Raw genomic sequence first — 56,613 nt, forward strand, 5'->3', positions numbered from 1 at the left:
AGATGGAGGCCCTCACCGGGGTGTCCGTGGCCCTGCTCACCATCTATGACATGTGCAAGGCCATCGACAAGGGCATGGAGCTGGGGGAGATCCGCCTGGTCCACAAGGAGGGCGGCAAGTCGGGGGTGTACGACCGTGGGTAAGCCCCTGGTGATCGCCGTCTCCGGGGTGAAGAACTCCGGCAAGACCACCCTTATTGAGGCCATGCTCCCTCTGCTGGCGGAGGCGGGGCTCCGTGTGGCGGTGATCAAGCACGACGGCCACTGCTTCGACCCCGACCCGCCAGGCACCGACACCGGCCGGTTCATGGCCGCCGGGGCGACGGGTACTGCCATCTTTGACGGGGAAAAGTTTAAAGTGGTCAAAAGACAGCCGGTGACGGAGGAGTTTTTGATTGCCCAATTCCCGGAGGCCGACCTGATCCTGCTGGAGGGCTTGAAGTACACCCCCTGGCCCAAGCTGGAGGTAGTGCGGGGTGAAATTTCCCAGGCGCCGGTGTCCGACCCGGCCACCCTGCTGGCCCTGGTTACCGACTTGGAGCTGTCCCTGCCCGGCATCCCCACCCTGCCCCTGGGGGATGCGGCAAAGGCGGCGGGCGTGCTGATACGATACAGAGAGGAGAGGCATCATCATGCTGGACCAATATAGACGGAATATTCACTACCTGCGGGTATCGGTCACCGACCGGTGTGACCTGCGCTGCCGGTACTGTATGCCGGCGGATGGGGTGCAGTGGATGGAGCACGATGCCATCCTCTCCTATGAACAGATCGTCCGGCTGGTGCGCCTGGCCGCCGGGCTGGGGATTGACACGGTGCGTCTCACTGGCGGGGAGCCCCTGGTGCGGAAGGGGCTGGACCGGCTGGTGTGGGCGCTGAAGGCCATCCCCAATATCCGCACCGTTACCCTGACCACCAACGGCGTACTGCTGGCGGAGCAGCTGCCCGCCCTGTGCAAAGCGGGACTGGATGGGGTAAACATCAGCCTGGACACCCTGGATCGGGCCCAGTACGCCGCCATTACCCGGCGGGATCTGCTGCCCCAGGCCCTGGAGGGCCTGGAAGCGGCCCTGGCGCAGCCGGGCCTGAGGGTCAAGCGCAACTGCGTGCCCATGGGGGAAAATGACAGCCAGCTGGTCCCTCTGGCCGCCCTGGCCCGTGGGCGGAAGGTGGATGTGCGCTTTATCGAGCTCATGCCCATCGGCCTGGGGGACACCCTGCCCCGGCGTACCCAGGGGGAGGTGCTGGCTGTGCTGGAGCAGGCGTTCGGCCCCGCCGGTCCCTGCGGGCAGGGTGGAGGCAGCGGACCGGGCCGCTATGTGACCTTTCCCGGCTTTACCGGCCGGGTGGGCTTCATCAGTGCGGTCAGCCACCAGTTCTGTGAGGACTGCAACCGGGTGCGGCTCACCGCCGCCGGATTGCTCAAAACCTGCCTCCAGTATGATAGCGGGATAAACCTGAAAGCCCTGCTGGACAGCGGGGCGGATAAACATACCCTCCGGGCCGCCATGGAGCAGGCCATCTTCGCCAAGCCCGCCTGCCATCATTTTTCCGCCTCCGGCACGGCGGAGGACGAGCGGCGGAGCATGTATCAGATTGGAGGTTGACCCCTATGGGAAAGGTAATTGCCGTCTGCGTCAGCGAGCAGAAGGGCACCCAGAAGAAAAACGTGGGCTCCGCCCAGTTCGTGGAGGACTGGGGGATCCAGGGGGACGCCCACGGGGGCAAGTGGCACCGGCAGGTGTCCCTGCTGTCCCACGAGCAGGTGGAGGCCTTCCGGGCCAGAGGGGCCGTGGTGGACGACGGGGCTTTTGGCGAAAATCTGGTGGTGGAGGGGTACGATTTCAAAACCCTGCCCATCGGGACGAAATTCCGGTGCAACGACGTGGTGCTGGAGCTGACCCAGGTGGGCAAGCAGTGCCATGCCCACTGTGAAATTTACAAGGTGATGGGGGACTGCATCATGCCCCGGGAAGGGGTATTTACCAAGGTGCTCCATGGTGGTACCATCTCGGCGGGGGACGAGCTCACCGTTGTGGGGGAATAGGTATGCCCCCCTCCAAAGGCCACAGAAGCGTAAAGGATGAAGGTAAGATGAAGCTGCTTGATACCAAACAGGCCGTGGGCCACGTGGTGACGGAAGAGGATATCCCCGTGCTGCTCTCCATGGGCAAGGAGCACCTGTACGTGTGGGAAAAGCAGAGCGGCATGCTCCACGAGGACGAGGCGGCCCAGCGGCTGCGGGTCCTGTGCCAGAACGAGCACATGCACCCCACGCCGGTGAAGGAGGGCAAGATCGAGCTCATCGCCGACTGCGACGGCCTGTTCCAGGTGGATGTGGAACGGCTCAACGCCATCAATGGCGAGGATGAGATCATGATTGCCACCCGCCACACCAACACCGCCGTTCACAAGGGGGACAAGCTGGCGGGCACCCGGATCATCCCCCTGGTCATCGCCGAGGACAAGCTGAAGGCGGTGGAGGACCGGGCGGGTGCCACCCCTATTCTCTCCCTCACCCCCTGGAAATTAAAGACCTGCGGCCTGATCACCACCGGCAGCGAAGTGGCCAAGGGCCTGATTCCGGACAGCTTTACCCCCGTCATCATCCGGAAACTGGCCGCCTATGGCATGGAGGTCACCCACCACTGTCTGCCGGGGGATGACAGGGCGGCCATCACCGCCGCCGCCCTGGAGTTCCAGGAAAAGGGCGTGGATCTGGTGCTGTGTACCGGCGGCATGAGCGTGGACCCCGACGACCGCACCCCCGGAGCCATCAGGGACACCGGGGCGGAGATCGTGTCCTACGGCGCTCCGGTGCTGCCGGGGGCCATGTTCCTGCTGGGCTACTTCGCCGACGGCACCCCTATCCTGGGCCTGCCCGGCTGCGTCATGTATGCCAAGGCCACCGTGTTCGACCTGATGCTCCCCCGGCTCGCCGCCGGAGTACGGGTCAGCCGGGCCGATCTGAAGGCCCTGGGCCACGGCGGGCTGTGCCTGGGCTGTCCGGAGTGCCATTACCCCATCTGCCCCTTTGGAAAATAGTTTGGTAGAGATGCAGGGAGAGAGTTTGCGATGAAAACGGTTGCTGTCATTTTGGCGGGCGGAAAATCCAGCCGCATGGGCCGGGACAAGGCGATGCTGCCGGTTAACGGGACCCCCCTGGTGGCCATGCTGGCGGAACGCTGGCGGGATGTGTTTGACGGGCTGGTTCTCTCGGTGGATACCAGGGAGCGGTTTGCCCATCTGGGGCTGGAACAGGTGCGGATGGTAGAGGATGCCCGGCCTGAGGCGGGGCCGCTGGCTGCCCTGGAGACCGTTATGAATACCGTACCCGCCGAGCGTTATTTTCTCACGGCTGTGGATTTGCCCTTTGGAAATCCGGAGCTGGCCCGAGCCCTTTCCGGGCGCATGGGGGAGGCGGATGTCTGTCTGATCCAGCGCAGGAGCAGAGGCGTGGAGCCCCTGTTTTCCTTCTACTCCCGCAAGTGCCTGCCTGCCGTCACCGCCGCGCTGGACAGGGGGGAGCGCTCCTTCTACCGGGGGCTGCTGCCCTATGTCAGGGTGCAAAAAGTTCCTGAGGACCAGTTCCCCCGGGAAAAGCTGGCGCGGAGCCTTTTCAATGCCAATACCCCGGAGGATTGGGAAGCGGGGCAGACCATGTTCAGACTGTCTGATTGACGGCACGGAACTGGATATTGACAAAAACAGACGGCCTCTGTTATAATCCCTACGTTCATCGGAGGGTGAGCAACCGGAGAAGTTGCGAGCTGGATAAGATGACGGGTGAAATTCCCGTTCTCTTATCCAGCTCTTTTTTTAACCGGGAAAAGGATGAACAGAATGACGAGGTGCGGTGTTATGGGCAAGAGAACGCAACAAAACCTGGTTCAGGGGAATATCCTGCGCACATTGATTTCCTTTGCCGTTCCGGTGCTGCTGGCCCTTTTTTGCAGGCCATGTACGGCGCCGCCGATCTGATCATTGTCGGGCGATTTGCCGGAACCAACGAGCAGTCCGGGGTGGCCTCCGGAAGTCAGCTGTTCAACATGGTCACGATGGTTATGACCGGGTTGACCATGGGGGTTACCGTGTTTGTGGGAGAGGCAATCGGCTCCGGAAAGCGGCGGCAAGCCGGCCAGGGGGTGGGCTGCGGCATTGCTGTTTTTGCCGTGGTGGCCCTCCTGGTGACCGCTGTTGTGGTCCCCTTCAGCGACCGGCTGGCGGTGTGGATGCATGCGCCTGCCCAGGCCTTTGCGCAGACCAGCCATTATGTGCGCATCTGCGGCATCGGTACCGTCTTTATCACCGCCTACAATGTCATTGGGGCGGTTTTCCGGGGGATCGGCGATTCCAAAACCCCGCTGGTCACCGTGGCCATTGCGTGCGTGATCAATATTCTGGGGGACCTGCTTCTGGTGGCCGTCTTTCACATGGGGGCCGCGGGCGCCGCCATCGCCACGGTGAGCGCGCAGGCGGTCAGCGTGGTATGCTCCCTGCTCCTGATCCGCAGGAAAAAGCTGCCCTTTGACTTTTCGCTGCGGGACATCCGGTTGGAACCCACCTGCATCAGGCGGATTCTGCGGATCGGAATTCCCATTGCGCTGCAGGAGCTGCTGGTGCAGTTTTCCTTCCTGTTTATTCAGGTGGTGGTCAACACCATGGGCGTGGTCCAGTCCGCGGCAGTGGGAGTGGCGGAAAAGGTATGTGTGTTCCTGATGCTGGTTGCCTCGGCCTACATGCAGTCCATCTCTGCCTTTGTGGCACAGAATAATGGGGCGGGACAATGGGAGCGCTCCAGACAGGCGCTGTTTTATGGGATAAGGACCGCTCTGGCAGCCGGGGCCGTGATGGGTACGCTGGCCTTTTTCGGCGGCTCGTTTCTGGCCGGGCTCTTCTCCAATGAACCGCTGGTCATTGCCAACGCCCATACATACCTCAAGGCATATGCCATTGATTGCCTGCTGACCGCGATCCTGTTCTGCTTTGTGGGATACTTTAATGGCTGCGGCAGAACCGCCTTTGTGATGGTACAGGGAGTGGTGGGGGCATTTTGCGTCAGAATTCCGGTGGTGTTTCTCATGAGCCACCTGGACAATGCCACCCTGTTTCACATCGGGCTGGGGACGCCCATTTCCTCCGTGGTACAAATTATATTGTGCGTGCTCGCCTTTCGCGCCCTGCAGCCCGGATGCTCGGCGGCGCCGGCCTTATGACGCCGCCCGGACATCCCTCCGGTGCCAGATGAGAAAGCACATCAGGCTCACCACGCAGATGCCTCCGCCGAAGAAAAAGGCTGCCGGTAGGTTCCAGTCCGACAGGGCCCCGAAGCTCAGGTTGGTGCCGATGGCGATGCAGCTGATGAGCATGGAGTGGACGCTGAGGGCGGTGGCGCGGTTTTCCGTTTGGAGCTGCCGGTTTTGTATCTCCCACTGAAAGGGCTGAAACAGGGTGTTGGTAAGCCGCAGGGTCAGGATCCCCACGACAGACGGGAGCGGCCGGGCGGTCATGGCCAGCACCAGGCAGGCGGCGGCGGCAAGGCCGCAAAACAGACAGCAGGCTCGCCTGGTTCCCAGCCGGCCGGTCAGAGCGGCGGAGTACACCCCCAGCAGTCCCAGGAGGGTGGCCGTTATATACAAGACCCCCATGGCGGTGCTGTTCATGCCGCAGCGGGCATATTGGAGCTGATTCAGAAAGACGGTAATGGTTTGGTGGCACTCCGATAAGAGGGCCACTCCCGCCAGAAACAGCAGGAAGGTCCGGTTGCGGAGGGTGCTTTGCAGAGTGGCGCGGATGGGCTCTGGCCGGGCCGTTTCCACCGTGGTCTCCTTCACTTCCGTCAGACCCAGGGACAGCAGAGCGGCCAGACCATAGCTGACGACTGTGAGAAGCCCGGCCAGAGAGTAATTGTCCTGTATCAACAGGGAGAATGTGCCGGCGGCCGCCAGGAGACCCGCCATGCTCATACTGTGATACATGCCAAAGGCCTTCTGGCTGTCCTGCCCCTGGCAGGACAGATACAGAATGCTGGAGTCCACACCGGAAAAACCGGCCAGGACGACGCTGAGCATGATCCGCTCCAGCAGAAAACCGGCAAACCCATCCGCCTGCCAAAAGACAAGCTTGGAGAGGAAATACAGCCCGGAACAGAAGATCATGGTCCTGCGGTAGCCGATGCGGTCGGCAATGATGCCCCATGGAACCTCCAGCAGAATACCCAGGGCCAGAGAGATGCTTTCGATAAGGGTGATTTGCAGAATGGTAACCCCCTGAGCCTGGCGGTACAGGGTGGCAATGGGGCCGTAAAACACCATGCCCTGCAGCAGCGCAATGGCGTAGAGAAGGTATCGGTTTTTTCGCATAAAAAAGTCCTTTCTGAATAGCGGGCACAACAAACAGACGCCGGCTCTGCGGCGTCTGAAAGCTTAAGCATTCCTGTTATGCTGTGCCTGCTGTCAGATCGGACGATTCATAGGATATCCTGCGCTCCCTTTCTGAACTTTGTGTCAGTATATCATACGAGGGTTTCTATTTCAACAAAGGAAAAGCCCTGGAAAGACGCCTTCGGGCATGGTCTTTCCAGGACTTTTGCGGCGTTTGGAGCACGTCGGGCCGACCGCAGGGCTTCAGGTAATCTGCAGGGAGCCCTTGGCGCCCATCAGCAGAGTCACCACGTCCGGCGCGTTGATCAGGACGTAGCGGGGGTCCATCTGCTCCGGCTGGAATCCGTTGTGGATCATGCAGGCGTTGCAGATGCACACCTGCCCGCCCAGCTCCAAAAACTCCTCCAGCTGTCCGCCCACCTCGGGGAAGGGAGCGCCGATATCCACGCCCTTGGCCGCATCGGGCTGCCCCAGAGCCACGGCCTTCACCATCAGAATCATGGTGGCGGAATGTCCCTGCTTCAACGCGTTCAGAGCCATCACTGCCGCGACGGTCAGGTTTTCCGGATTTTCTTTTCCCTCGAACAGAGTGACGACAAAATCAGTTTGCTTCATGACCTACGGTCTCCTTTCGTTTGTTTTTACACAAGATACCACAGAAATCTCCGCGGTTCTGTGATATAGTTACAAAGGAATCAGGAGACACGCGCCAGGCAGGCGCCTGCTGAAAAAGGGAGACCCGGTGGAGGAAGCTTGTTGCGGCGTTCCCCGCTTCTGTGCTATCATAAAACGAACAGACCTTATGGGAGGGATTTTTGTGCCTGGAAGAAGTTCCATGCTCTGTGTGATTGTCCTGCTGCTGAGTATGTGCGGCTGTGCCCAGCAGCCGGCGGAAACCCCTGACGTAAGCGCGCCGACGGAGAGCGCCCTGCCGGAGGAGACCCCTTCGCCCACTCCGGCCAACCCAATGGACGGGATCTATCCGGTTGCCACCCAGGCGGACGCGGAGCCGGTTCTGGAGCAGGCCTATGAGGGGCTGGTCCCCCAATTGACATTTGCCTTTTCGGATGAGGAGCTGACCCTTCAGGACCGGTCCATCCTCCTGCAGAATGCCTCCAATCAGGTTCTGAGCCGGCGGCCCGAGTTGAAATATGCGTATCAGCTGGAGTGTGCGGAGGGGCCGGAGGGTACGATCTGCAGCATTCAGTATATGCCCTACAAATTGGGCTATCCGGACGGCATTCCGGAGGGCGCGGTGGAGATCCACAGCCTGGCCGACCTGGCGGAGGCTGCGGATGACCGCCTGGGGCAGGAGGAGATCCCCATTGTCATCCGCAATCCGGAGCTGCTGGTGGACGATATGCAGCGGGTTTTGCAGCAGGCGGGCTATGGCTATGTGGTTGATACCCTTAACAACGATGCCACCGCCATCCTTGCCGCTTCCGGGGAGTTTGAAACGCTGGAGCAGAGCGTGGAGCGGATCGGGGAAGTAAAAGATATGGCCCGTACCGTGGCGGAGCAGCTCCTGACCGATGATATGGACGATGAGGAAAAGCTGCGGGCCATATATGGCTATATTGTAGAGCACACAGCCTATGATTACCGCTATTATCAGGACCCCGGCGCCATGCCCTTCGGGTCCCGGACCGCATACGGTCCGCTGGCGGAGGGAACCGCCATCTGCGGCGGGTTTTCCTGGGCCTTCCGTATGCTCTGCCAGGAGGCCGGGATTCCCTGCTGGAATGTCACCGGCACGGGCGCCGGAGAGGAGCATATGTGGAACTGCGCCCTGATGGGGGAGGAGTACCGGTACTTTGACACCACCTGGGATGCTGGCATCACGGACGAGGAACAGTGGCGGTATTTTGCGTGCACAGAAGCGGAAATGACCCAGAACCACCAGTGGGGCCAGGGGCAGGAGGAACTGCTCCATGCCCTGACGGATACAAAAAAATGACAGGGCAAACCGCAGGTCCGGCAGTCAAAGTGGAAGGACCGGAATGCAGATCGAGGTTTCTCCGCCCTGGTAGCATTCAAAGTCCACTCTGCCGCAGGCGGCCCGGTAGCGGCCGTTTTCCGGCAGCCATTCCTGAAAAATGTACTTCCACATACGGCGGACGTTTTCGTTGAGGAGGGTCATGTTCCCGTTGCCGGCAGGGACGGGGAATACCGCATACTCCGCCGCCTCAAATGAGACCGGCACCAGGCCCTGGGGAATAAAGTCGGTATGCTCCACCACGGGCCCAAAGAAATAGAAAAACGCGCCGGTCTCCCGGTCGGGCTGGATCCAGGCGCCGATCTCCATGGGGCTGGGTCCCGCCAGCCGCCGGTAATCGTCTTTGCTGACAAAGGAGAAGGCCTTGCCCATCCAGTAAGCTCCCGCATCCAGCACGTCGAACTCCCCGCTGGGCGGCGCCAGACGGTAGCCCACGGCGGTAAAGGGCCCCATTGGACGGATGGAGGGCGTTACGCAGAACCGGGCGTCCCCCATCTCCCGCCGGTACTGGGTGGGGGAGAGGCCGTAGTGCCTGCGGAAAGCCTTGGCAAAGCCGGAGGAGGTATCAAACCCCCGGGCGGCGGCCACATCGGCGCTCTTGCGTCCGGCCAGCAGATCCTTTGCCGCCCGCTCCATGCGCCTGCGGCGCAGATAGGTGGCCGCCGGTATGCCGGTGTAGCTGGAAAAGGCGTGGCAGAAATGATAAAAGGAGTAATCAGAGTATCTTGCCAGCTGTTCCACGGTCAAATTGTCATCCAGGTGGCTGTCAATATAGGCCAGGATGCGCTCCATGCTGCTGCTGTGATCCATAGCTGTCCTTCCTCCAACACGTCCGCTCTTTTTGTACTATATCAAAAAAGACGCCCCATGTGGAAGAGGAATCTGATATCCGGGCAAAGTCAGCAAGTTTGGAACAACATATGGGAGCGGGAGTGTGCTATAATCCAGGACAGAAACCTGCAACTGAATATGGGCTCCGGCTTTGTGGCGCATGCGCGACCCGGTCCTGGGACCGGACACGCATCCTTGTTGCTGAACAAGGGAATCAGGTGAGAATCCTGGACATGGACTGCCGCCGTGGTTTCGGCGGAAGCTCCGTAGCTGTGATCGTGGAGCGCGTTCATTTTCTGCGAAAGCAGGTCACTGGCCCGGAGGGAAGGGCTGGGAAGGCGATGAACGGGCAAGGGCGGCTGTGGCCGCCGGGACACGTCAGTCAGAAGACCTACTGGGAGACTGCCCCCGTCGATGGGCGGGCCTCCGACAAATATGCCAGCCAGAGGGCGCGCGGTGTGATGCGCGGCCTTTTGCTTATGGGAAACAGCCAGAAAGCGGACGCGAGGAGCGTCCGCTTTTTTGTTTCCCATATCAGAGGGCGGAGCAACTTGCTTTGCGGGTGTTGGAGCGTAAGCTCAGACCAGGAAAAGGAGAATGAGGATGAGATTGAAACGACTGTTTGCCCTTCTGACCGGCGCGGCGCTGGCCCTGTCCCTGGCGGCCTGCGGCAGCCCCGATTCCGCCCAGTCGCCTGGGGCGGACCCTGTCCAGACAGAATCCGCCGCCGTCCACACCGCTGAGGACCAGCTGGTGCTGGCGGGTGCCCGCACACTGGCCCCCGGCCTGGAGGACGTCTACTTCTCCCACAAGCTGCTGGGCGCGTGGGAGCCCCTGATCTCCGTGGATGAGCAGGGCAACCCCATGGGGGTGCTGGCGGAGGACTGGGAACGCAATGAGGACGCCACCGTGTGGACCTTTTACCTCCGGCAGGGGGTCAAGTTCCAGAATGGGGAGGACTTCAACGCCGACGTGGTGGTGGAGAACTTCAACCGCTACAAGCTGATGGAAAGCGGCTATTCCCAGTACACCACCTTCAAGGTGAACGAGCTTTACCCCGGCCTCATCGGCTGCGAAAAGGTGGACGATTACACCGTGAAGGTCAGCTTCACCGACCCCATTCCCCGGCTGCTGTTCAACATGAAGGACACCGCCAGCTGCATCTTCTACCCCGGCTCCTGGGATACGGAGACCGGCTATTTTGTGGAGCAGCCCGTGGGCACCGGGCCCTACATGATCCAGAAGGTGGTGGAGGACGAGTACGTGGATATCACCGCCTTTGACGGCTACTGGGGGGAGCCGGCCAAAACCAAACAGATCCGGGTGCGCATCATCACCGACCCCCAGACCCGGTACGCCGCCCTGGACAGCGAGGAGGTCATGGGTGTGCTGGACCTGGGGGCCATGCCCGCCGCGCTGGGGGACGAGCTGCTGAAGGACGACCGCTTCGCCATGGCGGTGCAGACCTCCAACATCACCCACTTCATGCTGCTCAAGGGGGAGGGTACGCCCTTTTCCGACGTGCGGCTGCGCCAGGCGGTGAGCCTGGCCATTGACCGGCAGCTTATCGTGGATCAGCTTTGGGGCGGCTACGCCAAGCCCACCCAGAACCTGCTCAACCGCATGTGTCCCGACTGGGTGGAGCTGCCGGTGGAATACGATATGGACCGGGCCAAGGAGCTGGCCCGGGAGGTGCTGGGGGAGGAGCGCATCACGCTGGATATGTACACCCGCTCTCTCTACCTGGACCGGGGCCCCTACAAGGAGATGATGGAATACATCCAGTCCCAGCTGGCCCAGATCGGCATTGACGCCACGGTAAATATCATCGACTCCTCCACCTATTCCGAGATGTCCAAGGCGGGGGAGCTGGGGGCCAATTTCATGACCCACGGCATGTCCAATCTCAACGCCTACCACTTCCTGAATCTGTACATGAGCAGCGACGGCTCCTACAATCAGTCCCAGCACCTGGCCTACCACAATTCCAAGGCGGATGAGCTGCTGGCCGAAATGAGCACCACCCTGGACGACGAACGTTTCCACGAGCTGGCCGTGGAGCTCCAGGAGATTGCCAACACCGAGCTGCCGGTGATCCCCCTGTTTTACGACACCAGCAACCTGATCTACAATCAGCAGCAGATCACCGGTTACGAGGATTTCAGCGATCATCTGGACCTGAGCCACCTGGCCTGGGTCAACGTGGAGTGAGAAACAAGCCGCGCCAAAGCCATGCTTTGGCGCGGCCTGCTGTCGAGGAGGCGGTTGCTTGCGTCAGACGTTGTTGTACACCATCAAGAAGCTGCTGTGGACGGTTCCCATCCTGGTGGGCATCACCTTCCTGGCCTTTGGCCTGGGGCTCATCGCACGGGGGGATCCGGCCACCAACCGGGCCAGCGCGGACCCGGATTACATCCCAACAGAAGCGGAGATCCAGGCGCTGCGGGAGGAGCTGGGGCTGGACGACCCTGTTCTGGTCCAGTACGGCCGGTGGATGGCCGGGGTGGTCCGGGGAGACCTGGGCCAGTCCCTCATAGACGACAAGCCGGTGCTGGGGGAGCTGCTCCGCCTGCTGCCCAATACGCTGCTGCTCAGCGTGCTGGCGCTGGCGGTCATCGCCATGGCCGGTCTGGCCGGCGGCCTGCTGCTGGCCCTGTTCCGGGACAGCTTTCTGGATCTGCTGGGGCGGGTGCTCCTGGTCCTGCTGATGTCGGTGCCCGGCTTCTGCATGGCCTATTTTCTCATCTGGCTGCTGGCCCAGAAACTCCACATCCTGCCCACCAGCGGAGCGGAGAGTCTGGCCAGCTTTGTCATGCCCTGCCTGGCGGTCTCCATCGGCTCGGCCTGCGTGGTGATCCGGCTGCTCCGCTCCTCCCTTCTGGGGGAGATGAGCAAGAACTATATCCTCACCGCTCAGGCCAAGGGCCTGCGGCGGAGCCAGATCATCCTCCGCCACGGGCTGCGCAACGCGCTGACCCCTTCGGTGAGCTATGTGGCCAACACCTTCGGCGGCCTGCTGGGGGGCTCCATGATCACGGAGAGCGTCTTTTCCGTCCCCGGCATCGGCAGCTATGCCCTTGCCGCCATCAACAACCGGGATTATATCGCCATCCAGGGCTATGTGCTCTTTACCGGCTTTGCCTTCGTGCTGACCTGCCTGCTGGCCGACCTGCTCTGCGCCTGGCTGAATCCCAGGATCCGACTGGAGGGCTGAGGATGAAACGAAAACAGGTGGTATGTTACCTCGCCCTGGCGGTACTGGGCCTTTTCCTGCTGGCGGGGCTGGCCGCCCCCCTCATCGCGCCCTGGGACCCCAATCAGGTCGATATGGCCAACAGCCTGGCCGGCCCCTCGCCGGAGCACTGGCTGGGCACCGACCATCTGGGCCGGGATCTGCTCAGCCGGCTGATCTACGGCAGCCGCTCCTCTGTGTTCATCGCCTTCTTTGCCACGGGCTGCACCCTGATGGTGGGCATGACCATCGGCCTGATCTCCGGCTATCTGGGGGGCTGGCCCGACCAGCTCATCCAGGCTGTGGTCCACATCTTTCAGGGGATCCCCAGCACTGCCTTTGTGGTGGCCGTGCTGGGCCTTCTGGGCCCCGGGCTGCGCAGCCTGCTGATCGCCATTGTGGTCAGCTCCTGGGCGGGCTTCTCCCGCATTGTGCGCAATCAGGTGCTGGAGGTGCGGGAGCTGCACTATATTGAAGGGGCCCGGGCCATGGGGGCGGGGAGCGTCTACATCATCCGCCGCCACATTCTGCCCAACATCCTGCTGCCCCTGCTGGTGCTCATCGCCACCCGCATCGGCTCCACCGTGCTCACCGTGGCGGCCATGAGCTACCTGGGCCTGGGCCTGCGGGCGCCGGCGGCGGACTGGGGTATCATGATCAACGACGCCAAGCTCTACTATCTCCGGTACGCCCCGGTGCTGCTGGCTCCGGCGGCCTGCCTGACCCTGTTCTGTTTGAGTATTCACCTCATTGCCGATTGCCTGCGGGACCGCCTGGACCATGACGACGGCAGCGCCCGGATGCTGTGAAAGGGGGGAACGGCATGGAACTGAAGATTCAGGACCTCTGCGTCCGTTTTTCCACCCCCTCCGGGGAAATTCCGGCGGTCAACCACGTCAGCCTCACCTTCTCGCCCGATACCGTTACAGGGATCATCGGGGAGACCGGCAGCGGGAAATCGGTGCTGGGGCTGTCCATTCTGGGCCTGCTCCAGTCCAACGCCGCAGTTTCCGGGCAGATTTTCCTGGGCAAGCGGGAGCTGACCGCCCTCTCCCAGCGGGAGCTGTGCCAGGTGCGGGGGCGGGACATCGCCCTGGTGGCGCAGAATCCAGCCACCTCCCTCAATCCCAGCCTCCGGGTGGGGCGCCAGATCGAGGAGGTGTTCCGTCTGCGGGGGGAGAATCGGGCCCAGCGCCGGGCTCACACCCTGGAGCTGCTGAGTAGCATGGCCTTTTCCGACCCGGAACGGGTGGCCCGGTCCTATCCCTTTGAGCTGTCGGGCGGGATGTGCCAGCGGGCCCTCACCGCCATCGCCGTGGCGGCCCGCCCCCGGTGGCTCATTGCCGACGAGCCCACCAAGGGGCTGGACGCGGTGGTGCGCAATCAGGTTTACGACACCTTCCGCACGGTGCGGGAGCAATACCGGGCCGGTTTTCTGGTGATCACCCACGACCTGCTGCTGGCCCGGAAGTTCTGCGACCGCATTGTGGTCATGTACTGCGGCAGGGTACTGGAGACCAATACCGCCCGGGAGCTCTTTGAGCACCCCCGGCATCCCTATACCCAGGGGCTCATCGCCTCGCTGCCCCATCTGGGTATGCGGCCCATGGCCGGCTTTTCTCCGGCCTTTACCCACCAGCCCGCCGGCTGCGTGTTCCATCCCCGGTGCCCCCACGCCCAGGAACGGTGCCGCTTGGAGGAGCCGGGGGAGCTCTGTCTGGGAGAAGGGAGGGTAGCCTGTCATGGCTGTACTTGAACTGCGGCATCTCTCCAAGGTGTTTCCGTCGGGTCGCCTGGGGAGGGGCGGGTACCGGGCGGTGGACGACGTCTGCCTGACCATCGGACCCGGCGAGACCTACGGCCTGGTGGGAGAGTCCGGCTGCGGGAAGTCCACGCTGGGGCGGATGGTGACCCGCCTGCTGCCCGCCACCTCCGGACAGGTGCTCTGGGACGGCCGGGACCTGCTGCGCCTTTCGCGGAAAGAGCTGCGCCCCTACCGGCGGCGGATTCAAATGCTGTTCCAGCACCCGGACACCTCCCTCAACCCCCGTATGACCGTGCTGGAGAGCCTGCGGGAGCCCTTTTTGCTCCACGATTTGCCTGGGCGGGACCATATGGACGACCGGATCCGGGCGCATATCAGCGCCTACGGCATCCAGCCGGAGCTGCTGGAGCGCCGGGCCAGTCAGGTCAGCGGCGGTCAGATCCAGCGCATTGTGCTGGCCCGCATCATGCTGCTGGAGCCGGAGTTTATCGTCCTGGACGAGCCAACCTCCATGCTGGACGTATCCGTTCAGGCCCAGATTATGGAGCTGCTTCGCCAGATTCAGGCCCGCACCGGCGTATCCTACCTGCTGATTTCCCACGATCTGGATCTGATCGAGCGCAGCAGCCACCGCATCGGCGTCATGCGACAGGGAAAATTGCTGGAGCAGGGGAGGACGGAAGCGGTGTTCCAGGCCCCGTCCTACCCCTACACCAGGCAGCTGATCCACAGCTTTGCCTACATGCGGGATTAAATCGTCAAAGCGGCGGCACGCCGAATGCCCTGTCAAAGCGTGCGCCGCCGCTCCGTCTCCTGCTGCGGGTAGCGCTTTGGCTGGGATATTGGGGGAACTCCGTCCCGCCGGGATATTTCGGTCGGAATCTGGGCGGTAAACTGCCGGAGGAAGGACTGGAACTGCTCCGCCTCGTCCGCCTGCTGGATATTCAGCGGCTGAAACGGGCCGTCCGCCGTGTTGCTGGCGGACACGGACAGGGTACATAGCTCTGTGCCGTCCGTGGCGCAAAAGGTGACCCGGCCCGCCTTATCGGTCCGCACCGCTCCCACATTCTCCCGGTCCAGACGAAAGCCGGGGTGAGAGACAATCTCCCGCCCGGAAAATTGCAGCGGGATCACAAACAGCGTTCCGGGGCGGAAGGCAACGATGTAGCTGAAATAGGTGGTGGTAACAGGCCGGCCCACGGACAGCTTGACCTGGCTGCAGCAGGCGTAGGCGATGGTGTAGCGGCCGCTGTCGTCCAGCTGCTTTGCCGCGATGTCCCGCAGGCGGGCCAGATCCCCGCCGCCCCGCCCCTTTCTTTGCTTGACCTGCTGGGAGATCACCGCGGCCAGAAACAGCCCGGCAAAGGTGACGGCCATCAGGATGTATTCCGGCTTCATGGCCTCAGGCCCCCCGCCGCTCCCCGCCGCTGATGTAGAGGCGGGTAAAGATCTCCTGGGCGTCACGGACGCAGCTTACATTGAGCTGTTTTTCCATCCCATCCAGGTAGAGATATGTGACAGACAGAAAGTGTCCCGTCCCGCTGACCCGGCTCCACTGGGCCCTGGGCGTCTGGAACAGATAGGGCTTGCCCCGGTAGACAATCCCGTTCTCATGAAACTCCATATGGTCCCGGCAATGCCGCAGGGGAAACAGGATCAGGAGGGCATAGATGCAGATAACCGCCCCCAGCACAAACGGCGTACTGGAGGCAAGCTCGCCCTTCCGCCAGAGCAGGACTGTGGCAAAGACCACAAGGGCGGCCCGGATCAATACATCCAGCCCGATGCGGCTCCAGTTGGTTCCCGCCTCTCCCAGGCGCCGGCCCAGGGAGGCGGCCCCTATGGGCACGGTCAGGTCATAGGTGGTGGTCTCAGTTTTTCTGTGGTAGCGCGCCATATTTCGTTCCTCCTTGCCGCTGGGCCTGTTTTTCTATCCTTCACAGTGGGCCAGGGCCTGGAGCAGCCAGGCGCGTGCCTGCTGAAATTCCCGCTTTCCCGGCGTGACCTGCAGCACATAGTTTACCTTGCCCAGCAGCCTTGCCAGATAGCGAGCCTCCGGCTCCGGGACCCCCAGACGGGCCATGTGGCCGGATACGCCGAACTTACGGCAGTAATAGAGCTCCTGCCGCAGGGTGCGCAGATAGTGGGCGGGCACGCCCACGGTTTCATTCACCACAAGGCCGGTCACCACCTGCCGCCGCCCCGCCGGAATAAACCGGGTCTTTCTCCCGTTGAGGAAGAGGCCGAACGGCCGCAGCCGGGCCTCTGCAAAGGCGGTCACTTCCTCGGGGGAAAAGAGCCCCGAAAAGGTCATGTCGTCGCAGTAGCGGGTATACCGGATCCCCTTGCCGGCGCACCAGGCCCCCACCTCCTGATCAAAGCCGGACAGAATGATGTTTGTGATGGCGGGCGAGCTGGGAGCGCCCTGGGGGAGAGACTGGCGGTAATAGCAGAGCATGGTCAGCAGGATCCGCAGGGGTTCGGCGTAAATTTCCGGGGGAAACGCCCGCTCTTTTACCGTGGCGTACAGAATGCTGTCAAAAAAGTGCCGGATGTCCAGCTTTAGCAGGGCGGGCTGTCCCACATGGGGGGCGGCGTTGCGCCAGGCGCTCCCGCCATAGCGGTAGGCGGTGGCGTAGGGAGAAACCGGCATGTGGACCAAAAGTACCTGGGTGATGCGCCGCTGAATGGTTTTGAGCAGCTGGTCGGGAATGGAGAGGGTCCGGACGCCGCCGTCCTTTTTGGGGAGACAGACCTGGTGATAGTGCCGGTCCAGGGAGTTGCTGACGGCGTACAGAAGCCTTGCGTCTACCCCCAGGTCCCGCGCAAGGGAGGAGAGTTCCCGATAGACAATCAAAAAAATCTCCCCCCTTTTGTTTGGCCGGCCGGACAGCACCAATGTGTATGGGGAACCGTCCGGCGGTATCTTCCAGCACACCTTGGTGTGCGGTTATACCGCTGGATGGTTCGCTGGAGCGCAGCGAATACGACAAGCTTTTGCAGCCCGGCGGCGACTCGCGGCCGGGGACCAATTGAGGTCAGAGCCTGCTGCCCTGAAGGACCGGCATACAGCGCGTGAACCATACCCCCATTATAACAACTGGGAGAGGGGTGTCAAGCCGGGCCCCCGCAGATATTCCGGAAAACAACGGGAGCGCAAAAACAGATATCCGGGTAAAGTCAGCAGGTTTGGAATACCATATGCCGGGGGGAATGTGTTATAATCAAAGATGACAAACCTGACCATGGGGCGTGCCGCGGGGGGACAGAGGCGGTCTCCTGCCTGTGTGCCCTCTGGGACGGGAGAAAGGAGCCCTTGAAATGGAAGAAAAAAAGCAACCGGAGCAGTACCGCTTTTTCTCCCACCGGCAGTGCGAGTATTTTCCCTGCCACCGGACGGAGCACCCGGAGGACTTTAACTGCCTGTTCTGCTATTGCCCCCTGTACGCGCTGGGGGACAAGTGCGGGGGGAACTTTAAGTATCTGGAAAACGGGATCAAGGACTGCAGCCAATGCCTGCTGCCCCACAGAAGGAACAGCTATGACTATGTGATCGGGAAGTATCCTGAGATTATGGAGCTGGCCCGCAGACCGAAGAATACGCCCTGACAGAACAGCAGGACAAAGGAGCCTGCCGCAGCATTGCGGCAGGCTCCTTTCTTTTATATGTGTGAAAAACAGCCGCGGGATGGAACAGGGCCCTTTCCGTCCGCCGTTACCGCGGCTCATAGATGGAGCGGATCAGTGCCTTTATGTCCAGGGCCCCGTCGGTGACCGTCATGTAGTAGTTGATATCTCCCATCAGCCAGGTGACGGTGGTGGAGCCCCTATTGCTGAAGATATAGTGGGTGACGTCGTGGTAGACGTACTCTTCCACCGGGGTGTCGTCTTTTTCGTAGATGGTGTCGGAATCGCCAATGAACAGGCCAAAAACCAGATTCTCCTCGCCCCGGACATAGAGCTGGGACCAGTGTATGAAATTGGTGACTGGATCCTTGAAGAAATTGGACTGGCACGGTACAAATCCCAACGGGATCTTGGGGCAGTACAGGCTCTGGCCCTCCTGCACCAGGAGGTTCTGGATCCGTTCCCGGTTCTGGTCGTGCTGGGAGAAGGGGATGGAGTCGATAATGGCCTTGATTTCCTCCCTGGTGAGCGCGCCGCTGAGCATGATCATATAGGTTCCGTCATAAGCGGTGGCGGTCAGAGTGTCCAGATTGGAGAGGATATAAAATGTCCATCCGTTGTGGACATACTCCTCCACAGGCGTGTCGTCCTTTTCAAAGGTGCCGACAGAGGTTTGGGGCTGCATGTATTGTATGATGGTCACAGAATAGTTTCTGTCCTCCCCAAAGTAGGACATATTTGCGGAGATGCTGTTATAAAGCTCGGTGATCTTTACGGCGCCGGGGGAAAAGCCCTCAGGACACCAGGTGGGGAACAGGCCGTCCAGCCCCACCGCCTGGAGAATGGACTGCTGCTGCGTGGGGAGCTCCGGGTCTGCGCCGGCGTTGGAGGCGTCGTTGGGGTTCGTGGGGACAAAATGGAAGGTCTCGTCCGTCCACATGGCAAAGGCGCCAAAAAGATCCACGCCGGCGGCCTGAGCCGCCATCCCGCCCAAAAGGAGGGCGGCCAGCACAGCGGCCAGCACGGCCAGCCGCCTCCAGCGCCGGGGCCGGACGGAGGTGGGGGAAGTCTGCTCTGCCGACGCCGGAGTGTCGCCGCTGTCGTCCCAGTCGTATAGGGAGCGGCCGTCGGCACAGGGGCGGTACTGGGTCTGAAACCGCTCCCAGGCGGCGTCCGGATCGGATGGCCCGTTTCGTTTGGCCAGTAGATCGGCGATATACAAAATGGCGTCCAGATCAGACCCGCTCTCATCCGAAGCCTGGAAATCCAGACGAAGAATCTGCTCCAGCTCCGCTGTACTCATCTGGTCATAGTGGGAATAGTCCCGCTTTTTGCTCTGTTCCGGTACGGACACCGCGCTCCCTCCTTTCATAGGGTTTATGTACGGGATGGCTGTATTGGGGACATGGCGGTCAGGGATCAGAGAGTTTCCGTTTCAAATGGGCACGCAGCCGCTGGATACGCTTCTTGCAGGCCTCCACCGTGATCCCCCGCTCCTGGGCGGCCTCCAGCATGGTGCAGCCGTCCAGCACAACCCGCTTGAGCAGCTGAAAATCCGCATGGGCGGCCAGGTCCCCATAGAGAAGCTCCACATCCTCCTCGTCATAGACCAGCAGCTCCTCCAGGCGCTCGGTCTGCAGGGACTGCATGATCAGCCGGCTGGCGGCGGCCCGGTGGCGCTGCATGTTCCGCATGACATTCTGGAGGGTCCGCATCAGCCAGCCCTGGGGGTTTTCGTGCCGCAGGGTGGTCTCTGCTTTGACGCAAAAGATACAGAAGGTATCCTGCACCGCTTCCTCCGCCAGGCTCCGGTCTCCCAGAACGCTGGAGGCGTAGGCAATCATCCGCCCGTACATTTCCTGGTATAGAGTTGTAATCGGCCCTTCATCCGGTATGGAATTGCCCACGGTTTCACCACCTGTATCGCGCCATTTCCCGGCTGCTCCGGGAAGACCGCTGGGATTTGATCGGTAACATTCATTATAAGGTTTCTTGGCATATCTTGCAAGAGACTCCTGCGCCTGCGCTACTCCGACGCATAGATGGAGCGGAGCAGCTGCTTGATGTCCACGGTTGCGTCGGTAACCCACATGTAGTATTCTGTATCTTCCACCATCCAGACGGCGGTGGCGGTACCCTCGTTGCCGAAAATGTAGTGGGTGATCCCTTGGTAGACGTACTCCTCCACCGGCCCATCATCCTTTGAGTAATGGGCCCAGGGGGAGCCGTGGTATATGGTCAGACCGAACGTCAGGTACTCCTCCCCCCGTATATAGGACTCGCTCCAGTCGGCGTCAAAGTTGGGTGGTATGACAAAATAGCTGCAGCTATATGGAAAGAAGCCCTCTGGAATCTGGGGGAAATACAGAGATTGGCCCACCTGAGCCAGATCGGCCTGGATCTGCACCCGGTACTGGGCAAAGTTGGGGCTGGGAATGGCGTTGAGGACGGTCTTGAGCTCTTCCCTGGTCAGCGCACCAGCCACCGTGACCATGAATTCCCCGTTATAGGTGGTGGCGGTCAGGGTGTCCTCATTGGAGAGGATATAGAACGTCTGGTCGTTGTGCTCATACGCCTCCACGGGCGTGTCGTCCTTTTCAAAGGTGCCGGTATTGTCGGTGGGCTGGATAAAATGATCAATCCAGACTGTGTAGCTCCTGTACGCTCCGGAGAACGTCACGTCTGCGGATACACGGTCGTTCAGGGTGGAAACGTTCAGTTTCCCCGGGTGAAAGCCCTCCAGATACGATATGGGGAAGCGATCTTCCATCCCCAGCTCCCGGAGCTGGGACCGGAGCCGCCGGAGCGCCTTCTCGTCTGTGCTGGAGCTGGAGGCAGCGCCGGCATCTGCGGAAACAAAGCGGAAGGTCTCATCCGCCCACTGGGCGAATTGTCCGGGAATGTCTGCGCCGGAGGGCCAGGCCGCCATCCCGCCCAGGAGGAGAGCTGCCAGGACGACGGCCAGCACAGCCAGCTGCCTCCCGTGCCGGGGCCGGACAGAGCCGGGGGGCGTCTGCTCCGCCGCCGGGGCGCCGCCGCTGTCGTCCCAGTCGTACAGGGAGCGGCCGTCGGCACAGGGGCGGTACTGGGTCTGAAACCGCTCCCAGGCGGCGTCCGGTTCAAATGGCCCGTTTCGATTGGCCAGCAGACCGGCGATATAGAAAATGGCGTCTGGATCAGACGCTTGCCCGTCCGAAGTCTGGAAATCCAGACGAAGAATCTGTTCCAGCTCCGCCGTGCTCATCCGGTCATAGTGGGAATAGTCCCGCTTTTTGCTCTGTTCCGGTACGGACACCGCACTCCCTCCTTTCATATGGTTTATGTATGAAATGGACGCATCGGGGACATGGCGGGCAGAGAAAAGATGTGCCGGGCAGGAAAGCTGTGCTTCCTGCCCGGCATGTGTTTTTCTCTGGGTTGGGTAAAAGCTGATCCGCGCTTCTTACACGAAGCTGGTGTTATACTGGTCAATCAGCTCGGAGACGGCGGTATAGAACTGCTCGTAGCTCTGGCTGTAGTCCGCCTGGCTCCGGGCCTCCTCCATGAAAGCGGCAATGGCCGTATTCACGTCGGCAATGGCGGTGGTAAAGTTGTCCCGGTACGTGTCGGACCAGTACTCATCGGAGCTCCAGCTGTACACCTTCTCCACCTGCTCCGGGTCCTCCATCGCCGCGGTGAGGTTGGCGTAGGCCTCCTGATACTGGGTATAGAGGCTCTCCAGGTTGGTCATATCCAGAGCCGGCAGAGACTCCGCGTTTTCCACCTGGGCCCAGACGTCGGCGTCCATCTCACCGCAGATATTGGTGATCATACGGCTGTAGAGGGCAATGTTCATGCCCTCGGCCTCCAGGCGGTCCAGCTCCAGCTGCTCGGTTTCCTGATCCAGAACCTGCATGGACTCCACAAAGGGCCAGGCGGCCTGGTCAAAGGGACCCACAGCCTCATAAATCTGGGCGTGCAGCTGAGCGGCCTGGGCCATATTGTCATCCACATAGCGGTCAAAGGACAGGTAGTCGGACAGCTCTCCCAGAGCGTCGCACATATCAGAATAGGGCTGCTCCAGCTCCAGCAGCAGGGCGTCCTGCTCGGGGTAGACGGGCTCCTCATCGCTGTAATCCAGAGCCGTGTTCATGATGATGTTCAGGGGGATATAGTTGTAGAACACATCCTCCAGCATGCTGTAATCCATGCCTTCCACCAGGGCAAACTCCGGCTGATCCTGCACCACGGTGAAATAGGCGGCCAGCATGCCGTCCATCTCATAGATATCGCTCATCACATCGGAGTAGGCGTTGTATTTTCTGAAATCCGTGCTCTCGGTGGGGGTGGGGGATACGCTTTCGGCGGGGAGAGGGCTGCCGTCGGGAGCGCCGCTGTTGTCCGCCGCCGGCGTTCCACCGGTGCATCCGGACAGGAGCAGGCCGGCCGTCAACAGCAGTGCGCTCAGGCGCATGAGGGGAAATCTTCTTCCGGTCTGAGTCATTACCAATTCTTCCTTTCTTTTATGGCTCTCTTTTCTTTGCGCGCCTGCTCCGCGGCCGGGGCCGGGGGCAAGGCAAAAATGTGGAACACTAAAATATGTAATCGGCGGGATTGCGCCTGCGCTTAAGAGCCTGGCCCCCAATATTTCCAGGCGGACCGGCCGGATATCGGGTCCGCCTGCTCTGGTTGTGTGGAAATCAACAGCCCGTCTTTGGACAGACGGGCTGGCGGATTTTGCATAAAGTGATGCATAAAAATTCTATTTAGCTGTAGCGGAGTTTTGCCTCTGCGGACGTGTGAGAGGCGCATATATGGTCAAAAAAAGGGGGGAACGGGGGTTCAGCCGGCGCTATGCACCTGATAAAAAGGCGGCATGGACAGATGGCGCGGGGGCATGCCGCCGTTGGCCATGCACTTATTTTCGCTTGGAAATGAATCGCCCTGTATTTTCCAGAAACCAGAAATATGGACTTGGTGTTGACAAATTATGAACTGAGTATTGACAAATTATGAACGTCTGTTATTATTATACATATAGCCTCGGCAAGCTTTGCCGAAAATTGGAGGTATGTATGAAAAAAGCAATCAGTATCCTGCTGTCGGCAGCCATGCTGCTGGCCCTGGCCGCCTGCGGTAACGGCGGCAATCCCTCCGGCGCGCAGAACAGCACTGCCCCCCAGGGCAGCGAGGCCCCTTCCGGCTCTGAGGCCGGCGACACCTTTAAGATCGGCATTGTGACCGGCACCGTCTCCCAGTCCGAGGACGACCGCCGGGGCGCCGAGGCCTTCCAGGCCATGTACGGCGAGGACCGTGTGGTTCTGGCCACCTATCCTGACAACTTCACCGATGAGGTGGAGACCACCATCCAAAAGATCGCCGGTCTGGCCGACGACCCCGACATCAAGGCCATCGTCGTCAACCAGGCTGTCCCCGGCACCACCGAGGCCTTCCGTCAGGTCAAGGAGCGCCGCCCCGACATCATCTGCATCGCCGGTGAGTCCCACGAGGACCTGCCCGAGATCGGCTCCGCCGCCGACCTGGTGTGCAACAACGACTTCGTGGCCCGCGGCTACCTGATCATCCGCACCGCCCATGAGCTGGGCTGTACCGACTTCGTGCACATCTCCTTCCCCCGCCACATGGCTTATGAGACCATGAGCCGCCGCGTGGCCGTCATGCAGAAGGCCTGCGAGGAGTTCGGCATGGAGTTCCATCAGGAGACCGCCCCCGATCCCACCTCTGACGTGGGCGTGGCCGGCGCTCAGGCCTACATCCTGGAGAAGGTGCCCGAGTGGGTCCAGAAGTACGGCACCGAGACCGCTTACTTCTGCACCAACGACGCCCACACCGAGCCCCTGCTGAAGCAGCTGTTTGAGTACGGCGGCTACTTCATCGAGGCCGACCTGCCCTCTCCTCTGATGGGCTACCCCGGCGCTCTGGGTCTGGACCTGACCGAGGAGGCCGGCGACTTTGAGAAGATCCTGGCCAAGGTGGAGTCCGCCGTGGTCGAGGCCGGCGGCGCCGGCCGGTTCGGCACCTGGGCCTACTCCTACGGCTACACCACTTCCGCCGGTCTGGCCCAGCACGCCATGAACGTCATCAACGGCGAGAGCGACCTGACCGATATGGACGATATCGCCAAGGCCTACGAGGTGTTCTCTCCCGGCGCCGAGTGGAACGGCTCCGGCTACACCAACGCCACCACCGGCGTCAAGTCCGAGAACATCTTCCTGGTGTACCAGGATACCTACATCATGGGTGATCCCGGCTACTACATGGGTTCCACCGAGGTTGAGGTGCCCGAGGAGTACTTCACCACCGCCTGATCTATTTCTCCGATGGTTCATTCAAACAGCAGGGGAAGGAGTTCCTTCCCCTGCTGTTTTCAAAGCGTGAGAGGAGTAGAAAAACACTATGGAAAACAACAATGCTCCCTTGCTGGAAATGCGGAATATCAAGAAGGACTTCTTCGGCAACCAGGTTCTGAGCGACATCAATATCACCCTGGGGCCCGGCGAGGTGCTGGGCCTGGTGGGTGAGAACGGCGCCGGCAAGAGCACGCTGATGAAGATCCTCTTTGGTATGGACGTCATCCGGGAGACCGGCGGCTATGAGGGAGAAATCAGGCTCAACGGCCAGGCGGTGAAATTTGCCACCCCCTTTGAGGCGCTGGCTGCCGGCATCGGCATGGTACACCAGGAATTTTCCCTCATTCCCGGCTTTACCGCCGCCGAAAACATCCTGCTCAACCGGGAGCCCACCAAGCCCAACATTGTCTCCCAGGTCTTTGGCCCCCGGCTGGACACCCTGGATTACAAGACCATCTCCCAGCGGGCGGACCAGGCCATCGACAAGATGGGCGTGAAGATCAGCGGCGATATGGTCATCAGCGATATGCCCGTGGGCCACAAGCAGTTTACCGAAATCGCCCGGGAGCTGAGCAAGGACCAGCTGAAGCTGCTGATTCTGGACGAGCCCACCGCCGTGCTCACCGAGAAGGAGGCCGAGGCCCTGCTGACCTCCATCCGAAGCATGTCGGCCCAGGGCATCTCGGTCATCTTTATCACCCACCGCCTCCATGAGATCCTGTCCGTGTGTGACACGGTGGTGGTCATGCGGGACGGCTATGTGGTGAAGGAGGCCCCCGCCAAGGAGCTGGACGTGCAGGAGATCACCCGCTGGATGGTGGGCCGCAATGTGGAGAGCGCTGCTTCCGCCGCCGATGTGCGGGAGCTGCCCGACGCCAAAACCATCATGTCCATCCGTAAGCTGTGGGTGGACATGCCCGGCGAGACGGTGCGCAACATCGACCTGGATATCAAAGAGGGCGAGATTTTGGGCATCGGCGGCCTGGCCGGCCAGGGCAAGCTGGGCATCCCCAACGGCATCATGGGCCTGTACGAGGCGGGAGGAACGGTGGAGTTTGAGGGCAAGCCCATTCCCCTCAACAGCCCCCGCAAGTGCCTGGACGCCTCCCTGGCCTTCGTTTCGGAGGACCGCCGGGGGGTGGGCCTGCTGCTGGACGAGTCCCTGGAGTGGAATGTGGCCTTTGGCGCCATGCAGATCCAGAACAAATTCCTCAAAAAATTCGGCCTGTTCACCTGGCGGGACGAGCGGGCCATCCGCGCCGTGACCGACAAATATATCGACGAGCTGAAGATCAAGTGTACCGGCTCCAAGCAGAAGGCCAAGGAGCTCTCCGGCGGCAACCAGCAGAAGGTATGCCTGGCCAAGGCCTTCGCCCTGCAGCCCAAGTTCCTCTTCGTCTCCGAGCCCACCCGGGGTATCGACGTGGGCGCCAAGGCCCTGGTGCTGGAGGCCCTCAAGCGGTTCAACCGGGAATTCGGCGTGACCGTGGTGGTGATCTCCTCCGAGCTGGAGGAGCTGCGCCAGTGCTGTGACCGGATCGCCATTGTCTCGGGCGGGCGGGTTGCCGGCATCCTGCCGGCCACCGAGTCCTCGGAGGCCTTCGGTACGCTGATGGTCAGCCAGGTGGTATAAGGAGGATGTCATGGACAAAACAGATATGGAAAAAACACTGGAAAACCGGGATTTGATGGAGCGCTTCAGCTTTGCCTCCCGCTTCGGGCTGCCCCGAACCATCATCGCCGGGTTTGTCCTGCTGCTGTTCATCATGGCCCCCATCGTGGGCGCCGACCTGACCATGCAGGTGGGCAACGTAATCAACCGCTTCAGCTGGAACGCCGTGCTGGTGCTGGCCATGGTGCCCATGATCCATTCCGGATGCAGCCTGAACTTCGGCATCCCTCTGGGGATCATTGCCGGCCTGCTGGGGGGCACCCTGGCCATCCAGCTGGGCGCCACCGGGCCGGTGAGCTTCTTCATTGCCATCCTGCTGGCCACCCCCTTCGCCCTGCTGCTGGGCGGCGGCTACGGCTGGCTGCTCAACCGCATCAAGGGCGGCGAAATGATGATCGCCACCTATGTGGGCCTGGCCTCCATCGCCTTTATGTGCATGATGTGGCTGCTGCTGCCCTACACCAGCCCCACCATGGTGTGGGGTCTGTCCGGCAAGGGCCTGCGTACCACCATCTCCCTGGACGGCTTCTACGGCGGGGCACTGGCCAACTTCCTGCAGATCCCCATTGACCCGGCCAACGGCCTGTACTTCCCCACTGGAGCCATCCTGTTCTTCGCCTTGCTGGCCTTGGGCATGTGGGCCTTCCTGCACACCAAGACCGGCACCGCCATGACCGCCGTGGGCTCCAACCCCCTGTTTGCCCGGGCCTCCGGCATCAACGTGGACAAGATGCGCCTGCTGTCGGTGATCATGTCCACCTGGCTGGGCGCGGTGGGCATCCTGGTCTATCAGCAGGGCTTCGGCTTCATGCAGCTGTACATGGCCCCCAATAACATGACGCTGCCCACGGTGGCCGCCATCCTCATCGGCGGCGCCGCCGTCAACAAGGCGACCATCCCCCATGTGATCATCGGCACCATCCTCTACCAGAGCGTGGTCACCCTGACGCCCACCGTCATGACCGCCATGATCCACATGGACGTCAGCGAGGTGGTGCGTATCATCATCTCCAACGGCATGATCGTCTACGCGCTGACCCGCAAAGTTAAGGGGGGTTCAAGATGAAGCGGAAACAAACCTCCAAAGTCAGCCTCAAGCGGCTGCTCCAGGACAACTCCGTCCCCATCATGTTCGTGCTGATCTGTCTGGTCTGCCTGCCTCTGGCGGGCTACTCTCCCGCCTACCTGCTCAATGAGCTGGTCACCCGTATGGGGCGCAACACCTTCCTGATCCTGGCCCTGCTCATCCCCATCATGGCGGGCATGGGCCTGAACTTCGGCATGACCCTGGGGGCCATGGCCGGTGAGATCGCCCTGATCCTGGTGGTGGACTGGCAGATCTGGGGAATTCCCGGCATCATCCTGGCCATGATCATCTCCATCCCCATCTCCATCCTGCTGGGCCTGTTCTGCGGCAACCTGCTGAACAAGGCCAAGGGCCGTGAGATGGTCACCAGCTACTTCATCTCCTATTTCATGAACGGCGTCTACCAGCTGGTGGTGCTGTTCCTGATGGGCTCCATCATCCCCATCATGCACAGCACCCTGAAGCTGCCCCGGGGCTACGGCATCCGCAACACCGTCAGCCTGCTGAGCATGCGCCAGCAGCTGGACAACCTGCTGGCCATCAATGTGGGCGGCGTGAAGATCCCGGTGCTTACCTTCCTCATCATCGCGGTGCTCTGCCTGGTGATTATCTGGTTCCGGCGCACCAAGCTGGGCCAGGACATGCGGGCGGTAGCCCAGGACATGAACGTGGCCCGGGACGCCGGCATCAACGTGGACCGCACCCGCATCATCGCCATCGTCATGTCCACGGTGGTGGCGGGCTTCGGCATGATCATCTACCTGCAGAACCTGGGCAACTTCCCCACCTACTCCGCCCACACCCAGATCGGCACCTTCAGCATCGCGGCCCTGCTGGTGGGCGGCGCGTCGGTGGAGAGAGCCTCCATCGGCAACGCCTTCCTGGGCGTGACCCTGTTCCACATGATGTTCATTCTGGCCCCCGAGGCCGGCACCGCCATCACCGGCGACTCCATGATCGGCGAGTATTTCCGTACCTTCGTGTCCTACGGCGTTATCACCGTGGCCCTCATCATGTATGAGAGCAGAAAGCACCGGGCCAAGAGCCAGACCGGCTATCTGCTGGCCCTGGCCCAGAAGGAAGAGGAGGCGCGTGCGAAATGAAGAGCCGCAGACTGATTTTTCAGCTGGCGCTCCTCCTGATCCTGGTGGCTATCTGCGCCGTGATGATGGTCATTGGCCGGGGTCACACGGTATACTTTGACAACAAAGCCGTGGAGTACCAGGGTACCACCTATGAAGCGCCCTATAAGATTGAGATTCATGTGGGCAACAATGCCGACGGCGACGCGCTCTCCAAGCTCTACGATAACGAGCGTGCCTCCGCCGACCAGATTGGCCAGAAGATTACCGTCACCCTGATCATCACCCAGGAGAAGGGGGGCGACGAGCAGCCCCCGGTGACCTACACCATTCCCCTGCCCTACGGCATGGATGGCCCCATCATCAACCTGCCCGCCTACCTGGCGGGCCTGCCGGAGGAGGCCTACCTGTCCGAATTCATCCCCGTTATCACCGAGGAGCCCGAGGAGACCGTGGTTATCGACGACGGCATGGGCCTGGGCGATTTCTGATTGCAGCTCCAATCAAGCGAGGGCCGGAGGCGACCGCCTCCGGCCCTTTCACATGGTAGTGCGTTGACTTTGAACGGTAGGGACAGTATAATAGGTCCAATTATACACGGATGGAAGGGGGGCGGCCTATGCCGCCGCGCAAGGACAGCCAGACGCTGGATCATCTGCTGCATCAGATGGATTTGGCCTTTACCAACGTCACGGGGCAAACCATCTCCTTCATCGACCAGTCGGGCAGCTGGCACGGGCCGCTCCGGCTGGAGCGCTTCACCCAGTTCTGCCGCTGCGTGATGGATAGCCCCGAGGGGGCGGCCCGCTGCCGGGCCTGCAACCACACCATGGGCCTGCGGGCAGGGGACGGGGTGGTGGTGGAGTGCTGCCACATGGGGGTGAGCGTCATCTCCATGCCGGTGCCGGTGGAGGAGGAGCGGTCCATTTATCTCTCCTACGGCCAGTTTCTCACCCAGGACACCCAGGCGGAATTTTACCGCCGGCTGGAGGACAGCTGCGCCCAGCTGGGCCTGGACTACGGCCGGCTGCAGAAGGCGGCGGCCGAGCTGCGGGTGCTCTCCCGGGAGGAGCTGGACGCCCGGGTCCAGCTGCTGCGGATCTTCGCCTCCTATCTGGCGGTGAGCCAGTCGGAGCTGCGTACCCGGATGGAGTACGCCCAGCAGATGGAAAAAAAGCTGGAGCTGGAGCGCAAACTCCACTCCATGGAGTTTAAATTCCTCCAGTCCCAGATCAGCCCCCACTTCCTGTTCAACACCCTGAACCTGCTGATGCGCACCGCCTACCGGGAGAACGCCGCCCAGACCGCCGGTCTCATCTGCGACCTGTCCGATCTGCTCCGCCGGGCTTACCGGGCCAAGGACTCGGTGTGCACCCTGTCGGAGGAGCTGCTGTGCGCGGAGAAGTATCTGGCCATCCAGAGCCAGCGCATGGGGCCGGAATTCTCCTACGAGATCGACTGCCAGCCCGGCGGGGAGCGGGTGATGATCCCGGTGCTCACCATCCAGCCCCTGGTGGAAAACGCCATTGTCCACAGCATGGCGGATGAGGAGCGGCCCCTGCGCCTGTCGGTCAGGGTCCGGCTGGAGGAGGAGCTGCTGCGCATTACCGTCTCGGACAACGGCGACGGGATTCCCCAGCCGGTGCTGGAACAGCTGGAGGAGGGGGGCGGCGAGGGCTCCGGACTGCGCAACGTTTCCGACCGGCTCAAGCTGTTTTTCGGCCCCGAGGCCCGCATGGACATTGCCAGCCGGCCAGGACAGGGCGCCACCGTGGAGCTGCTCTGCCCCCTGGACAGGGAAGGGGGCGTAGGCCATGTATGAGATTCTGGTGGTGGAGGACGAGTACGCCGAGCGGCGGGAGCTGGCCGAACTGATGGAGGCCCTTGTCCCCGCCCGGCACATCCGCTGCGCCGCCACCTGCGAGGCGGCCATCCAGATGATCGACCAGCTGGCGCCCGACCTGATTTTGCTGGACATCATGCTCAAAGGCCGCTCCGGCTTCGAGGTGGCCCAGTATGTCCGCAGCCGGGGGCCGGGCCCAGCCGCCCCAGCTGTGGCCCAGCCTATGCTGCGGCATGACCTCCGGTCTGCCCCAGCCGCTGCCCCGGCTCCCCGCCCGGGTGGTGGTGGTCCTGCTGTCCGCTCCCCTGTCCCCGGAGGAGGGGGAGGCCCTCAGCGCCCAGGCCGGGCCAGAGCTCCGGCTGGAGTGCTACGGCCGGCGGGTGGTGTGCTACTGCCCGGAGGGAACGGCGGAGCCTCTGGAGACCGTCGGGCGGCTGCTGGCAGAGTGGACGCCCCTGCTGCCCGGCCGGTGCCGTCTGGCCCGGGCGGGGGTGGGAGAGCCGGCCGCCGGGCCGGAGGAGCTGGCGGAGAGCTACCGCACCGCCCGCCTGGCCGCCTGCAGCGGCCCCCTCTTTCCCCAGCGGCTGGTGTGCCGCTATACCCCCTGGACGGGGGAGTGGGAGTCCTATCCCGACCAGGCGGAGGCCCGCCTGATCCGGGCCCTGCGGAGCGGGGAGGATACCGTCCAGCCAGCCGGACAGCTGTGCGCCCGGCTGCTGAGCGGCTGCCGGGGGGACGCCGCCATTCTGGAGGGATGGCTGGAGCTGTACTGCGCCGGGCTGCGCCGGGCCTGCGGACAGGTGGGGGCGGACTGGCGGCCGGAGCTTGACCTGGAGGCCTGCTTCACCCCCAGGGAACTGTCCAGACGCATGGAGGAGCTGGCCGACCGGGCCGCCGGGCTGCTGGCCCCGGACAGCCGGGCCGACCACCCCCTGGTGGCCCGCACCATGGCCATTGTGGAATCCCGCTATCCCGAGCCGCTGAAGCTGGAGGGGGTGGCCCGGGAACAGTTCGTCAGCTCCGCCTACCTGGGGCGGATCTTCCACGCCCACACCGGCCAGACCTTTCGGGACTACCTGACCCGGGTGCGGCTGGGCCATGCCGCCCGGCTGCTGGAGGAGGGGGCTTCGGTTTCCGCCGCTGCCGCCGCCGTGGGCTATGAGGATCCCAATTACTTCAGCCGGGTGTATAAGAAACAATTTGGATACCCGCCCAAGGAGGGGCGCAGGTAACGGCCGGGCCGGATGGCCCCGGGCCTGCGCATCCGGGCGGGTATTTCCATACCGTGGACGCCGCACCGGCGGGGGAGGTATAAAAAAGTAAGAACATCAAAAAAGTCCTGGTATTTCTGCTGCCTGCAAGGAAAAAATAGTGGGATCTCTTTGCGGATTCGGCGCTTTTTTGCATGGGAATCCGGCTCCAGATCTGGTATGGTATAGAAAAAGGATCCTCTGTTCCACCGGGATCCGCACAGACGAAACAACCGGAGAGAAAGAGGAGAGCAGTATGACACAAGAGGAACTGCTGCAGGCGCTGGCCTCGGAGATTGAATGTTCCACCGGCTGCACCGACCCGGGCAGCGTATGCCTGGCGGCGGCGGCCGCCGCCCACGCCTTGGAGAAACCGGCGGAGGAGATCCAGGTGCTGGTCAGCCCCAATATCTACAAAAACGGGGTGAGCGTAGGCATACCGGGTACCGGACGGGTGGGCCTGGAGCTGGCCGCCGCCCTGGGCGTGCTGCTGGACCGGCCCCAGCGGGGGCTGGCCATTCTGGAGGAGGTCACCGGCGAGATGGTGTGCCGGGCGGAGGAGACGGTGGCCGCCGGCCGGGTGACGGTGAAGTACGGCGAGACCCCCGACCCGCTGTACGTCCGCGCCGTGGTGCGGGCGGGGGAGGACGAGGCCCAGGCGGTGATCATGTATGACTACTCCAACGTGGTGGAGCTCTCCCGCAACGGCCGGGTGCTGCTGTGCCGGCAGGGCGGCGCCGGAGGGCCGCTCCCCTGTCCCTTCCAGGGGCATACGGTGGAGGAGCTCTACCGACTGATTTGCTCCATGGAGCCAGAGGCCTTTGACTTTCTGCTGGAGGGAGCCCAGCGCAACAAGCAGGCGGCCCTGCGGGATCTGGAGGACCCCACCCGTCGGCTGGGCCGGACCATCCGGGCCTGTACGGCCATCCAGGACAAGGGCCCCCTGGCAGTATGCGGCGCGGTGCGGGCCTATACCGCCGCCGCCGGGGAGGCCCGCATGGGCGGAATGAACGTGACCATCACCGCCATCACCGGTAGCGGCAACCACGGCATCACCAATTTTGTGGGGGTGCTGACGGCGGCGGAGGAGCTGGAGGCCACCCGGGAGCAGACGGCGGTGGCCCTGGCCATCAGCTCCATGATCACCATTTACATCAAGGGATATATCAAGCGCATGACCGCCTTCTGCGGCTGCGGCGTGGCCGCGGCCACCGGCATGGCCGCGGCGGTGACCTATCTGCTGGGCGGCGGGTATGAGCAGTCGGTACAGGCCATGCAGACGGTCATCGGCACCATCGGCGGCATGTTCTGCGACGGAGCCAAGAGCTCCTGCGCCTACAAGCTGAGCACCGCCGCCGCCATGGCGGTACAGGCGGCCTATCTGGCCATGGCGGGCTGCCATGTGCCCGCGGGAGAGGGCATCATCGGCAAGACTATTGAGGAGACCTTTGCCAACATCGGCCGGCTGAACGACCCGGGCATGTTGGAGACCGACCGGGTGATGGTGTCCATCATCGCCCAGCGCCGGGCGAAGGGGTAAGGGAAAGGAGGACTGACCTGTGATCGTATTGAAGGGACGGGTGCTGGACGGCAACGGAGGCCCGCCCATAGAGCAGGGCGCGGTGGTACTGGAGGGGAACCGGATCCGTCTGGTGTGCCGCCAGAGCGAGCTGCCGGAGCTGGAGGGGACCCAATGCTATACCACCCAGAACGCCACCATTCTCCCCGGGCTCATTGACGCCCACGTCCATATGGGCTGGGGGAGCGCCACGGCGGTGGAGTGGCTGAGCATGACTCCCCAGCTGAGCATGGCCCGGGCCCTGCGGGACATGGCCCAGCTGCGGCAGCAGGGCTACACCGCCTTCCGGGATCTGGGCAGCGACGTGATCCTGCTCAAGCCGGCGGTGGCGGAGGGCCTGCTGGATGTGCCCCGCATCTTCGGGGCGGGGAAGATCCTCTCCCAGATCGGCGGCCATGGGGACGTGTACCAGAAGCTCTCCCTGGAGGGGAGCCTGGGGGCCTACAGCCCCGCCTTCCTGGTCACCGGGGAGGACGAGGTGCGGCGGGCCTGCCGCATCAACGCCCGCAACGGGGCCGACCTCATCAAGATCATGACCACCGGCGGGGTGTTTTCCCAGGGCGACAAGGCCACCCCCCACAGCCACTTCAGCGCAGCTGAGATCCGGGCGGCGGTGGAGGAGGCGGAGAACATGGGCAGCTATGTGTCCACCCACGCCCAGGCCAACCGGGGCATCAAGATGGCGCTGAAAAACGGGGTAAAGTGCATTGAGCACGGCTTCTATCTGGACGAGGAGTGCATCGAGCTGATGCTGAAAAACGACTGCTTCCTGGTGCCCACCCTGGCCATTATGCACGCCTCCAAGACCTATTTTTCCCGCACCCCCGGGGTGCTGCCCTACCTGCGGGAAAAGACCGAGCGCTCCTATGAGGCCCACTACCGCTCCCTGGAGATGGCCCGCAAGGCCGGCGTACAGGTGGGCGTGGGGTGCGACTTCCTGGGGGACGAGAGCTTCGGCTGTCCCTACAGCCAGGCCACCCTGGAGCTGGAGCGGCTGTGCGCGGCGGGCTACACCCCCATGGAGGTCATCTCCATGGCCACCAAAACCAACGCCAGGCTGCTGCTGATGGAGGATGAGCTGGGCACCCTGGAGCCGGGCAAGCTGGCCGACGTGCTGCTGGTGTCGGGCGACCCGGGGACGGACATCCAGGTGCTGCGGCAGGAAGAGAATGTGAAGCTGGTCATTCAGGACGGACGGATCGTGAAAAACGGTTTGGACAGCCAAACCCGGCAATGAGAAGGAGGAACGGTATGGACACTATTTTCTACAACGGCGTCATCCGCACGCTGGACAAGGCCTATCCCCAGGTCAGCGCCATGGCGGTGAAGGACGGGGTGATCCTCCGCCTGGGCACCGACCAGGAGGTTCTGTCCCTGGCGGATGCCAACACCAAAAAGATCGACCTGGAGGGCCGGCTGATGCTGCCCGGCTTCTCCGATACCCATCTGCACATGCTCTTTTACGCCACCTTCAAGCGGCGCATCGACCTGGTGGACACCACCAGCTATGAAGAGGTGGTGCGCCTGTGCAAGGCCGACGCGGAAAAGGCCCGGAAAGAGAATCGCTGGGTCATCGGCTGCAACTTCAACCAGGTCAACTGGAGCGACGTGAACAAGATCCCCGACCGCCACGACCTGGACGCCATCGCCGCCGACGTGCCCGTGTTCCTGCAGCGGGCCTGCGGCCATATCGTCTGCCTCAACACCAAGGCGCTCCAGCTGGCGGGGCTGTGGGACGAGCGGGCGGATACCACCCAGCATACCATGGACTTCGGGGAGGACGGCCTGCCCAACGGCTACGTGCGGGAGAACTCCGCTATGTGCGTGCAGAGCTGCTGGGAGCGCTTCACGGTCAATGACATCAAGGAGATGCTGGTCACCGTCTGCAAGGAGGCGGCCTCCAAGGGTATCGTGCAGGTACACAGCGACGACTTCAACCTGGTGGCCGACGACGACTTTGCCGACGTCATCCAGGCGTACAAGGAGCTGGCGGAGGAGGGGCGGCTGCCCATCCGGGTCAATGAGCAGATCCGTTTCCGCCGGGCCGAGCAGATCCAGCGCTTCCTGGACATGGGCTACCGGGCCAACGACACCCTGGGCCGCTTCAAGTTCGGGCCCATCAAGTTCCTGTGCGACGGCTCCCTGGGCTCCCACTCCGCCGCCATGCGCCAGCCCTACCGCAACGACCCGGGCACCAAGGGCCTGCTGCTGTTCGGCGACGAGGAGCTGTATGAGCTGGCCGAGCTGGCCTACACCAACAGCTTCCATCTGGTGGCCCACTGCATCGGCGACGCCGCCCTGGAGCAGATGCTCAACACCATCCAGCGGGTCTCCCGCACCCACCCCTATCCCGACCGGCGCAACGGCATCATCCACTGCCAGATCATGGACCAGGCCCAGCAGGACCGGTTCAAGGAGATGAATCTGGTGGCCTATGTGCAGCCGGTGTTCCTCAAGGCCGACTCCAAGGTGGTGGACGACTGCGTGGGCCCCGAGCTGGGCAGGCAGAGTTACAACTGGCGGCGGTATGAGGACCTGGGGGTACACATGTGCGGCGGCTCGGACTGTCCGGTGGAGCCCTTTGACGTGCTGCCCAACCTGTACTACGCCGTCACCCGTCGGGACGGGCGGAACGGCCCCCAGTGGTACCCGGAAAACGGCGTCACCCTGGAGGAGGCGGTGGAGATGTTCACCAGCGAGGCCGCCTACGCCTCCTATGACGAGGACCGCTACGGCACCCTGACGGTGGGCAAGTACGCCGACCTGGTGGTGCTGGACCGGAATATCTTTGAGCGTCCCCTGGAGGAGCTGTTTGACACCCAGGTTATGCTGACTATGGTAGAGGGAGAGATCGTGTACCAGCGCGGCTGAAAGAGGGGCCGCACAACGAGAAACGGAGGGAATTGTGTATGAAAAAGAAGCATTGGGGCATTGACAGCGTGGTGGTAGGCCTGGCCCTGTTTTCCACCATGTTTGGCGCGGGCAACCTGATTTTCCCGCCCCAGATTGGCCTGTCCACCGGTACCCAGTGGCTGCTGGGTGCCATTGGTATCCTGATCACCGGCGTCATCCTGCCGGTCACCGCCTTCTGGGCGGTAAACAACGTGGGCGACGTAAAGACCCTGATGGGCCACGTCCACCCCAGGTTCTACGACTGGTTCTACGTCATCGGCTGTATCCTGGTGGGCATGGGCTCCACCCTGCCCCGGTCGGGCGCCACCACCCATGAGCTGGCTATCCAGCCCCTGTTCCCCAATGTCCCCATCTGGGTGACCATGGTGGTGTTCTTCGCCCTGGTGCTCTTCTTCGCCTTCGACAAGAACTCGGTGGTGGATAAACTGGGCAAATACCTGACCCCTCTGCTGCTGATCGTGCTGGCCATCGTCCTCATCAAGGGCGTGGTCTCCCCCATCGGCGTGCCCCAGGAGGTGGATAACCCCAATCCCGTCACCTCGGCCATGCTCACCGGCTACCTGACCGGCGACCTGACCGTGGGCCTGATGTGCGCCAACATCTTTATCAGCGGCCTGGTGCTGAAGGGCCATCGGGACGAGAAGGAGCGCAAGCGCTGCGGCATCCTGGTTGGCCTGGTCAGCGTGGCCTCCCTGGGCACCATCTATGTGATGCTCACCTACATCGGCGCCACCGGCGGCGCCTACTATGACCTGAGCACCCCCCAGACCACCCTGCTCTCCGGCCTCATCGGCCAGACTCTGGGCGTCGTGGGCATGGGCTGCATGGGTCTGGCGGTGGGCCTGGCCTGCCTGACCACCGCCGTGGGCATCGGCACCACCGGCGCCATGGTGGTAAACGAGGTCTCCAAGGGCCGCATCCCCTATCGGGTGTGGATCGTGGTAGTCTGCGTGGTGGGCGCGGTGTTCGGCTCCTTCGGCGTACAGAGCATCATTGACTACGTGACCCCCATTTTCCTCATCATGTACCCCATCTGTATCGTCTTTACCGTGCTGGGCCTGCTGGACAAGTGGATCCCCAACGACGGCGTGTACAAGGGCGGCATCATCGTCTCCGGCGTGGTGAGCGTGGGCGACGCCATCCTCAGCGTGGCGCCCAACTTCACCGCCCTGCGCAATGTGATGGGCTTTATCCCCCTGTTCGAGCAGGGCTTCTCCTGGCTGGTGCCCACCATCATCGGCATGATCGTGGGCGGCATCATCTGCCGCGGCAAGCCCCGCTACTTCTATCAGCCCGCTGAGACGGCTGACAGCGCCCAGTAAAAAGCACCGGTACAAAAACACGCACCGCGGCAGGGCCGGCCGGCCCTGCCGCGGTGCGTTTCAGAGAGAAGGAGCAATATGAACAGCATCAAGCAAGAAAAACCGGCCGCCGCCCTCTCCAAACCCTGGGTGGTGGGCCTGGCGGCCTCCTTTTGCTGCCTGCTCTGGGGCAGCGCCTTCCCGGCGGTCAAGATCGGCTACCGGCTGCTGGACATCGGCGGGGAGGACTCCGCCGCCCAGATCGTCTATGCCGGCCTGCGCTTTTTCATCGCCGGGGTGCTCATCGTCCTGTTCCACTGCCTGCGGGAGCGGCGGTTTGTCTGCCCCAAGCGCAGCTCCTGGCCCATGGTGGCCAAGCTGGGTCTGGTGCAGACCGCCGTGCAGTATTTTTTCTTCTACATCGGCATGGCCCACACCTCGGGGGTGAAGGCCTCGGTGATCACCGCCTCCAACGTGTTTTGGGCCATCCTCATCTCCGCCCTGGTGTTCCGCTTTGAGGCCCTGGGGTGGAACAAGCTGCTGGGCTGCCTGTGCGGGTTTCTGGGCGTGGTGGTCATCAACCTGTCTGGCGGTTCCCTGGCGGGGGGACTCTCCCTGGCGGGGGAGGGGGCCATCTTCCTGGCCGCCGTGGCAAACGGACTGGCCGTGTCCATGTTCAAGTTCTATTCCGCCCATGAGGACGCCTTTGTGCTGTGCGGCTATCAGTTTGTGCTGGGCGGCCTGCTGCTGCTGGCCGGGGGTCTGGCCGGCGGGGGCGCGCTGTCCGGCTTTGACCTGCCCTCCCTGCTGATTCTGGCCTATATGGGCGTATTGTCGGCGGTGGCCTATACAATTTGGAGTATTTTAACCAAATATAACCCTGTGGCCAGCGTGACCATCTACGGCTTTCTCAATCCGGTGTTCGGCGTGCTCCTGTCCGCCCTGCTGCTGGGGGAGCAGAACCAGGCCTTCACCGTCTATGGACTGGCGGCCCTGGTGCTGGTGTGCCTGGGCATCTTCCTGGTCAACCGGGCCAAGGGCTGAGGCGGCTCAGGCCGGGGGAGCTTCGCTTTCGGGCAGCAGCAGGATAAAGCGGCTGCCGCCGCCCGGGGCGGGCTCGGCCCAGACCTGCCCGTTGTGCAGCTCGGCAATGGCCCGCACCAGGGAGAGCCCCAGTCCCGCGCCTCCCAGCTGGCGGGAGCGGGAGGGGTCCACCCGGAAGAAGGGCTCAAATACCTGCTGGAGCAGTTCCTGGGGGATCCCGATGCCCTGGTCGGTGATCTCCACCCGGAGAACGCCGCCGGCGCAGGCAGCGGAGACCGTCACGGACCGTCGGGACGGTTGTATTTGACGGCGTTTTCCACCAGATTGAAGAGGGCCCGCTCCAGCAGGGTGCGGTTGCCCAGGACGGTTCCAGGCTGGGCGTGGAGCTGGATGGAGACTTGCTGCTGCCGGGCCTGGTTCAGCAGGTCTTCCACCGTATCGGCCAGCAGCTGGGGTACGTCAACCCGGTCCCCGCACTCCAGCGTGTCCATGTTGCTCAGGGCCAGCAGATCGCCCACCAGATCGGACAGGCGCTGGGTCTGCTCCTCCAGCACCCGCAGCAGCGCGTCGGTTTCCGGCGTGCTGCACAGCCCCTTTTTCCGAAAGAGGGCCATGCGGGTTTTGAGCACCGTCAGCGGCGTGCGCAGCTCATGGGCGGCGCACTGGGAAAAGCGCTTCTGCCGGGCAAAGGCCTGGCTGAGATTTTGGGACATCTGGTTGAAGGAGACCGTCAGGCCCGCCACCTCGTCTCCGCTGGAGGGCACGGGAAGGGGCCGGTCCAGATCCGCCGCGGTCCTGCTGCGGATCTGCTCGTCCAGGCGGCGCAGGGGGGAGAGGGCCTTCCCCGTGAGCCAATACACCATCAGACAGCCCACGGCCACGATCACCCCCATGGCCAGCAGGCTCTGTACCCGGAAGAGCCTGCGCACGGGGAGGGTGGACTGGGCCAGGGACAGCTCCTCCATGGGGGGCGAGCCGGCGGTTTCCAGCGCAACCGCCGGATGGAGGGGAATGGCCTCAATGGCGTCCGCCATCTCATAGGCGTAGTAGTTGTGGCTGAGGGTCAGAAGCAGACAGCAGGCGGCCAGCAGCAGGCCGCACACCAGGGTCACCCGCAGGCGCAGGGAGAGACGCTGTTTCACCGCTCCACCTCCAGGCGATAGCCCTGACCGATCTTTGTCACAATGGGGTCGTATCCAAGGGCCTGGCGGAGCTTTTTCCGTAGAGAGGAGATGTGCATGCGCACAGAGTGGCTGAAGGGGTTGGAGTCGCTTTCCCAGATGTGGTCCAGCAGTTCCTCCTGGCTGACGGTCCGCTCCGGGTGGAGCATCAGGTATTCCAGCAGCTCAAATTCCTTGCGGGTCAGGGGGAGCGCCGCCCCGTCCGCCGTGATCTCCCGCCGCCGGGCGTCCAGGGTCAGGGCTCCGGCGGAAACGGCGGCGCTCCTGGGGGCAAAGTTCCGGCGTAGCAGGGCCCGCACCCGGGCCTCCAGCTCCTCCAGCTCAAAGGGCTTTGTCAGGTAGTCGTCCGCCCCCAGGTCCAGACCGGCCACCCGCTCCGACAGCGCGCTTCTGGCGGACAGAATGAGCACCCGCAGCGCCGGCTTCTCCTGCCGGATGGCCCGCAGAATGTCCAGCCCGTCCATGCCCGGCAGATTTAAGTCCAGGATCACCAGGTCGTAGGGTTCCACCAGAATATGTTCCCATGCCGTAAGGCCGTCGTAACAGCGTTCCACCGTGTAGCGCTCCAGCTCCAGGTCCTCCGCGATATCGTCGCACAGCTGGCGCTCGTCCTCCACCACCAAAATTCTCATAACAAAACTCCCGGCGTTTTTCTGACAAGATATCATAAACTGGGTCAAATCCGTGTCAAGCATTCCTTGACACGGATTTGACATGTTGTATGGTACCATATCCCCCGTCAAATGAAAACACAGGAGGAATTTTCATGCAGAAAAAACGTGTTGTAGCCGCCGCCCTGGCCCTTTGCCTCACCCTCGGCGCCTGCGGGAGCAAGGAGCCCAGCCGGGAGGAGGTGGAGGCGGCCATCCGGGACGGCTCCGTCACGGTGCAGGACGCGCTGGACAAGGGTTGGATCACCCAGGAGTGGGCGGACAGCTATCTGGAGGAGAACTCCGTGCCAGCGGCGGATAAAGTGGCCATCAACAAGGTGGGCGACTTTACCACTCAGACACTGGCGGGGGAGGAGTTTACCAATGAGGACCTTCCCTCCGTGGCCTTCGTGGCCTTTCTGGACCCTGAGGACGAGGGCTTTGCCGACTTCTATCAGGCCCTGAGCGATGGGGCGGAGGGCGTCCGCTCCGCAGGGGCCGACATTGTGGTGTGCGTCAAGGGCGACATGGACGCCCAGCTGTTTCAGGACGCGCCCTTTTCCATTGTGGCGTACAACGACTCCATGAAAGAGGCCCTGGCCCAAAATGACGAGATGGCCTCCGGCATTCCCTGTACCGGCGTCTGGTACGTGAACGGCTCTCTCATTTCCGCCTGGAGCTCCTCGCTGGACGGGGAGACGCTGTCGGAGAGCGCCGGCAGCTATGTGTCCATGGGTCAGGAGAGCGGCGGCGAGACAGAGGACGGCATGGCGGCCGTCACGATGGGGTGAGCGGGGAATGAAGAGAAGTTCCGTTCTACTGCTGCTGGCCGGGGCGGTCCTCATCGCGGCGGGGGTGCTGCGGGAGGAGCACGTCACGGTGCTGCACAAGGGCGTCAATCTGTGTCTGGAGTGTGTGGGCATTGGCTAGAGAAAAACGAAGCGGAGGCCGCTGGAAGATTCAGCTGCTGGCCACGTTGGCCTGCAATCCCTTTCTGTCCAACTTCTTTAAAGGGAAATTATACCGCGGCCCCCTGAAAGGCGTGTGCGTTCCGGGGCTGAACTGCTACTCCTGCCCTGCCGCCGCGGCGTCCTGCCCCATCGGCTCCCTGCAGGCGGTGGTCGGCGCCCCCCAGTACCAGGTATCCTACTACGTTGTGGGCATCCTCATCTTTCTGGGCGCACTTCTGGGGCGCGGGATCTGCGGCTTTCTGTGCCCCTTTGGATGGTTCCAGGAGCTGCTGCACAAGCTCCCCACCAGGAAATACAGCACCCGCCGGCTGCACGGGCTGACCTATCTGAAATATGGGGTTCTGGTGGTGTTTGTGATCCTGCTGCCCATGACGGTGGTCAATGAGGTGGGGCTGGGCGACCCCTTTTTCTGCAAATATCTCTGCCCCGCCGGGATCCTGGAGGGCGGGCTCCCTCTGTCGCTGGCCAATGAGAGCATCCGGGCCAGCCTGGGGACGCTGTTTACCTGGAAGAGCTGCCTTCTGGTTGGGGTGGTAGTGCTGGCCGTCTTTTTCTACCGGCCCTTCTGCAAGTGGCTCTGCCCCCTGGGGGCCTTCTACGCCCTGTTCAACAAGCATGCCCTCTGCCGCCTGTCCGTCGATCAGGACCGGTGCACCGCCTGCGGCGCGTGCAGCAGGGCCTGCGGCATGGATGTGGACGTGTTCCGCAGCCCCAACCACACCGAATGTATCCGGTGCGGGGACTGCATCCGGGCCTGCCCCCATCAGGCCATCCGCAGGACCCCGGACCTGCGGGCAACACACAAAAAGGAGTTGAGCCGATGAAAAAGAGCATTTGTATCCTGCTGGCCGCCGGCCTCATGGCGGGCCTGAGCGCCTGCTCGTCCTCCGACGATACGCTGGTCTCCAAGACCCCCTTTCCCGCCTTTTCCGAGCTGGATACCCAGGGAAACACCGTGACCAGCGATATCTTTGCCGATTACGACGCCACCATCATCAATTTCTGGAACAACGGCTGCGGCACCTGTATTGAGGAAATGCCCGAGCTGGAGGCCTATTATCAGGACTTCAAGGAGCAGAACATCAACCTGATCGGCGTGGCCTCCGACTCGGGAGAGAGCGATGAGCAGCTGGAGACCGCCCGGGAGATTTTGGCGGAAAAGGGCGTGACATACACCAATCTGTCCCCCGACCCGGACAACGGGCTGTACCAGGACTTTATTTCCCAGCTGGCGGGCTATCCCACCACCTATGTGGTGGACAGCGAGGGCAACATTGTGGGAGCGCCCATCATTGGAAACGTAAAGGCCCAGGAGGATACCCTGAACGCCCGCCTGGAGCAGGCCATGGGCGATTAACAGCAAAAGGGTACAGAACAGGAGAGAGGGATCAGCCCATGGGGCTGATCCCTCCTTTCTTTTGTGGAGATAAGCGGGGGTCAGTTGGCGCCGGGCTCCGGCTCCAGAAGCCGCCGCCGGTGCTCGGCAAAGCCCAGCTTTGTCAGGTAGTCAGGGCCGGAGGCCAGGCTGCCGAACTCGTAGTGCAGAAGGGACTTGGGCTGGGGCAGGCTGAGGAAGAAGAGGTCCAGGAAGTCCCGCAGGCCGGCAAAGTCATAGTGGATCAGATAGCGGGGGATCATGCGGCCCCGGAATTCCGCCTTGCGGACCTTCCGGTCGGTGTTGATGTATTCCCGCCGGTCCGCCACCAGGTAGTCGATGCTCTGGGGGCTGTCCTGGATCAGCACCGCCAGAGCCCTGCGCTCCTTGTCGGCCTTCTGGTGGAGCAGCACCAGATGGACCGGCCCCAGCTCCTCCAGCTCCCAGGACAGGGACAGGTAATCCAGCCCGCCCAGCTCAAAGCGCACCAGCTGGTCGGTGAGGGTCAGCCGGGTGGAGGCGTTTACCTCCCGCCTGGTGACCGCCCCGCCCGCCTCCTGATAGGCAAAGCAGAGGGGCATCTTGTTGAGCACATACCGCCGGCGCAGCAGCGCCCCATTGCACTCCTCCACGGAGAAGCAGCCCTGGGTCCGCTTGTAGTAATAATAGTAGTATTCCGTGTTGTAGAGGTTCACCTTGTTGGACCAGCGGCCGTTGCCGCTGTCAATGCCGTTGAGCAGGGCGATGAGGGCTTCGATGGGCTTTTGGGGGGTGCGGTGTACCAGATAGTCCGGCAAAGTGCCCATGCGGAAGGGGAGCTGGGGGGTCTGGTCGGCCTGACCGTAGTAATAGCTGTCCCAGTCGGACAGCAGCCCGTCCCGGGCGCGGGCCTCGTCCCGGAAGCGCAGCAGGGCGCAGGTTCCGGGCTGGGCGGCGGTGACGAAGCTGGGCTGGCTCCAGAGCAGGACCAGGTTGTGGTTGACCACCAGACGGGTGACCTGTTTCATCTCAAACCCCTGGAGCAGCTGCGCCAGCAGGGCGGGGGTGATGTCCTCCCCCTCAAAGTCCTGGCTGGGCATGGCGGAGTACTCCACGTGCAGGTGCTGGCACAGGCCGGTGTTCAGCTCGTCCGGACTGGGGGCGGGAGCGAATACCTCTTTGAAAATCTCTGTGGAGATGCGCCAGGCGTCCTGCAGGGAGTTCACCCCATCCCGGCAGAACTCCCGCAGCAGCCCAAGGCCCTCCGCCGTCCGCCGGAAGGCCAGCAGCTGCCCGTTGCCGTACCAGACGCAGCTGTACAGCTCCCCCTCGGCCTCCTGGCAGAAGCGGGCCGGGCGGAGGATGGCGGCGCCGCCATCCGTGGGGATCAGGCAGGCCGCCTCCCCCGCCAGCGCCTCTGCGGTTCTGGACAACAGGGCGTCGGGAAGGCCCAGCCGGGCCAGCCGCTCCCGCAGGTGGGCCTGCACCTCCTCCCGTTCGTCCTGGAAGGCGGACAGGATGGGGAGCAGCAGCAGAAAGAGCTCGTCGTCCTCCAGCTGGGCCAGCCCCCAGAAGGGCAGCTCCGGGTTGCAGAGGATCTGGCCGTCCATGCGGTACTCCACATAAAACTGGTGGAACAGAAGCTGGAGCTCCATGGTGCGCTGGATGTTCTGGCCGGTTTCGTCAGTGCCGGACTGGGTGAGGGGAATGGAGCGGGACAGCTCCGCCTGGGCCAGCCGCTGGTTCCACACCTGGTTGGAGGGGAACTCCCGGTCCAGCAGGGCGTACAGGCTCTCCTGCTCCTGCCCCTCCGCCCAGTAGAAGGCGGTCTGGAGAAAATAGCGCAGGAAAAGGGGGTTGGAGAGGGTGCAGCTCTCCGGGCCGATGTCCTCCATGGCCAGCTGGGCCAGCTGCTCCCGCTCCCGCTTGGCCGCCATCTCCTCCTCCCGCTGGAGCAGGGCCTGCCGGATGGTTTCCACCACGCTGGAGGCGTAGGGGAGGGCCTGATCCGCATCATACAGGGCGGAGAGGGCCTGGAGGAGGTGGGGATTGGAAAACCAGCTGCACCAGTGGGGAAGCAGCTCGTCCCGGACAAACACCCGGTTGCGGATGGCCCGCTGAAAATCCTCCCGGGCCATGAACCGCTCCACCAGCGCCCGGCCACGGGGGGAGTCCTCGCCCCCCGCCACCTGCACCTCCGGCCCCAGATCGTTGTAGGCGGTGCGCAGCTCCACAAACCGCTCCCGGGGAGCGCACACCTCCGGCGCCTTGGCCAGGACGATCTCCCGCAGGCGGCCGTAAAAAACCTTGGAGCGGCCCATAATCGCCGAGTTCAGGTCAAAGATGTTCCACAGCACCTCATAGGCGTCCACAGGGAGGGAATGGTCGTTGAAAAAGGCCTCCAGCAGGCGCATGGAAAGGATGTTGCGCTCGGTCTCCGGCCTGCCGGAGCATCTTTCCTTGAGGTAAGCGCTGCTGTACCGCATCAGGAACTTCTGCAGCCGCTCCAGGTCGGGCTGCCCCCAGCGACCCGCCCGGGCCAGGCCGCAGAGGGTATCGTAATCCTGATAGGCCACGGAGAGCACCACGTCGTTGCCCTGCAGCTTGCGCACCAGCGGGCCCAGGCCGGCGATGCGCAGGATGTGATTTACCCCCTCAAAGCCGGCGCCCTGCTCCAGGACAAACTCCGTGTGATCCTGGTAGACCTCCGCCCGGTAGCGGTAGGCCACGGCCAGGGCCAGCTGGAACTCCTTGGGGGGCGGAAAGTCCTCCCCCGCCTGGTCCACCGCCTGCCACAGAGCATGGGTGAACCGGGGGTCATGAAAGACCGCCAGAAACTCCGGGGAGGTGAACCACAGGTCCCACTGCTTGCGGTCCCGGCGCTGCTTGGAGCGGTAGAGCTCCTCAAAGCGCTCCAGAGCCGGGCAGGGAAAGTCCCCCTCGCCCTGGGTCTCCTCCCACAGGGTAAAGCCGCCGGTCTCCGCCTCCTGTGCCACTGGCCCGGCCGATTCCACGGGCCGGGGCTGGGGGGCGGGGTCCTCCGCCGGGGCGTCCGGCTGCTCCTGGCCCCGGGCATAGGCCATGGCCTGCTCGTAGGCCTGGCGTACCGCCAGAAATTCCTCCGGGTGCTCTTCCGGGTTATACCGCGCCGCCGCCGCCGCGTAGGCCCGGCGAATGGCCCCCGTGTCCCGGGTGGGTTCAAGGCCCAACAGATCCCAAGGCTGCATCATATCTCCTCCTCGTCCTCTTCGTCGTCTTCATCCCGGAAAGGGGGCTCCCAGATATCCCGCTGGGCCCAGGCCTCCAGCTCCTCCAGATGCAGGAGCAGGTTCTCCCGCTCCTGGGCCAGGCGGATGGAGCTGCCCGACTGAAGGGCCTGGGTCAGCCGCAGGATGATGTCGGCGGCCTCCTCCCGCCGGCTGTCGGTCAGCTCGGCAAACAGCCGCTCCGCCCTGGAGAGGAGCAGCAGATCCTCCTCCCGGGGGAGGGACTGGTCCGGCAGGGCGTTCAGCCGCTCCAGCGCCCGGTTGATCTCCTCCTCCGACCAGTTGAGCCGGGGGTTGAGAATGACGGTGCGCCGCCGCTCGCCGCCGCTGCTCTCGGCGGTCACCTCCAGAATTCCGTTGATGTCATAGGCGAAGGTCACCGTGACAGACTGCTTGCCCGCCTCGTCCGGCGGCACCGACACCGACAGCTCCCCCAGCAGCAGGTTGTCGGCGGCGTAGTAGTTTTCCCCCTGGTAGATGGACAGGCGGATGCGCCGCTGGTAGGGGGAGAGGGTGTAAAACCGCTCCGTGCGGCGGGCGGGGAGGATGCTGCTGCGGGGGATCAGCGTGGACATGTGGGGGTTGACGTCCTGCAGGTCGTTGCAGGTGGCCACCCCCAGGGAGAAGGGGCACACGTCGGTCATCACCAGGTCCTGAAGCTGGGCGTCCCGCTGCTTGATGCCGGCGCACAGGCCCACCCCCAGGGCCACGGTGTGCTCCGGATGCTCCGCCAGGGTGGGGCGCTTGGAAAAAAGCTCCTCCAGATAGTCCACAAACACGCCCAGCTGAGACGAGCCCCCCACCAGCACCACGTCGTGGATGGCGGAAATGGGGATGCCGCTGTCCCGGACGCCCCGGACGATGACCTCCTTGACCTGCTGGAAGATGGGCTGGCAGAGGCCGGACAGGAGCTCCCGGTTCAGCGAGGCGCTCAGGGTCTCCCCGCCCAGCTGGCAGGCCAGGATGCAGCCCCGGCTCCCCGCCTGGCTGAGGCCGGTCTTTCCCCGCTCCGCCAGGGCCAGCAGCTGCCGCTGCTGCTGGGCGTCCAGCTCCGGCCAGACAAGGCCGGTCTGTTGGCAGAAGTAGTCGGCGATGGCCCGGTCAATGTCGTTGCCGCCCAGGCGGTTGTTGCCCGCGATGGCCACGATCTCCACCATGTTGGCAAAGCAGTCCACCACGCTGACGTCCAGGGTGCCGCCGCCGAAGTCCACGACGAGCAGCCGCCGCTCCTCCTGGGGGGTGGCGCGGCTGTGGAAGAGGGCCGCGGCGGAGGGTTCGTTGATGAGCCGCTTTACCGGCAGCCCCGCCAGCTGGGCCGCCAGACGGGTGGCGCAGCGCTGGTTGTCGTTGAAATAGGCGGGGACGCTGATGACGGCCTCCTCGATCCGCTCTCCCAGAGCGGCCTGGGCGCTCTGGGCCAGCTTCCGCAGCACCAGGGCGGACAGCTCGTGGGGCAGAAAGGTCCGTCCCCCCAGAGAGAAGGCCTTTTCCGTGCCCATCCAGGTTTTGAAGGAGGCCGCAGTCTCTCCGGGATGGGTGATCAGCCGCTCCTTGGCCACGGCGCCCACCACCACGGAGCCGTCCTCCAGTACGCCCACACAGCTGGGCGTCATGTACTGCCCCAGCTCGTTGGGCAGCAGCTCCGGGCGTCCGTTTCGATAGACGCTGACCAGCGAGTTGGTGGTGCCCAGATCAATTCCGATGATTGCCACAGGTTGGCAGCCTCCTTTTTCCGCCGCCGGACTATGGCTCCGGCGGATGCTGATGGAAAAAGTGTACACCACTCATGGGCTGAAATCAAGCGGCTCCCGGCGGGATGCCGCCGGGCAAAAAACCTCCCCCCGGCACGGATGGGACGCGCCGGGGGGAGGTTTTCTGTTTCAGCGGGGGGAGGGGAGGGAGAGCTTGCCCATGATGGCGGCGCGCTTGGCCCCGGTGACCGAGGGCAGGGCGTTGGGCTGGCCCGTCATGAAGCGGTCCCCCATCAGGGCGAAGGCCACCGCCTCCTTGGCGTCGCTGCTCAGCCCCAGATCCTCCTGGGTGCGCACCTGGACCCCGTGGGGCGCCAGACGCCGCCCCAGGGCGGCCATCAGGGTGGGGTTGTAGCTGCCGCCGCCGCCGGCGATCAGCTCGGCGGCCTGGTAGCGGGGCAGGACGTACCGCTCATAGGCGTCGGCAATGGACCAGGCGGTGAGCTCGGTGGCGGTGGCCGCCAGATCGTCAAAGGACAGGCCGTGCTCTTTGCCGTAGTTCAGCAGTCTGGCGGTATACTGCTGCCCAAACCGCTCCCGGCCGGTGGTCTTGGGCAGCAGCTGGGTATAGTAGGGGTCTTTCTGCAGCTCCTCCAGCAGCGCCCGGTACACCGTGCCCCGGGCGGCGGCCGCCCCGTCCCGGTCAAAGCCCTCCGCTCCGCCGGTGGCGGCGGAGATGACCGCGTCGATGATCATGTTGCCCGGGCCGGTGTCAAAGGCAAAGACCGCCTCCGGCGGGGCGCCGGCGGGCAGCACCGTCATGTTGCCGATGCCGCCGATGTTCTGCAGCAGGATGGTCTCCTCCTTCCGGCGGTAGAGCAGATACTCCGTAAAGGGCACCAGGGGCGCGCCCTGGCCGCCGGCGGCCATGTCGGCCACCCGGAAGTCGGAGACGGTGGGGATGCCGGTGCGCTCGGCGATCACCGCCCCCTCCCCGATCTGTACCGTGCACCGGATGGGGTAGCCGTCGGAGCAGTCGGCCTGGGGAGCGTGCCAGATGGTCTGGCCGTGGGAGGCGATGAAGTCCACGGTGCTTTTGTCCACACCCGCCTCCTGGATCACCGCCAGAGCCGCCTCGGCAAAATACTCGCCCAGCAGAAAGTTCATGTATCCCACCTTGTCCACCGTGGCGTTTTCCGGGCGGAACAGGGCGAAAATCTTCTCCCGCACCGCCGGGGGATAGGGCATGTTCCGGAAGGCCAGCAGCCTCACCTTGGGGTCCGCCCCCAGCCCCTCCAGCTCCACCAGCGCGGCGTCGATGCCGTCCACCGAGGTGCCCGACATCAGCCCCACCGCCAGCCGCCAGGGCTTGTTCGCCACCTGTTTGATCATCTGTCCTCCACTCCTTCCAAAATCTGTTGGGCCCTTTCGCCAAAAAGGTCCCCTGTGATTCAGTATAAAGTGCATAATTGAACTGCCGGTTTCGGGGTGATATAATATTTTCAAATCCAGTGGCACTATGATACAATATTTCCAGCCAGATGAAAAGAGGTTTTTTATTTGAACATCGTGGCGCCGTTGATGGACCGGGCCGTGGCGGAGGGCGTGTTCCCCTATGGCGAGTGGGCGCTCTTTGACAAAACCGGCGTGAGAGAGACCGGGGCCACCGAAGGGGAGGGGGGACGCTGGTTTGACCTGGCCTCCCTCACCAAGCCCCACACCGCCACCGCCCTGCTGGCGGTGGCGGCGGAGGGAAGGGTCGGCCTGGACGACCCGGTGGGCGGACTGCTGGGCGAAGCCCAGGGTGCGCTGGGGGCCCGGCTGGCGGGCATGACCCTCCGGGCCCTGCTCACCCACACGGCCGGCCTGCCGGCCTGGTATCCCTTCTACGCCGACGGGCGGCCCTTCTTTGAGATCCTGGCCGACCTCCCTCCGGGACAGCCCGGCATGGTGTACAGCGACATCGGCTATATGCTCCTGCGGGAGGTGCTCTGCGCCGTTACGGGCCTGCCCTTCCCGGAGGTTATCCGCCGGTATGTGGCCCAGCCCCTGGGGATCGGCCAGCTGTGCTTCTGCCCCGACCTGTCCCTGCCCCTGGTGCCCTCCTGCCGGGACAACGGGGTGGAGGAGAACATGTGCCGGGAGCGGGGGATGGCCTTTGACGGCTTCCGGCCCCACTGTACCGACGTGGTGGGCCAGCCCAACGACGGCAACGCCTATTACTATTTTCACAGCGTCAGCGGCCACGCCGGGCTGTTCGGCACCCGGGAGGGGGTGGCCAGACTGGGACAGTTCTATCTGAACACCCGGGACCCGGCCTTTCTGGGGGCGGTCACCCCCCAGCCGGGCTGCGAGGGACGCTGCCTGGCCTTCCACACCGGGGGGGCCTTTCCCACCGGCTGCGGACACACCGGATTCACCGGGACCAGCCTGTGGGTGGACCGCCAGGCCGGCATAGGTCTGGCCCTGCTGACAAACAGACTGTATTACGACCACCTGCCCCAAGCGGACATGAACGCCTTCCGCAGGGAAGTGCATCTGGCTCTTGGGCGGGGAATCCATTGAGGAAAGCGAGTAGATTTGATTGGTACAGCTGAACATGCTGCCCACCGAGCAGCGTAACCCCAATACCGCGGACATTGACCGCATTTCCACCCTGGAGATGGTGCGCCGGATCAACGACGAGGACAAAAAGGTAGCCCTGGCCGTGGAGCGGGAGCTGGAGAGCATCGCCAGGGCGGTGGACGCCGCCTACGAGGCCCTGCGGGACGGCGGCAGGCTCATCTACTGCGGCTGCGGCACCTCGGGCCGCCTGGGCGTGCTGGACGCCGCCGAGTGCCCCCCCACCTATTCGGTGGACCCCGGCATGGTGATGGGAGTGATGGCCGGCGGCGAGAGCGCTATGTTCCGGGCCGCCGAGGGGGCGGAGGACAACGCCCAGGCCGGGCGGGAGGACATGGAGCGCATCCATCTGAGCGCCAAGGACCTGCTGGTGGGCATCGCCGCCAGCGGCCGCACCCCCTACGTGCTGGGCGCCATGGCCTACGCCCATGAGATCGGGGCCAGAACCGTGGCCCTCACCTGCAACAAAAGCTCGGAGATGAACGCCGCGGCGGACATCCCCATCGGGGTGGAGACCGGCCCGGAGGTCATCACTGGCTCTACCCGCATGAAGAGCGGCACCGCGGAGAAGATGGTGCTCAACATGCTCTCCACCGGCGCCATGATCCGCCTGGGCAAGGTGTACGGCAACCTGATGGTGGACGTGATGCCCACCAACGAAAAGCTGGTGCGCCGGGCCATCTCCATCGTGTCCACTGCCGCTGGCGTGGAGGAGGAGCTGGCCCGCCAGACCCTGGAGCAGTGCGGCTTCTCGGTCAAGACCGCCATCGTCATGCTGGCCCGGGGCCTGAGCGCCCAGGAGGCGGAGAAGCGGCTGAAGGAACACGGCGGCGTTATCGCCAAGGTACTGGAGGAGGACTGAACCATGGACCTCAGACAAGCGGTAGGCCAGCGGATTATGGCCGGATTCCCCGGCACGGAGATCGACGAGACCTTCGCAGCTCTGGTGCGGACCCACAAGATCGGCAACGTGATCCTGTTCCGCCGGAACATTGAGAGCAGGGAGCAGCTTACCCGCCTGTGCCGGGAGCTGAAGGAGCTCATCCGGGCTGAGACCGGGGCCGAGCCTCTCATCGCCATCGACCAGGAGGGTGGGGTGGTGACCCGCCTCTCCGACGATATGCTCAACACCCCCGGCGCCATGGCCCTGGCCGCCGCCGGAGGGGACGCCCCCTACCGGGCCGGGCTGCTCACCGCCCGGGAGCTGCGCAGCTGCGGCGTCAACTTCAACCTGGCCCCCGTGCTGGACGTCAACTCCAACCCGGCCAACCCGGTGATCGGCGTGCGCAGCTTCGGCGACGACCCCGAGCGGGCGTCTGAGCTGGCCCTGGCATTCATGCGGGGCACCCTGGAGGGGGGCGTGATGGCCTGCGGAAAGCACTTCCCCGGCCACGGCGACACCGCGGTGGACTCCCACCTGGGCCTGCCCCTGGTGGAAAAGGGGCGGGAGGAGCTGGAGCGCTGCGAGCTGCCCCCCTTCCGCAAGGCTATCGGGGCGGGGATCCCAGCCATCATGACCAGCCACGTCCTCTTCCCCAGGCTGGAGCCGGAGCGGCTGCCCGCCACCATGTCCCGGCGGCTCCTCACCGGGCTGCTCCGGGAGGAGCTGGGCTTCGGCGGGGTCATCATCAGCGACTGCATGGAGATGGACGCCATCGCCAAGTTCTACGGCACGGTGGAGGGGGCGGTGGCCTCCATTGCCGCCGGCGCGGACATCGTCTGTATCTCCCACACCGCCGCTCTGGCCCAGGAGACGGCGGAGCGGCTGCTGGCCGGGCTGGAGGACGGGAGCCTGCCCAAGGCGGAGTTTGACTGCTCCCTGGAGCGGCTGGCCCGGGCCAAGTCCAACCTGAGCCAGGCCGACGGACTGCCCGGCGCCACCGAGGCGGACGCCCGGGAGGTCCGCCAGATGCTGGAGCGCTCCCTCACCCTGCTCTACGGCCCTATGCCCGAGCTGGGGGAGCGGCCCTTCTTCGTGGGCTGCGGCCCCGTCCGGGCCAGCCTGGTGTCCAGCCATGTGCGTGAGACCCCTGCCTTCCCCGACTACATGGCCCAGGCCCTGGGCGGATACGCCCTGGTTACCTCCGACGACCCGGAGGAAGGGGAGATCGCCAAGGCTGTCCAGGCGGCGGCGGAGAGCAGCTGCATTGTGCTGGGCACCTGCAACGCCCACCTGAAGCCGGGCCAGCTGGCCCTGATGGAGGCCCTGGGCGCCCTGGGCAAGCCCATGGCGGTGGCCGCGCTGCGCAACCCCTACGATCTGTTGAACCTGCCCCAGGGCGCGGCCGGCATCGCCGCGTGGGAGTACACCGTCCGGGGACTGGAGGTGCTGGCTCCGCTGCTTTCCAGAAAACGCCAATTTACCGGCGTGATGCCCCTGGTTCATTCGGTTTTTTGACCAATTTCACAATTATGAAAGAATAGAACAGTATATTTTGTGAAATTGAACTTTTGTTTCTTTACATTTTGTGAATAAACTGTTATAATGTTCCTAACTAAGGGTATCGGTGATGCCCTTTTGGAGGAAACGTCAAATTGTAAGGAGGATAACATGAAAAAAGTACTTGCACTTGCACTTGCCGCCTCCCTCTCCATCGGCCTGCTGGCCGGCTGCGGCGGGGATCAGACCGCCCAGACCAGCGGCGGCGACGTCCAGGGCTCCGGCAGCGGCGCCGCCACCGAGCTGACCCTCTGGCTGCCCATCTACCAGTTCGGCGACGGCATCAGCGACGAGGAGTTCTGGAACGCCAAGCTGGACGCCTTTGAGGCGGAGAACAACTGCACCGTCAACCTGGAGATCCTCTCCTGGTCCGACTACGCCACCGTAATCTACACCGGCATGCTCTCCGGCGCCGGCGAGGGTCCCGACGTGGTGTACGTCACCGAGACCTACGACCTCATCAACGCCGGCCTGCTGGCCCCCCTGGACGAGTACATCACCGACGAGGACCGGGAGAAGTATGTCTTCCTGGATCAGGGCGCCTATAACAGCGACGGCCAGCTGTGCACCTGGCCCATGATGGCGGGCAACCCCTGCGTGATCTACTACAACATGGACATGCTGGAGGCCGCCGGCATCACCGAACTGCCCACCACCTGGGACGAGTTCTTTGACGTGTGCGTGGCCCTCAAGGAGGCCAACCCCGACGTCTGGCCCTTCATCCAGTCCTGGGGCGCCACCAACGGCGTTTCCGCCATGCTGGCCAGCTTCTGGCCCTTCTTCTTCCAGGCCGGCGGCACCGTGCTGGACGAGGAGGGCAACCTGAACATGGACAGCGAGGCCACCCTGGAGGCCCTCACCTTTATCAACAAGCTGAAGACCGAGGGTATCTTTGACGACAGCATCGTCACCATGGACGACCCCAACGGCAAGTTCGTCAACGGTGAGGCCGCCATCATCATCAACGGCACCGGCAACGCCTCCACCTACACCGAGAAGGGCATCAACTGGCAGTGCTCCCTGGGCCTGGAGGGCTCCGCCGGCGTGGCCACCAACTTCTCCGTGGACTCCCTGGCCGTGGCCAGCTACTGCGAGAACAAGGCTCTGGCCGCCGACCTCATCAAGTACATCACCAGCGCCGAGTGCATGGACGACTACCATGAGCAGATCTATGGCATGCCCTCCCTGACCACCGACGCCACCTACACCGAGCCCGAGCCCTTCCAGAGCATGTACACCAACGACGCCGACAAGATGCACGTGGTTCCCTCCTTCGAGGGCTCCGCTTCCTTCATGGACCAGTTCCAGCAGAACGTCCAGGGCATGCTCATGGGCCAGCTCACCCCCGAGCAGGTCATTGAGCAGACCATGACCTACTACAACGAGCAGATCGCTTCCTAACAGCAGAACGCAGAAACCGGGCATGGTCGTCTCCGGCAATGCCCGGTTTCTCTTTTTTAAAGCGGAAATGAGTGTGGTGAAAGAATGAGTAAACCGAATCGGAGGCCCGCCTCCCGCCTGATGCGCCGTCAGGCCGCCTACGGCATCGCGTACATCACGCCGGGCATGCTGATCTTCCTGGTCTTTTGTATCGCGCCCATCTTTATGACGGTGTTTTACAGCTTCACACAGTACAATCTGGCCCAGCCGCCCCAGTGGCTCGGCCTTGAGAACTACGCCAAGGTGTTCACCAACTCTCAGCTGCGCCGGGCCCTGTTCAACACGGTGATCTACGTCATCATCACCGTGCCCCTCCAGACCCTGATGGCCATGTTTGTGGCCAACTTCCTGGCTGAGTACCTGAACAACCGCTACGGCCGGTTCCTGCGCAGCGTGATCTTCATTCCCACCCTGGCCTCCTATGTGGCCGCCGCCTCCGTGTGGGAGGTCATTCTGGCCTCCAAGGGCGGCCTGCTCAACGAGATTCTGGGCATCTTCGGCCTGGGGCCCTACAACTGGCTGGGTGAACCCACCTCGGCCCTCATCTGCGTCTCGCTGGTGGCGGTGTGGAAGAGCGTGGGCTACTTTACCATCATCTTCTACGCCGGCATCATGAACATCGACGTCAGCGTGCGGGAGGCCGCCCTCATCGACGGCGCTACCCCCAGACAGCGTTTCTGGAAAATCACCGTTCCCCTCATCAAGCCCATTACCTACCTCAACGTGACCCTGGGCATCATCTGGTCCTTCCAGGCCTTTGACATCGTCTACAAGCTGACCGGCGGCGGCCCCTACGGCGCCACCTCCACGGTCGCCTACATCATATACGCCTACGCCTTCCAGGATTTCCGCATCGGCTACGCCAGCGCCGTGGCCGTGCTGCTGCTGCTGGTCATTCTGGCTGTTCACTTCATCCAGCAGCGGTTCTTTGAAGGAAAGGAGGACTGAACATGATACGCAGAGAACGCCGTAGCGTGCGCTTTGTGGTGGGCGTGATTCTGGTCACCCTGTTCGCCATTCTGTGCATTGTCCCCCTGGTATACATGGTTCTGGTCTCCTTTGCCGACACCTCCACCATGTACATCCGCTGGGAGGACATCAAGCTCTTTGACTTTTTCAACTACCGCTACCTCTTTGAAAACCGGAACTTCGGCCGGCCCATCCTCAACAGCCTGATCGTGGTGGTGGTCAGCGTGGTGGCGGTGGACCTGGTGAGCTGCTCCATGGCCTACGGCTTTGCCAAAAAGCCCATTCCCGGCAAAAAGGGCCTGTTCAACCTGGTGCTGGCCACCATGATGATCCCCACCCAGGTGGTGTTCATCTCCCTGTACGTCATGATGCGCCAGTGGCACCTGCTCAACACCTACATCGCCCTGGTCATCCCCCTCATCGGCGCCTTCGGCGTGTTTATGATGCGGCAGTTCATCCAGGGCGTGGCCAACGACTTCATCGAGGCCGCCCAGATCGACGGGTGCAGCGAGTTTGTCATCTATACCCGCATCGTGCTGCCCATGGTCAAGCCGGCCCGGATCACCCTGGCCATCTTCACCTTCAACTCCGCGTGGAACGCCCTGCTGTGGCCCCTCATCGCCGCCACCAAGAACGAGATGCAGACCCTCACCGTGGCAACCAGCTCCCTCACCAGCTACTTTGCCACCAACTACGGTCCCCCCATGGCGGCGGCCACCCTGTCCTTCCTGGTGCCCTTCATCCTCTACTGCCTGATGCAGAAGCAGTTTGTGGAGGGTATCGCCCTGGGCGGCGTCAAGGGATGAGCCCGGCGCTCCGGCTGGCGCCGGGCGGCGGAGACCGCCTGGCGGAGTGCGTGGAGGTCTTTCGGGGCAGCGCCATCTGGGAACGATACTTCGCCGGCGGCGACCGGCTCCAGCGCTCGCTGGAGCGGGCCGCCCGGCAGGGCCAGCTGTGGTATGCCCTCACCGATGAAAACGCCATCGCCGGGGTGATGCGGGTGGTGCCGGGCGGCTTCTGCGGCCTGTACCACTACCTTTCCCTGCTGGGCGCCGCCCCGTGGGCCCGTGGCCAGGGCGTGGGCCGCTTCCTGATGGGGGAATTTGAGCGCATGGCCTGGGAGGCCGGCTGCGCCAGAACCAGCCTGCTGGTCAGCGACTTCAATGCCGGCGCGCTGGCCTTTTATCGCTCCCTGGGCTATTGGGAGCTGGGCGTGCTGCCCGATGCCGCCAAGCCCGGCATTGCCGAGCGGGTGCTGCTCAAGGATCTGAACGCCGGGGAGGTGTGAGAGATGCGCTGTGACCGCGCCGGAATCAAACAGCTGCTGGCCCCCTGGGACTACCACCCGGAGGCCGTGGAGACCTATAGCCGGGCCATGGAGGCCGCCATGGGGCACCAACAGGCCCGGGCCGTGCTGGAGGGCACGGTCCAGGCCTATCAGGCGGGGGAGCCGGTGGATATCAAGGGCGTGCTGGCCCAGATGGATACCTTTGCCGCCCCCTGCGGCCAGAGCCCCTATACCATGCGGATGATGCCCTATCTCTGCCTGCTGGAGCCCGCCCGGGCAAAATACGCCGCTGCCGGGCTGGAGGAGGGGATCTATCACGACTCCTTCGCCGATCTGCTGTGGAAAACCTGGGAGTGCCACAGGATCTACGGGGTGTGGGGCTCCTTTGTGGCGGCGTGGTTCTACCGCTTTTTTGAGCTGAAGTGCTTTGCCCTGGGCCGGCTGCAGTTTGAGCTGACCGACTTCCGGGCCGACGCCCCTCTGACCCGGGGGGAGCGGGTGATCAACGTCCATGTCCCCTCCTGCGGTCCGTTGCGGGAGGATGACTGCGAGGCGTCCTACGCCCGGGCGGCGGCCTTTTTCCAGATGGAGGACCGGACGGGGGGCGTACCTTTTGTGTGCGACTCCTGGCTGCTCCATCCGCTGTGCGCCGGATTGGGGGAGACCTCCGGCATCCGGCGGTTTGCCGCCCGCTACCGGCTGCTGTACGTTATCGACGACCCCGGCTATGGGGACATGTGGATCATTTTCGGCAGGCCCTGGGACGGCAGCCCGGACGGCCTGCCGG

General features: G+C 63.3%; 54 protein-coding genes and 1 riboswitch (1 of these 55 only partly in view). Of the genes, 38 read left to right on the forward strand and 16 right to left on the reverse strand.

Features of this window, described 5'->3' with window-relative positions:
- The 7 genes from B5F88_RS21325 to B5F88_RS05925 form a co-directional block, all read left to right on the forward strand.
- On the forward strand, nt 1-143 hold a 143-nt coding region (locus tag B5F88_RS21325; protein ID WP_087342860.1), incomplete at its 5' end, for a cyclic pyranopterin monophosphate synthase MoaC.
- Nucleotides 136-648, forward strand: a complete 513-nt coding sequence (gene mobB, locus B5F88_RS05900) for a molybdopterin-guanine dinucleotide biosynthesis protein B (protein ID WP_162612116.1) — start codon at nt 136-138, stop codon at nt 646-648. The genes B5F88_RS21325 and mobB, both read left to right, overlap by 8 nt.
- Complete coding sequence (gene moaA / locus B5F88_RS05905) at nt 632-1,606, forward strand: GTP 3',8-cyclase MoaA (RefSeq protein ID WP_087342866.1); 975 nt, start codon at nt 632-634, stop codon at nt 1,604-1,606. The genes mobB and moaA overlap by 17 nt, the downstream gene beginning before the upstream one ends.
- A gap of 5 nt (nt 1,607-1,611) precedes the next feature.
- The gene (locus tag B5F88_RS05910; RefSeq protein WP_087342868.1) at nt 1,612-2,046 is read left to right on the forward strand and encodes an MOSC domain-containing protein; all 435 of its coding nucleotides are present in this window, start codon (nt 1,612-1,614) and stop codon (nt 2,044-2,046) included.
- Nucleotides 2,047-2,093: 47 nt separating this feature from the next.
- Complete coding sequence (locus B5F88_RS05915) at nt 2,094-3,044, forward strand: molybdopterin-binding protein (RefSeq protein ID WP_087342871.1); 951 nt, start codon at nt 2,094-2,096, stop codon at nt 3,042-3,044.
- Nucleotides 3,045-3,074: 30 nt separating this feature from the next.
- A complete protein-coding gene (locus B5F88_RS05920) occupies nt 3,075-3,680 on the forward strand; it encodes a molybdenum cofactor guanylyltransferase (protein ID WP_087342873.1) in 606 nt (201 codons plus the stop codon).
- A gap of 278 nt (nt 3,681-3,958) precedes the next feature.
- The gene (locus B5F88_RS05925; RefSeq protein WP_087343004.1) at nt 3,959-5,215 is read left to right on the forward strand and encodes an MATE family efflux transporter; all 1,257 of its coding nucleotides are present in this window, start codon (nt 3,959-3,961) and stop codon (nt 5,213-5,215) included.
- On the opposite strand, the gene B5F88_RS05930 is transcribed toward B5F88_RS05925, so the two are convergent.
- Both B5F88_RS05930 and B5F88_RS05935 read right to left on the reverse strand, forming a co-directional pair.
- Nucleotides 5,210-6,361 carry an MFS transporter gene (locus B5F88_RS05930; protein WP_087342876.1) on the reverse strand — a complete coding sequence of 384 codons (1,152 nt, stop codon included), beginning with the start codon at nt 6,359-6,361 and terminating at the stop codon, nt 5,210-5,212. The two genes, B5F88_RS05925 and B5F88_RS05930, sit on opposite strands and share 6 nt — an antisense overlap.
- Before the next feature lie 264 nt (nt 6,362-6,625).
- Complete coding sequence (locus B5F88_RS05935; RefSeq protein WP_087342879.1) at nt 6,626-6,997, reverse strand: DsrE family protein; 372 nt, start codon at nt 6,995-6,997, stop codon at nt 6,626-6,628.
- Between the two features lie 202 nt (nt 6,998-7,199).
- On the opposite strand from B5F88_RS05935, the gene B5F88_RS05940 reads away from it, so the two are divergent.
- The gene (locus B5F88_RS05940) at nt 7,200-8,339 is read left to right on the forward strand and encodes a transglutaminase domain-containing protein (RefSeq protein WP_162612117.1); all 1,140 of its coding nucleotides are present in this window, start codon (nt 7,200-7,202) and stop codon (nt 8,337-8,339) included.
- A 24-nt stretch (nt 8,340-8,363) separates the two neighbouring features.
- On the opposite strand, the gene B5F88_RS05945 is transcribed toward B5F88_RS05940, so the two are convergent.
- Nucleotides 8,364-9,188, reverse strand: coding sequence for an AraC family transcriptional regulator (locus B5F88_RS05945; protein ID WP_087342885.1), 825 nt, complete (start codon nt 9,186-9,188; stop codon nt 8,364-8,366).
- A 180-nt stretch (nt 9,189-9,368) separates the two neighbouring features.
- A riboswitch (cobalamin riboswitch) is annotated at nt 9,369-9,623 on the forward strand.
- A 189-nt stretch (nt 9,624-9,812) separates the two neighbouring features.
- Here B5F88_RS05945 and B5F88_RS05950 point away from each other — a divergent pair.
- From B5F88_RS05950 to B5F88_RS05970, 5 genes are read left to right on the forward strand one after another with little or no spacing between them, the layout of a single operon-like run.
- Nucleotides 9,813-11,420, forward strand: coding sequence for an ABC transporter substrate-binding protein (locus B5F88_RS05950; protein WP_162612118.1), 1,608 nt, complete (start codon nt 9,813-9,815; stop codon nt 11,418-11,420).
- A 58-nt stretch (nt 11,421-11,478) separates the two neighbouring features.
- Entirely contained in the window at nt 11,479-12,423 is a 945-nt protein-coding gene (locus B5F88_RS05955) for an ABC transporter permease (protein ID WP_140402064.1), read from the forward strand.
- Nucleotides 12,424-12,425: 2 nt separating this feature from the next.
- Complete coding sequence (locus B5F88_RS05960) at nt 12,426-13,250, forward strand: ABC transporter permease (RefSeq protein WP_087342894.1); 825 nt, start codon at nt 12,426-12,428, stop codon at nt 13,248-13,250.
- A gap of 14 nt (nt 13,251-13,264) precedes the next feature.
- Complete coding sequence (locus B5F88_RS05965; RefSeq protein ID WP_087342897.1) at nt 13,265-14,197, forward strand: ABC transporter ATP-binding protein; 933 nt, start codon at nt 13,265-13,267, stop codon at nt 14,195-14,197.
- Nucleotides 14,184-14,960, forward strand: coding sequence for an ATP-binding cassette domain-containing protein (locus B5F88_RS05970; RefSeq protein WP_087342900.1), 777 nt, complete (start codon nt 14,184-14,186; stop codon nt 14,958-14,960). Before B5F88_RS05965 ends, B5F88_RS05970 begins: the two co-directional genes overlap by 14 nt.
- 32 nt (nt 14,961-14,992) lie before the next feature.
- Here the strand turns inward: B5F88_RS05970 and B5F88_RS05975 are convergent, their stop codons facing one another.
- From B5F88_RS05975 to B5F88_RS05985, 3 genes are read right to left on the reverse strand one after another with little or no spacing between them, the layout of a single operon-like run.
- Nucleotides 14,993-15,604 carry a hypothetical protein gene (locus tag B5F88_RS05975; protein ID WP_087342903.1) on the reverse strand — a complete coding sequence of 204 codons (612 nt, stop codon included), beginning with the start codon at nt 15,602-15,604 and terminating at the stop codon, nt 14,993-14,995.
- Between the two features lie 4 nt (nt 15,605-15,608).
- Entirely contained in the window at nt 15,609-16,103 is a 495-nt protein-coding gene (locus B5F88_RS05980) for a hypothetical protein (protein WP_087342906.1), read from the reverse strand.
- Between the two features lie 33 nt (nt 16,104-16,136).
- Nucleotides 16,137-17,063 (reverse strand): reverse transcriptase family protein, encoded by a 927-nt coding sequence (locus tag B5F88_RS05985; RefSeq protein ID WP_087343006.1) that lies wholly within the window; start codon nt 17,061-17,063, stop codon nt 16,137-16,139.
- A gap of 464 nt (nt 17,064-17,527) precedes the next feature.
- Between B5F88_RS05985 and B5F88_RS05990 the strand changes: the two genes are divergently transcribed.
- Complete coding sequence (locus B5F88_RS05990; protein ID WP_087342908.1) at nt 17,528-17,815, forward strand: cysteine-rich small domain-containing protein; 288 nt, start codon at nt 17,528-17,530, stop codon at nt 17,813-17,815.
- Nucleotides 17,816-17,921: 106 nt separating this feature from the next.
- Here B5F88_RS05990 and B5F88_RS05995 read toward each other — a convergent pair whose 3' ends face one another.
- From B5F88_RS05995 to B5F88_RS06010, 4 genes are all read right to left on the reverse strand, one after another.
- Complete coding sequence (locus B5F88_RS05995) at nt 17,922-19,187, reverse strand: DUF4367 domain-containing protein (protein WP_162612119.1); 1,266 nt, start codon at nt 19,185-19,187, stop codon at nt 17,922-17,924.
- A 58-nt stretch (nt 19,188-19,245) separates the two neighbouring features.
- Complete coding sequence (locus tag B5F88_RS06000) at nt 19,246-19,740, reverse strand: sigma-70 family RNA polymerase sigma factor (RefSeq protein WP_140402065.1); 495 nt, start codon at nt 19,738-19,740, stop codon at nt 19,246-19,248.
- 119 nt (nt 19,741-19,859) lie between these two features.
- Nucleotides 19,860-21,128, reverse strand: a complete 1,269-nt coding sequence (locus B5F88_RS06005) for a hypothetical protein (RefSeq protein ID WP_087342917.1) — start codon at nt 21,126-21,128, stop codon at nt 19,860-19,862.
- A gap of 147 nt (nt 21,129-21,275) precedes the next feature.
- The gene (locus B5F88_RS06010) at nt 21,276-22,316 is read right to left on the reverse strand and encodes a DUF3829 domain-containing protein (RefSeq protein WP_087342920.1); all 1,041 of its coding nucleotides are present in this window, start codon (nt 22,314-22,316) and stop codon (nt 21,276-21,278) included.
- A gap of 571 nt (nt 22,317-22,887) precedes the next feature.
- Here B5F88_RS06010 and B5F88_RS06015 point away from each other — a divergent pair.
- From B5F88_RS06015 to B5F88_RS06070, 12 genes are all read left to right on the forward strand, one after another.
- Complete coding sequence (locus tag B5F88_RS06015; protein ID WP_087342923.1) at nt 22,888-24,141, forward strand: DUF3798 domain-containing protein; 1,254 nt, start codon at nt 22,888-22,890, stop codon at nt 24,139-24,141.
- 88 nt (nt 24,142-24,229) lie between these two features.
- Nucleotides 24,230-25,816: a sugar ABC transporter ATP-binding protein gene (locus tag B5F88_RS06020; protein WP_087342926.1), complete on the forward strand. Its 1,587-nt coding sequence runs from the start codon at nt 24,230-24,232 to the stop codon at nt 25,814-25,816.
- A gap of 10 nt (nt 25,817-25,826) precedes the next feature.
- Nucleotides 25,827-26,921 carry an ABC transporter permease gene (locus B5F88_RS06025; RefSeq protein WP_343286455.1) on the forward strand — a complete coding sequence of 365 codons (1,095 nt, stop codon included), beginning with the start codon at nt 25,827-25,829 and terminating at the stop codon, nt 26,919-26,921.
- Nucleotides 26,918-28,045 carry an ABC transporter permease gene (locus B5F88_RS06030; RefSeq protein ID WP_087342929.1) on the forward strand — a complete coding sequence of 376 codons (1,128 nt, stop codon included), beginning with the start codon at nt 26,918-26,920 and terminating at the stop codon, nt 28,043-28,045. Before B5F88_RS06025 ends, B5F88_RS06030 begins: the two co-directional genes overlap by 4 nt.
- Nucleotides 28,042-28,515, forward strand: coding sequence for a DUF6672 family protein (locus B5F88_RS06035; protein WP_087342932.1), 474 nt, complete (start codon nt 28,042-28,044; stop codon nt 28,513-28,515). The genes B5F88_RS06030 and B5F88_RS06035 overlap by 4 nt, the downstream gene beginning before the upstream one ends.
- A 128-nt stretch (nt 28,516-28,643) precedes the next feature.
- Entirely contained in the window at nt 28,644-29,846 is a 1,203-nt protein-coding gene (locus tag B5F88_RS06040) for a PocR ligand-binding domain-containing protein (RefSeq protein WP_162612120.1), read from the forward strand.
- A 194-nt stretch (nt 29,847-30,040) separates the two neighbouring features.
- Nucleotides 30,041-31,099, forward strand: a complete 1,059-nt coding sequence (locus tag B5F88_RS06045) for a helix-turn-helix domain-containing protein (RefSeq protein ID WP_087342938.1) — start codon at nt 30,041-30,043, stop codon at nt 31,097-31,099.
- 274 nt (nt 31,100-31,373) lie between these two features.
- Nucleotides 31,374-32,657, forward strand: coding sequence for an L-serine ammonia-lyase, iron-sulfur-dependent, subunit alpha (locus B5F88_RS06050; protein WP_087342941.1), 1,284 nt, complete (start codon nt 31,374-31,376; stop codon nt 32,655-32,657).
- 19 nt (nt 32,658-32,676) lie between these two features.
- Nucleotides 32,677-33,933 carry an amidohydrolase family protein gene (locus B5F88_RS06055; RefSeq protein WP_087342944.1) on the forward strand — a complete coding sequence of 419 codons (1,257 nt, stop codon included), beginning with the start codon at nt 32,677-32,679 and terminating at the stop codon, nt 33,931-33,933.
- A 14-nt stretch (nt 33,934-33,947) separates the two neighbouring features.
- A complete protein-coding gene (locus B5F88_RS06060) occupies nt 33,948-35,567 on the forward strand; it encodes an amidohydrolase (RefSeq protein WP_162612121.1) in 1,620 nt (539 codons plus the stop codon).
- A gap of 38 nt (nt 35,568-35,605) precedes the next feature.
- On the forward strand, nt 35,606-36,931 hold the full coding sequence (locus B5F88_RS06065; RefSeq protein ID WP_087342950.1) for a branched-chain amino acid transport system II carrier protein: 1,326 nt from the start codon (nt 35,606-35,608) through the stop codon (nt 36,929-36,931).
- 78 nt (nt 36,932-37,009) lie between these two features.
- Entirely contained in the window at nt 37,010-37,954 is a 945-nt protein-coding gene (locus B5F88_RS06070; protein ID WP_087342953.1) for a DMT family transporter, read from the forward strand.
- 6 nt (nt 37,955-37,960) lie between these two features.
- Here B5F88_RS06070 and B5F88_RS06075 read toward each other — a convergent pair whose 3' ends face one another.
- The 3 genes from B5F88_RS06075 to B5F88_RS06085 are packed head-to-tail and all read right to left on the reverse strand — an operon-like array spanning nt 37,961 to nt 39,767.
- Nucleotides 37,961-38,236 (reverse strand): ATP-binding protein, encoded by a 276-nt coding sequence (locus tag B5F88_RS06075; RefSeq protein WP_162612122.1) that lies wholly within the window; start codon nt 38,234-38,236, stop codon nt 37,961-37,963.
- The gene (locus B5F88_RS06080; protein WP_087342958.1) at nt 38,233-39,096 is read right to left on the reverse strand and encodes a HAMP domain-containing sensor histidine kinase; all 864 of its coding nucleotides are present in this window, start codon (nt 39,094-39,096) and stop codon (nt 38,233-38,235) included. The genes B5F88_RS06075 and B5F88_RS06080 overlap by 4 nt, the downstream gene beginning before the upstream one ends.
- Nucleotides 39,093-39,767 (reverse strand): response regulator transcription factor, encoded by a 675-nt coding sequence (locus B5F88_RS06085; protein WP_087342961.1) that lies wholly within the window; start codon nt 39,765-39,767, stop codon nt 39,093-39,095. Before B5F88_RS06085 ends, B5F88_RS06080 begins: the two co-directional genes overlap by 4 nt.
- 134 nt (nt 39,768-39,901) lie before the next feature.
- Here B5F88_RS06085 and B5F88_RS06090 point away from each other — a divergent pair, with 134 nt between their 5' ends.
- The 4 genes from B5F88_RS06090 to B5F88_RS06100 are packed head-to-tail and all read left to right on the forward strand — an operon-like array spanning nt 39,902 to nt 42,113.
- The gene (locus tag B5F88_RS06090; protein WP_087342964.1) at nt 39,902-40,576 is read left to right on the forward strand and encodes a hypothetical protein; all 675 of its coding nucleotides are present in this window, start codon (nt 39,902-39,904) and stop codon (nt 40,574-40,576) included.
- A gap of 7 nt (nt 40,577-40,583) precedes the next feature.
- Nucleotides 40,584-40,715, forward strand: a complete 132-nt coding sequence (locus B5F88_RS21750) for a CD1871A family CXXC motif-containing protein (RefSeq protein ID WP_275532914.1) — start codon at nt 40,584-40,586, stop codon at nt 40,713-40,715.
- A complete protein-coding gene (locus B5F88_RS06095) occupies nt 40,708-41,580 on the forward strand; it encodes a 4Fe-4S binding protein (RefSeq protein ID WP_087342967.1) in 873 nt (290 codons plus the stop codon). Before B5F88_RS21750 ends, B5F88_RS06095 begins: the two co-directional genes overlap by 8 nt.
- Nucleotides 41,577-42,113, forward strand: coding sequence for a TlpA disulfide reductase family protein (locus B5F88_RS06100; protein WP_087342970.1), 537 nt, complete (start codon nt 41,577-41,579; stop codon nt 42,111-42,113). Before B5F88_RS06095 ends, B5F88_RS06100 begins: the two co-directional genes overlap by 4 nt.
- Before the next feature lie 80 nt (nt 42,114-42,193).
- Here the strand turns inward: B5F88_RS06100 and B5F88_RS06105 are convergent, their stop codons facing one another.
- The 3 genes from B5F88_RS06105 to B5F88_RS06115 all read right to left on the reverse strand — a co-directional run bounded on the left by B5F88_RS06105 (nt 42,194) and on the right by B5F88_RS06115 (nt 48,459).
- Nucleotides 42,194-45,340, reverse strand: a complete 3,147-nt coding sequence (locus B5F88_RS06105; RefSeq protein WP_140402066.1) for a hypothetical protein — start codon at nt 45,338-45,340, stop codon at nt 42,194-42,196.
- On the reverse strand, nt 45,337-47,088 hold the full coding sequence (locus tag B5F88_RS06110; protein ID WP_162612123.1) for an Hsp70 family protein: 1,752 nt from the start codon (nt 47,086-47,088) through the stop codon (nt 45,337-45,339). Before B5F88_RS06110 ends, B5F88_RS06105 begins: the two co-directional genes overlap by 4 nt.
- A gap of 168 nt (nt 47,089-47,256) precedes the next feature.
- Nucleotides 47,257-48,459: an anhydro-N-acetylmuramic acid kinase gene (locus B5F88_RS06115; protein WP_087342979.1), complete on the reverse strand. Its 1,203-nt coding sequence runs from the start codon at nt 48,457-48,459 to the stop codon at nt 47,257-47,259.
- A 177-nt stretch (nt 48,460-48,636) separates the two neighbouring features.
- Here B5F88_RS06115 and B5F88_RS06120 point away from each other — a divergent pair, with 177 nt between their 5' ends.
- From B5F88_RS06120 to B5F88_RS20625, 8 genes are all read left to right on the forward strand, one after another.
- A complete protein-coding gene (locus B5F88_RS06120) occupies nt 48,637-49,632 on the forward strand; it encodes a serine hydrolase domain-containing protein (RefSeq protein WP_242959656.1) in 996 nt (331 codons plus the stop codon).
- 34 nt (nt 49,633-49,666) lie between these two features.
- Nucleotides 49,667-50,551, forward strand: coding sequence for an N-acetylmuramic acid 6-phosphate etherase (gene murQ / locus B5F88_RS06125; protein ID WP_087343012.1), 885 nt, complete (start codon nt 49,667-49,669; stop codon nt 50,549-50,551).
- A gap of 3 nt (nt 50,552-50,554) precedes the next feature.
- Complete coding sequence (nagZ, locus tag B5F88_RS06130; RefSeq protein ID WP_087342985.1) at nt 50,555-52,087, forward strand: beta-N-acetylhexosaminidase; 1,533 nt, start codon at nt 50,555-50,557, stop codon at nt 52,085-52,087.
- A gap of 153 nt (nt 52,088-52,240) precedes the next feature.
- On the forward strand, nt 52,241-53,530 hold the full coding sequence (locus B5F88_RS06135; protein ID WP_162612124.1) for a sugar ABC transporter substrate-binding protein: 1,290 nt from the start codon (nt 52,241-52,243) through the stop codon (nt 53,528-53,530).
- An 84-nt stretch (nt 53,531-53,614) separates the two neighbouring features.
- Entirely contained in the window at nt 53,615-54,517 is a 903-nt protein-coding gene (locus tag B5F88_RS06140) for a sugar ABC transporter permease (RefSeq protein ID WP_087342991.1), read from the forward strand.
- A gap of 2 nt (nt 54,518-54,519) precedes the next feature.
- Nucleotides 54,520-55,344, forward strand: a complete 825-nt coding sequence (locus tag B5F88_RS06145; RefSeq protein WP_087342994.1) for a carbohydrate ABC transporter permease — start codon at nt 54,520-54,522, stop codon at nt 55,342-55,344.
- Nucleotides 55,341-55,826: a GNAT family N-acetyltransferase gene (locus B5F88_RS06150; protein WP_087342997.1), complete on the forward strand. Its 486-nt coding sequence runs from the start codon at nt 55,341-55,343 to the stop codon at nt 55,824-55,826. The genes B5F88_RS06145 and B5F88_RS06150 overlap by 4 nt, the downstream gene beginning before the upstream one ends.
- A 3-nt stretch (nt 55,827-55,829) precedes the next feature.
- Nucleotides 55,830-56,613: the 5' portion of an acyltransferase domain-containing protein gene (locus B5F88_RS20625; protein WP_162612125.1), read on the forward strand. 92 nt of this gene lie beyond the right edge of the window; only the first 784 of its 876 coding nucleotides appear in the window; its start codon is at nt 55,830-55,832; its stop codon lies off the right edge, out of view.

Origin of the sequence: Flavonifractor sp. An306, from assembly GCF_002159455.1 — a bacterium.
GTDB lineage: Bacteria > Bacillota > Clostridia > Oscillospirales > Oscillospiraceae > Flavonifractor.

What these genes read in the sequence shown, in the direction of transcription:
- moaA (WP_087342866.1), top strand. Translation starts at nt 632, where the DNA reads ATGCTGGACCAATATAGACGGAATATTCACTACCTGCGGGTATCGGTC.
- B5F88_RS05910 (WP_087342868.1), top strand. Translation starts at nt 1,612, where the DNA reads ATGGGAAAGGTAATTGCCGTCTGCGTCAGCGAGCAGAAGGGCACCCAG.
- B5F88_RS05915 (WP_087342871.1), top strand. Translation starts at nt 2,094, where the DNA reads ATGAAGCTGCTTGATACCAAACAGGCCGTGGGCCACGTGGTGACGGAA.
- B5F88_RS05920 (WP_087342873.1), top strand. Translation starts at nt 3,075, where the DNA reads ATGAAAACGGTTGCTGTCATTTTGGCGGGCGGAAAATCCAGCCGCATG.
- B5F88_RS05925 (WP_087343004.1), top strand. Translation starts at nt 3,959, where the DNA reads ATGTACGGCGCCGCCGATCTGATCATTGTCGGGCGATTTGCCGGAACC.
- B5F88_RS05930 (WP_087342876.1), bottom strand. Translation starts at nt 6,361, where the DNA reads ATGCGAAAAAACCGATACCTTCTCTACGCCATTGCGCTGCTGCAGGGC.
- B5F88_RS05935 (WP_087342879.1), bottom strand. Translation starts at nt 6,997, where the DNA reads ATGAAGCAAACTGATTTTGTCGTCACTCTGTTCGAGGGAAAAGAAAAT.
- B5F88_RS05945 (WP_087342885.1), bottom strand. Translation starts at nt 9,188, where the DNA reads ATGGATCACAGCAGCAGCATGGAGCGCATCCTGGCCTATATTGACAGC.
- B5F88_RS05950 (WP_162612118.1), top strand. Translation starts at nt 9,813, where the DNA reads ATGAGATTGAAACGACTGTTTGCCCTTCTGACCGGCGCGGCGCTGGCC.
- B5F88_RS05960 (WP_087342894.1), top strand. Translation starts at nt 12,426, where the DNA reads ATGAAACGAAAACAGGTGGTATGTTACCTCGCCCTGGCGGTACTGGGC.
- B5F88_RS05965 (WP_087342897.1), top strand. Translation starts at nt 13,265, where the DNA reads ATGGAACTGAAGATTCAGGACCTCTGCGTCCGTTTTTCCACCCCCTCC.
- B5F88_RS05970 (WP_087342900.1), top strand. Translation starts at nt 14,184, where the DNA reads ATGGCTGTACTTGAACTGCGGCATCTCTCCAAGGTGTTTCCGTCGGGT.
- B5F88_RS05975 (WP_087342903.1), bottom strand. Translation starts at nt 15,604, where the DNA reads ATGAAGCCGGAATACATCCTGATGGCCGTCACCTTTGCCGGGCTGTTT.
- B5F88_RS05980 (WP_087342906.1), bottom strand. Translation starts at nt 16,103, where the DNA reads ATGGCGCGCTACCACAGAAAAACTGAGACCACCACCTATGACCTGACC.
- B5F88_RS05990 (WP_087342908.1), top strand. Translation starts at nt 17,528, where the DNA reads ATGGAAGAAAAAAAGCAACCGGAGCAGTACCGCTTTTTCTCCCACCGG.
- B5F88_RS06010 (WP_087342920.1), bottom strand. Translation starts at nt 22,316, where the DNA reads ATGACTCAGACCGGAAGAAGATTTCCCCTCATGCGCCTGAGCGCACTG.
- B5F88_RS06015 (WP_087342923.1), top strand. Translation starts at nt 22,888, where the DNA reads ATGAAAAAAGCAATCAGTATCCTGCTGTCGGCAGCCATGCTGCTGGCC.
- B5F88_RS06020 (WP_087342926.1), top strand. Translation starts at nt 24,230, where the DNA reads ATGGAAAACAACAATGCTCCCTTGCTGGAAATGCGGAATATCAAGAAG.
- B5F88_RS06025 (WP_343286455.1), top strand. Translation starts at nt 25,827, where the DNA reads ATGGACAAAACAGATATGGAAAAAACACTGGAAAACCGGGATTTGATG.
- B5F88_RS06030 (WP_087342929.1), top strand. Translation starts at nt 26,918, where the DNA reads ATGAAGCGGAAACAAACCTCCAAAGTCAGCCTCAAGCGGCTGCTCCAG.
- B5F88_RS06035 (WP_087342932.1), top strand. Translation starts at nt 28,042, where the DNA reads ATGAAGAGCCGCAGACTGATTTTTCAGCTGGCGCTCCTCCTGATCCTG.
- B5F88_RS06040 (WP_162612120.1), top strand. Translation starts at nt 28,644, where the DNA reads ATGCCGCCGCGCAAGGACAGCCAGACGCTGGATCATCTGCTGCATCAG.
- B5F88_RS06045 (WP_087342938.1), top strand. Translation starts at nt 30,041, where the DNA reads ATGTCCGCAGCCGGGGGCCGGGCCCAGCCGCCCCAGCTGTGGCCCAGC.
- B5F88_RS06050 (WP_087342941.1), top strand. Translation starts at nt 31,374, where the DNA reads ATGACACAAGAGGAACTGCTGCAGGCGCTGGCCTCGGAGATTGAATGT.
- B5F88_RS06060 (WP_162612121.1), top strand. Translation starts at nt 33,948, where the DNA reads ATGGACACTATTTTCTACAACGGCGTCATCCGCACGCTGGACAAGGCC.
- B5F88_RS06065 (WP_087342950.1), top strand. Translation starts at nt 35,606, where the DNA reads ATGAAAAAGAAGCATTGGGGCATTGACAGCGTGGTGGTAGGCCTGGCC.
- B5F88_RS06070 (WP_087342953.1), top strand. Translation starts at nt 37,010, where the DNA reads ATGAACAGCATCAAGCAAGAAAAACCGGCCGCCGCCCTCTCCAAACCC.
- B5F88_RS06085 (WP_087342961.1), bottom strand. Translation starts at nt 39,767, where the DNA reads ATGAGAATTTTGGTGGTGGAGGACGAGCGCCAGCTGTGCGACGATATC.
- B5F88_RS06090 (WP_087342964.1), top strand. Translation starts at nt 39,902, where the DNA reads ATGCAGAAAAAACGTGTTGTAGCCGCCGCCCTGGCCCTTTGCCTCACC.
- B5F88_RS21750 (WP_275532914.1), top strand. Translation starts at nt 40,584, where the DNA reads ATGAAGAGAAGTTCCGTTCTACTGCTGCTGGCCGGGGCGGTCCTCATC.
- B5F88_RS06100 (WP_087342970.1), top strand. Translation starts at nt 41,577, where the DNA reads ATGAAAAAGAGCATTTGTATCCTGCTGGCCGCCGGCCTCATGGCGGGC.
- B5F88_RS06105 (WP_140402066.1), bottom strand. Translation starts at nt 45,340, where the DNA reads ATGATGCAGCCTTGGGATCTGTTGGGCCTTGAACCCACCCGGGACACG.
- B5F88_RS06115 (WP_087342979.1), bottom strand. Translation starts at nt 48,459, where the DNA reads ATGATCAAACAGGTGGCGAACAAGCCCTGGCGGCTGGCGGTGGGGCTG.
- murQ (WP_087343012.1), top strand. Translation starts at nt 49,667, where the DNA reads ATGCTGCCCACCGAGCAGCGTAACCCCAATACCGCGGACATTGACCGC.
- nagZ (WP_087342985.1), top strand. Translation starts at nt 50,555, where the DNA reads ATGGACCTCAGACAAGCGGTAGGCCAGCGGATTATGGCCGGATTCCCC.
- B5F88_RS06135 (WP_162612124.1), top strand. Translation starts at nt 52,241, where the DNA reads ATGAAAAAAGTACTTGCACTTGCACTTGCCGCCTCCCTCTCCATCGGC.
- B5F88_RS06140 (WP_087342991.1), top strand. Translation starts at nt 53,615, where the DNA reads ATGAGTAAACCGAATCGGAGGCCCGCCTCCCGCCTGATGCGCCGTCAG.
- B5F88_RS06145 (WP_087342994.1), top strand. Translation starts at nt 54,520, where the DNA reads ATGATACGCAGAGAACGCCGTAGCGTGCGCTTTGTGGTGGGCGTGATT.
- B5F88_RS06150 (WP_087342997.1), top strand. Translation starts at nt 55,341, where the DNA reads ATGAGCCCGGCGCTCCGGCTGGCGCCGGGCGGCGGAGACCGCCTGGCG.